The organism is Pseudomonas sp. M5A4_2d, assembly GCF_053345295.1.
Window position 1 is genome coordinate 226,115 of the sequence record NZ_JBKEZW010000006.1, and the last position, 56,593, is coordinate 282,707.

At 61.7% G+C, this 56,593-nt stretch carries 48 protein-coding genes, 1 pseudogene and 1 riboswitch (2 of these 50 cut by a window edge); of the genes and pseudogenes, 27 read left to right on the forward strand and 22 right to left on the reverse strand.

Going from position 1 to position 56,593, the window contains the following annotated elements; genetic code table 11:
* Both ACLBW8_RS16350 and ACLBW8_RS16355 read left to right on the forward strand, forming a co-directional pair.
* Nucleotides 1-597, forward strand: the 3' portion of a protein-coding gene (locus tag ACLBW8_RS16350; protein ID WP_128588082.1) for a type 1 glutamine amidotransferase domain-containing protein. 81 nt of this gene lie to the left of the window's left edge; the window shows 597 of its 678 coding nt (coding positions 82-678); its start codon lies off the left edge, out of view; it ends in the stop codon at nt 595-597.
* Between the two features lie 80 nt (nt 598-677).
* A complete protein-coding gene (locus tag ACLBW8_RS16355) occupies nt 678-1,799 on the forward strand; it encodes an alkene reductase (protein WP_447805834.1) in 1,122 nt (373 codons plus the stop codon).
* On the opposite strand, the gene ACLBW8_RS16360 is transcribed toward ACLBW8_RS16355, so the two are convergent.
* Nucleotides 1,800-2,798: an NAD(P)H-quinone oxidoreductase gene (locus ACLBW8_RS16360; RefSeq protein WP_447805835.1), complete on the reverse strand. Its 999-nt coding sequence runs from the start codon at nt 2,796-2,798 to the stop codon at nt 1,800-1,802.
* A 174-nt stretch (nt 2,799-2,972) separates the two neighbouring features.
* Here ACLBW8_RS16360 and ACLBW8_RS16365 point away from each other — a divergent pair, with 174 nt between their 5' ends.
* Nucleotides 2,973-3,359: a DoxX family protein gene (locus tag ACLBW8_RS16365; protein WP_447805836.1), complete on the forward strand. Its 387-nt coding sequence runs from the start codon at nt 2,973-2,975 to the stop codon at nt 3,357-3,359.
* A gap of 248 nt (nt 3,360-3,607) precedes the next feature.
* Here ACLBW8_RS16365 and ACLBW8_RS16370 read toward each other — a convergent pair whose 3' ends face one another.
* Nucleotides 3,608-4,426 carry an alpha/beta fold hydrolase gene (locus tag ACLBW8_RS16370; protein WP_447805837.1) on the reverse strand — a complete coding sequence of 273 codons (819 nt, stop codon included), beginning with the start codon at nt 4,424-4,426 and terminating at the stop codon, nt 3,608-3,610.
* 147 nt (nt 4,427-4,573) lie between these two features.
* On the opposite strand from ACLBW8_RS16370, the gene ACLBW8_RS16375 reads away from it, so the two are divergent.
* A complete protein-coding gene (locus ACLBW8_RS16375) occupies nt 4,574-5,641 on the forward strand; it encodes an NAD(P)-dependent alcohol dehydrogenase (RefSeq protein ID WP_064452798.1) in 1,068 nt (355 codons plus the stop codon).
* Nucleotides 5,642-5,779: 138 nt separating this feature from the next.
* Here the strand turns inward: ACLBW8_RS16375 and mntP are convergent, their stop codons facing one another.
* From mntP to ACLBW8_RS16390, 3 genes are all read right to left on the reverse strand, one after another.
* A complete protein-coding gene (mntP, locus tag ACLBW8_RS16380) occupies nt 5,780-6,343 on the reverse strand; it encodes a manganese efflux pump MntP (protein ID WP_064452797.1) in 564 nt (187 codons plus the stop codon).
* Nucleotides 6,344-6,353: 10 nt separating this feature from the next.
* Nucleotides 6,354-6,523, reverse strand: a riboswitch (yybP-ykoY riboswitch).
* A gap of 30 nt (nt 6,524-6,553) precedes the next feature.
* On the reverse strand, nt 6,554-7,336 hold the full coding sequence (gene scpB, locus ACLBW8_RS16385; RefSeq protein WP_447805838.1) for a methylmalonyl-CoA decarboxylase: 783 nt from the start codon (nt 7,334-7,336) through the stop codon (nt 6,554-6,556).
* A 142-nt stretch (nt 7,337-7,478) separates the two neighbouring features.
* A complete protein-coding gene (locus ACLBW8_RS16390; protein ID WP_064452795.1) occupies nt 7,479-8,051 on the reverse strand; it encodes a LuxR C-terminal-related transcriptional regulator in 573 nt (190 codons plus the stop codon).
* Between the two features lie 129 nt (nt 8,052-8,180).
* Here ACLBW8_RS16390 and ACLBW8_RS16395 point away from each other — a divergent pair, with 129 nt between their 5' ends.
* From ACLBW8_RS16395 to ACLBW8_RS16405, 3 genes are read left to right on the forward strand one after another with little or no spacing between them, the layout of a single operon-like run.
* Nucleotides 8,181-9,359 carry an acetyl-CoA acetyltransferase gene (locus ACLBW8_RS16395; RefSeq protein WP_447805839.1) on the forward strand — a complete coding sequence of 393 codons (1,179 nt, stop codon included), beginning with the start codon at nt 8,181-8,183 and terminating at the stop codon, nt 9,357-9,359.
* A gap of 3 nt (nt 9,360-9,362) precedes the next feature.
* Nucleotides 9,363-10,898: a class I adenylate-forming enzyme family protein gene (locus ACLBW8_RS16400; RefSeq protein ID WP_447805840.1), complete on the forward strand. Its 1,536-nt coding sequence runs from the start codon at nt 9,363-9,365 to the stop codon at nt 10,896-10,898.
* Nucleotides 10,899-10,941: 43 nt separating this feature from the next.
* The gene (locus tag ACLBW8_RS16405) at nt 10,942-12,309 is read left to right on the forward strand and encodes an MFS transporter (RefSeq protein ID WP_447805841.1); all 1,368 of its coding nucleotides are present in this window, start codon (nt 10,942-10,944) and stop codon (nt 12,307-12,309) included.
* A gap of 3 nt (nt 12,310-12,312) precedes the next feature.
* Here ACLBW8_RS16405 and ACLBW8_RS16410 read toward each other — a convergent pair whose 3' ends face one another.
* Nucleotides 12,313-13,179, reverse strand: a complete 867-nt coding sequence (locus tag ACLBW8_RS16410; protein ID WP_221294990.1) for a LysR family transcriptional regulator — start codon at nt 13,177-13,179, stop codon at nt 12,313-12,315.
* Between the two features lie 93 nt (nt 13,180-13,272).
* Here ACLBW8_RS16410 and ACLBW8_RS16415 point away from each other — a divergent pair, with 93 nt between their 5' ends.
* Genes ACLBW8_RS16415 through ACLBW8_RS16430 form a run of 4 tightly spaced genes read left to right on the forward strand, consistent with a single transcriptional unit; the run spans nt 13,273 to nt 15,965 of the window.
* Nucleotides 13,273-13,824: a DUF4865 family protein gene (locus tag ACLBW8_RS16415; RefSeq protein ID WP_447805842.1), complete on the forward strand. Its 552-nt coding sequence runs from the start codon at nt 13,273-13,275 to the stop codon at nt 13,822-13,824.
* A gap of 53 nt (nt 13,825-13,877) precedes the next feature.
* On the forward strand, nt 13,878-14,432 hold the full coding sequence (locus tag ACLBW8_RS16420) for a histidine phosphatase family protein (protein WP_447805843.1): 555 nt from the start codon (nt 13,878-13,880) through the stop codon (nt 14,430-14,432).
* A 45-nt stretch (nt 14,433-14,477) separates the two neighbouring features.
* Nucleotides 14,478-15,233 carry a precorrin-6A synthase (deacetylating) gene (gene cobF, locus ACLBW8_RS16425; protein WP_128588097.1) on the forward strand — a complete coding sequence of 252 codons (756 nt, stop codon included), beginning with the start codon at nt 14,478-14,480 and terminating at the stop codon, nt 15,231-15,233.
* A 12-nt stretch (nt 15,234-15,245) separates the two neighbouring features.
* The gene (locus ACLBW8_RS16430) at nt 15,246-15,965 is read left to right on the forward strand and encodes an alpha/beta hydrolase (RefSeq protein ID WP_064452787.1); all 720 of its coding nucleotides are present in this window, start codon (nt 15,246-15,248) and stop codon (nt 15,963-15,965) included.
* Nucleotides 15,966-16,094: 129 nt separating this feature from the next.
* Here the strand turns inward: ACLBW8_RS16430 and ACLBW8_RS16435 are convergent, their stop codons facing one another.
* On the reverse strand, nt 16,095-16,652 hold the full coding sequence (locus ACLBW8_RS16435; RefSeq protein ID WP_064452786.1) for a hypothetical protein: 558 nt from the start codon (nt 16,650-16,652) through the stop codon (nt 16,095-16,097).
* A 72-nt stretch (nt 16,653-16,724) separates the two neighbouring features.
* Nucleotides 16,725-18,532 (reverse strand): annotated as a pseudogene (locus tag ACLBW8_RS16440) (monovalent cation:proton antiporter-2 (CPA2) family protein).
* Nucleotides 18,533-18,836: 304 nt separating this feature from the next.
* Here ACLBW8_RS16440 and ACLBW8_RS16445 point away from each other — a divergent pair.
* Nucleotides 18,837-29,336 (forward strand): autotransporter-associated beta strand repeat-containing protein, encoded by a 10,500-nt coding sequence (locus ACLBW8_RS16445; protein ID WP_447805844.1) that lies wholly within the window; start codon nt 18,837-18,839, stop codon nt 29,334-29,336.
* Between the two features lie 16 nt (nt 29,337-29,352).
* Here the strand turns inward: ACLBW8_RS16445 and ACLBW8_RS16450 are convergent, their stop codons facing one another.
* Nucleotides 29,353-30,249 (reverse strand): EamA family transporter, encoded by an 897-nt coding sequence (locus ACLBW8_RS16450; RefSeq protein WP_447805845.1) that lies wholly within the window; start codon nt 30,247-30,249, stop codon nt 29,353-29,355.
* A gap of 99 nt (nt 30,250-30,348) precedes the next feature.
* Here ACLBW8_RS16450 and ACLBW8_RS16455 point away from each other — a divergent pair, with 99 nt between their 5' ends.
* The 3 genes from ACLBW8_RS16455 to ACLBW8_RS16465 all read left to right on the forward strand — a co-directional run bounded on the left by ACLBW8_RS16455 (nt 30,349) and on the right by ACLBW8_RS16465 (nt 34,128).
* The gene (locus ACLBW8_RS16455) at nt 30,349-31,131 is read left to right on the forward strand and encodes a helix-turn-helix domain-containing protein (RefSeq protein WP_447805846.1); all 783 of its coding nucleotides are present in this window, start codon (nt 30,349-30,351) and stop codon (nt 31,129-31,131) included.
* A gap of 82 nt (nt 31,132-31,213) precedes the next feature.
* Nucleotides 31,214-32,767, forward strand: coding sequence for a DUF726 domain-containing protein (locus tag ACLBW8_RS16460; protein ID WP_447805847.1), 1,554 nt, complete (start codon nt 31,214-31,216; stop codon nt 32,765-32,767).
* A gap of 41 nt (nt 32,768-32,808) precedes the next feature.
* A complete protein-coding gene (locus ACLBW8_RS16465) occupies nt 32,809-34,128 on the forward strand; it encodes an Nramp family divalent metal transporter (protein WP_064452780.1) in 1,320 nt (439 codons plus the stop codon).
* Nucleotides 34,129-34,221: 93 nt separating this feature from the next.
* Here the strand turns inward: ACLBW8_RS16465 and ACLBW8_RS16470 are convergent, their stop codons facing one another.
* Complete coding sequence (locus ACLBW8_RS16470; RefSeq protein ID WP_064452779.1) at nt 34,222-35,154, reverse strand: LysR family transcriptional regulator; 933 nt, start codon at nt 35,152-35,154, stop codon at nt 34,222-34,224.
* A gap of 117 nt (nt 35,155-35,271) precedes the next feature.
* Here ACLBW8_RS16470 and ACLBW8_RS16475 point away from each other — a divergent pair, with 117 nt between their 5' ends.
* The 8 genes from ACLBW8_RS16475 (at nt 35,272) to ACLBW8_RS16510 (ending at nt 40,121) form a co-directional block, all read left to right on the forward strand.
* Nucleotides 35,272-35,760 (forward strand): DMT family transporter, encoded by a 489-nt coding sequence (locus ACLBW8_RS16475; protein WP_056859391.1) that lies wholly within the window; start codon nt 35,272-35,274, stop codon nt 35,758-35,760.
* A gap of 4 nt (nt 35,761-35,764) precedes the next feature.
* Nucleotides 35,765-36,220 carry a DMT family transporter gene (locus tag ACLBW8_RS16480; protein ID WP_053256633.1) on the forward strand — a complete coding sequence of 152 codons (456 nt, stop codon included), beginning with the start codon at nt 35,765-35,767 and terminating at the stop codon, nt 36,218-36,220.
* Between the two features lie 89 nt (nt 36,221-36,309).
* Nucleotides 36,310-36,480, forward strand: coding sequence for a metallothionein (locus ACLBW8_RS16485; RefSeq protein WP_064452778.1), 171 nt, complete (start codon nt 36,310-36,312; stop codon nt 36,478-36,480).
* Between the two features lie 67 nt (nt 36,481-36,547).
* The gene (locus ACLBW8_RS16490) at nt 36,548-37,312 is read left to right on the forward strand and encodes an AraC family transcriptional regulator (protein WP_447805848.1); all 765 of its coding nucleotides are present in this window, start codon (nt 36,548-36,550) and stop codon (nt 37,310-37,312) included.
* An 89-nt stretch (nt 37,313-37,401) separates the two neighbouring features.
* Nucleotides 37,402-37,575 (forward strand): DUF1427 family protein, encoded by a 174-nt coding sequence (locus ACLBW8_RS16495; RefSeq protein ID WP_010564275.1) that lies wholly within the window; start codon nt 37,402-37,404, stop codon nt 37,573-37,575.
* A gap of 30 nt (nt 37,576-37,605) precedes the next feature.
* Entirely contained in the window at nt 37,606-38,565 is a 960-nt protein-coding gene (locus tag ACLBW8_RS16500) for a quinone oxidoreductase family protein (RefSeq protein WP_447805849.1), read from the forward strand.
* A 435-nt stretch (nt 38,566-39,000) separates the two neighbouring features.
* Nucleotides 39,001-39,336, forward strand: coding sequence for a DUF6124 family protein (locus tag ACLBW8_RS16505; RefSeq protein ID WP_447805850.1), 336 nt, complete (start codon nt 39,001-39,003; stop codon nt 39,334-39,336).
* Between the two features lie 449 nt (nt 39,337-39,785).
* Complete coding sequence (locus tag ACLBW8_RS16510) at nt 39,786-40,121, forward strand: DUF6124 family protein (RefSeq protein WP_447805851.1); 336 nt, start codon at nt 39,786-39,788, stop codon at nt 40,119-40,121.
* A 120-nt stretch (nt 40,122-40,241) separates the two neighbouring features.
* Here ACLBW8_RS16510 and ACLBW8_RS16515 read toward each other — a convergent pair whose 3' ends face one another.
* Entirely contained in the window at nt 40,242-41,273 is a 1,032-nt protein-coding gene (locus ACLBW8_RS16515) for a purine-nucleoside phosphorylase (protein WP_432750626.1), read from the reverse strand.
* A 14-nt stretch (nt 41,274-41,287) separates the two neighbouring features.
* Entirely contained in the window at nt 41,288-42,250 is a 963-nt protein-coding gene (locus tag ACLBW8_RS16520) for a nucleoside-specific channel-forming protein Tsx (protein ID WP_064452773.1), read from the reverse strand.
* Between the two features lie 206 nt (nt 42,251-42,456).
* On the opposite strand from ACLBW8_RS16520, the gene ACLBW8_RS16525 reads away from it, so the two are divergent.
* Nucleotides 42,457-43,269 carry an aminoglycoside phosphotransferase family protein gene (locus ACLBW8_RS16525; protein WP_262665037.1) on the forward strand — a complete coding sequence of 271 codons (813 nt, stop codon included), beginning with the start codon at nt 42,457-42,459 and terminating at the stop codon, nt 43,267-43,269.
* On the opposite strand, the gene ACLBW8_RS16530 is transcribed toward ACLBW8_RS16525, so the two are convergent.
* Nucleotides 43,251-44,198 (reverse strand): AraC family transcriptional regulator, encoded by a 948-nt coding sequence (locus ACLBW8_RS16530; RefSeq protein ID WP_447805852.1) that lies wholly within the window; start codon nt 44,196-44,198, stop codon nt 43,251-43,253. The genes ACLBW8_RS16525 and ACLBW8_RS16530 overlap by 19 nt on opposite strands.
* A gap of 275 nt (nt 44,199-44,473) precedes the next feature.
* Here ACLBW8_RS16530 and ACLBW8_RS16535 point away from each other — a divergent pair, with 275 nt between their 5' ends.
* The 3 genes from ACLBW8_RS16535 (at nt 44,474) to ACLBW8_RS16545 (ending at nt 47,605) form a co-directional block, all read left to right on the forward strand.
* The gene (locus ACLBW8_RS16535) at nt 44,474-45,733 is read left to right on the forward strand and encodes an ABC transporter substrate-binding protein (RefSeq protein ID WP_407016816.1); all 1,260 of its coding nucleotides are present in this window, start codon (nt 44,474-44,476) and stop codon (nt 45,731-45,733) included.
* Between the two features lie 21 nt (nt 45,734-45,754).
* Nucleotides 45,755-46,528, forward strand: a complete 774-nt coding sequence (locus ACLBW8_RS16540; RefSeq protein WP_262665032.1) for an L-iditol 2-dehydrogenase — start codon at nt 45,755-45,757, stop codon at nt 46,526-46,528.
* A 429-nt stretch (nt 46,529-46,957) separates the two neighbouring features.
* Nucleotides 46,958-47,605 (forward strand): nicotinamidase, encoded by a 648-nt coding sequence (locus tag ACLBW8_RS16545; RefSeq protein WP_447805853.1) that lies wholly within the window; start codon nt 46,958-46,960, stop codon nt 47,603-47,605.
* 543 nt (nt 47,606-48,148) lie between these two features.
* Here ACLBW8_RS16545 and ACLBW8_RS16550 read toward each other — a convergent pair.
* The 9 genes from ACLBW8_RS16550 to ACLBW8_RS16590 all read right to left on the reverse strand — a co-directional run.
* Complete coding sequence (locus ACLBW8_RS16550) at nt 48,149-48,310, reverse strand: DUF2256 domain-containing protein (RefSeq protein ID WP_447805854.1); 162 nt, start codon at nt 48,308-48,310, stop codon at nt 48,149-48,151.
* The gene (locus ACLBW8_RS16555) at nt 48,307-49,845 is read right to left on the reverse strand and encodes a cryptochrome/photolyase family protein (protein ID WP_447805855.1); all 1,539 of its coding nucleotides are present in this window, start codon (nt 49,843-49,845) and stop codon (nt 48,307-48,309) included. Before ACLBW8_RS16555 ends, ACLBW8_RS16550 begins: the two co-directional genes overlap by 4 nt.
* Before the next feature lie 668 nt (nt 49,846-50,513).
* A complete protein-coding gene (locus tag ACLBW8_RS16560; protein ID WP_447805856.1) occupies nt 50,514-51,545 on the reverse strand; it encodes an ABC transporter substrate-binding protein in 1,032 nt (343 codons plus the stop codon).
* 14 nt (nt 51,546-51,559) lie between these two features.
* Nucleotides 51,560-52,657 carry an NAD(P)/FAD-dependent oxidoreductase gene (locus ACLBW8_RS16565; RefSeq protein ID WP_447805857.1) on the reverse strand — a complete coding sequence of 366 codons (1,098 nt, stop codon included), beginning with the start codon at nt 52,655-52,657 and terminating at the stop codon, nt 51,560-51,562.
* Nucleotides 52,654-53,997, reverse strand: coding sequence for an FAD-dependent oxidoreductase (locus tag ACLBW8_RS16570; protein ID WP_447805858.1), 1,344 nt, complete (start codon nt 53,995-53,997; stop codon nt 52,654-52,656). The genes ACLBW8_RS16565 and ACLBW8_RS16570 overlap by 4 nt, the downstream gene beginning before the upstream one ends.
* Nucleotides 53,994-54,284 (reverse strand): (2Fe-2S)-binding protein, encoded by a 291-nt coding sequence (locus ACLBW8_RS16575; RefSeq protein ID WP_064452763.1) that lies wholly within the window; start codon nt 54,282-54,284, stop codon nt 53,994-53,996. The genes ACLBW8_RS16570 and ACLBW8_RS16575 overlap by 4 nt, the downstream gene beginning before the upstream one ends.
* On the reverse strand, nt 54,284-55,078 hold the full coding sequence (locus ACLBW8_RS16580) for an ABC transporter permease (RefSeq protein WP_447805859.1): 795 nt from the start codon (nt 55,076-55,078) through the stop codon (nt 54,284-54,286). Before ACLBW8_RS16580 ends, ACLBW8_RS16575 begins: the two co-directional genes overlap by 1 nt.
* Before the next feature lie 4 nt (nt 55,079-55,082).
* Nucleotides 55,083-55,928, reverse strand: a complete 846-nt coding sequence (locus ACLBW8_RS16585; protein ID WP_447805860.1) for an ABC transporter permease — start codon at nt 55,926-55,928, stop codon at nt 55,083-55,085.
* Nucleotides 55,925-56,593 carry the 3' portion of an ABC transporter ATP-binding protein gene (locus ACLBW8_RS16590; protein WP_064452761.1) on the reverse strand. It continues 360 nt past the right edge of the window, so only the last 669 of its 1,029 coding nucleotides appear in the window; the start codon falls outside the window, past its right edge; it ends in the stop codon at nt 55,925-55,927. The genes ACLBW8_RS16585 and ACLBW8_RS16590 overlap by 4 nt, the downstream gene beginning before the upstream one ends.

Consider the following 56,593-nt stretch of genomic DNA (forward strand, 5'->3'; position numbering starts at 1 on the left):
GCGGCTCCCTATTACACCTTCAAGGACGCCGGGGCCGAGCTGGTGCTGGCCTCCCCAGCGGGCGGCCAACCACCGCTGGACCCAGTCAGCGACCAGCCTGACGCGCAGACCGAGCAAACCCGACGTTTCGCCGCTGACCCGGCTGCGCAGCAGGCCCTGGCCAACACCGTCAAGCTGGACACGGTCAACGCCGATGACTTCGACACCGTGTTTTACCCAGGTGGGCACGGGCCGCTGTGGGACCTGGCGGAATCGAGCACGTCCATCGCGCTGATCGAGTCCTTCGAGCGTGCCGGCAAGCCCATCGGCTTTGTCTGCCATGCGCCCGGCGCACTGCGTCACGTCAAGGCCGTCAATGGCGAGCCGTTGGTCAAGGGCCGTCGCGTTACCGGCTTCTCCAACGCTGAAGAGGCTGCGGTGGGCCTGACCGATGTGGTGCCGTTCCTGATCGAAGATGATTTCAAGGCACTCGGCGGCCACTATGAAAAGGGCGCCGATTGGCAATCCTTTGTACTTGAAGATGGTTTGCTGGTGACCGGGCAGAACCCTGCCAGTTCCAGTGATGTGGCTAAAGCACTGCTGAAACTCACCGCATAACTTAATTAAAACGCTTCATTCATTGACGGCTCTCAAGAGCCGTCAATGCGTTAGCGCGCCTTGAATTTGGAAGTTCTTAGATGACGAGTAGTTTGAATACCCCAATAAAACTGGGTCACCACACCTTGAACAACCGCGTTGTGCTGCCGCCGTTGACGCGCCAGCGCAGTGCCCAACCGGGTGATATCGCGACCGACTTGATGGCCGAGTATTACCGCCAGCGCGCCACCGCCGGTTTCATGGTCAGCGAAGGCACGCAGATCGAGCCGCGCGGCCAGGGTTACGCCTGGACGCCCGGTATCTACAGCCCGGCGCAGATCGACGGCTGGCGCAAAGTGACTGACGCGGTACACGCCGACGGTGGGGTGATCTTCGCCCAGCTGTGGCATGTCGGCCGCGTGTCCCACAACGCGCTGCAGCCAGAAGGCGCCGCACCGGTCGCGCCGTCGGCTATTGCAGCAGAGCAAGCAAAGGCCTTTATCGAAACCGGGCCTGGGGTTGGCGAGCTGAAACAGCCGCCTGTGCCGCGCGCCTTAAGCGTGCTCGAGATCGAGGAGTTGGTGGGGCATTACGCCCAGGCCGCGCGCAATGCGTTGGACGCCGGGTTTGACGGGGTGGAAATCCACGCGGCGAATGGTTACCTGGTCAACCAGTTCATCTCGGCCCACGCCAACCAGCGTGATGATGAATACGGCGGCTCGCTGCACAACCGCCTGCGCTTTTTGCGCGAGATCGTCGAAGCCGTGACGGCCGTCGTCGGGCCGGAGCGTCTTGGTGTGCGTTTTTCACCGTTGTTCAGCGGCACCGACCAGGACCGCGTGTATATCGGCCTGGTGGAAGAAGACCCGCATCACACCTACATCGAAGCGATCAAGGTGCTGGAAGCGTCGGGCATTGCCTACGTGTCCATCGCTGAAGCCGATTGGGACAACGCGCCTGACCTGCCTGAAACCTTCCGCCAAGCGGTACGCAGCACCTTCAGTGGCCGGATCATCTACGCCGGGCGTTACACCGCTGAACGCGGTGCAACACTGGTGGAAGCCGGGCTGGCAGACCTGATTGCATTCGGACGCCCGTTCATTGCCAACCCGGATTTGCCGCAGCGGCTGTTTAACGGCTGGCCGCTGAACCCGCTGCGCGCCGAGGGCATGTACGGCGGTTCGGAGCAGGGCTACATCGATTACCCGGTGTACGCCGAGTAATCACTCCACCCGCAACACAATCTTGCCAATGTGGTCGCCGCCTTCCATCCGCGCATGGGCCTGGGCGGCGTCGGTGTATTCGTACACTTTGTCGATGATCGGCAGGCATCGCCCGGCGGACAGCACCGGCCACACGTATTCGCGCAGTTGTTCGGCAATCGCGGCCTTTTCGTCCTGGGTGCGTGCGCGCAGCAGCGAGCCGGTGATGACGGCGCGTTTGCCGAGGATGGTCAGCAGGTCGACGTCATTGGCCTTGCCGCCGCCGAGGAAACCCAGCATCACCAGGTGCCCGTCCATGGCCAGGGCCTTGAGGTTGTTGTTGAGGTACGAGGCTCCCATGATGTCCAGGATCACGTTCACGCCTTTGTCGCCGGTCTTCTGTGCGATGACCTCGGCGAAGTCCTGCTCGCGGTAATTGATTGGCTCTGCGCCCAGCTTGGCAATCGCCGCGCATTTGTCGGCACTGCCGGCGGTGGCAAATGCCTGAATCCCGTACTCGCGGCAGAGCATCAGCGCGGTGGTGCCGATGCCGCTGGTGCCACCGTGGATCAGCACGCTCTGGCCGGTGTGCGCATCGCCAAGGCCGAACAGGTTGGCCCAGACGGTGAAAAAGGTTTCCGGCACGGCAGCGGCTTGAATCCAGTCCATACCCTCGGGGATCGGCAGGGCCTGGCTCGCAGGCACGGCGCAAAACTGCGCATAGCCACCGCCGTTGGTCAGGGCGCAGACCTTGTCGCCCACGCTGTAGTCGGTCACGCCGTCGCCCAGTGCGACCACTTCACCGGCCACTTCCAGGCCGGGGATCGGGTTCATGCCGGGTTTCATCGGGTACTTGCCGGCGCGCTGCAGGGCGTCAGGGCGATTGACCCCGGCGGCATGCACGCGAATCAGGATTTCACCAGCGCCTGCCACGGGCACGTCGGCTCGGCGTGGTTGCAGGACTTCCGGGCCGCCGGGGGCGGTGATTTCGATCAGGGTCATTTCTTTGGGCAGGGTCATCGTGCAATTCCTTTAACCGGGAGCGTATGGAGTGGGACCACAGTACGCGAGCGTTGATTCAACCGGAACGCTGTCATGTCAGCACATGCCTGCAAGTCTACCGGCGTCTGTGCCGACACAATCGCACCGGCTCCGGCGCACAGGCGCCGGGGGATTCTACGGGGACAGGCATTTATGAACGAATCAAAGTACCAGGCTCTGGGGCTGTTGTTTCTGCGCGTCAGCGGCGCGGTGTTTCTGATGTGGGTACATGGTTTGCCCAAGCTGCTGCACTACAGCGACCAATTGGCGTTGATCGAAGACCCGTTTCACCTCGGCGCCCACGTCACGCTGTGCCTGGCGATTGTTGCCGAAGTGCTGTGCCCGCTGCTGATCATCGTCGGTGTGCGGGTGCGCCTGGCGTGCTTGCCGATCCTGGCCGTGCTGTGGGTGGCCTTGCTGGTGGTGCATCCGCAATGGACTTTGTTTGAGGGGCAGTTTGGCTGGCTGCTACTTATTATCTTCACCAGCATTCTGATCGCAGGACCGGGTCGGTTGGCGCTCAGCCAGCGGTATGCCTGAATAAAAAAAGGCCGGGCAAGCCCTAATGCCAGTCAGTTAAGCGCAGATCTCCTGTGGGAGCGGCGGTGCGACGATTCGACTTGCTCGCGAAAGCGGTGGGTCAGTCAACATCAATGTTTGCTGGGCCGACGTCTTCGCGGGCAAGCCCGCTCCCACATTTGATCTTCGCTGCATTGAGCATTTCAGTTCGCTTAACTGACTGGCATTAGGGCAAGCCCGGCCAACAAGGAGCGGGTGGTTCAGCCGTTTCAGCGCTTCAGGAATGCCAGCAAGTCTTCGTTCAACTGCTGAGTATGCGTGGCCGCAAAACCGTGCGGCGCATCCTTGTACACTTTCAGTTGCGCGCCCTTGATCATCTCGGCTGCCACTTTGCCGGTGGTCTCGAAGGGTACGACCTGGTCGCCGTCACCGTGAATCACCAGGGTCGGCACGTCGATCTTGGCCATGTCAGGGCGGAAGTCGGTTTGCGAGAACACGGTGACGCAATCAACAGTCGACTTGAGCGACGCCAGCAACGCGATTTGCAGGGTCTGGGTCAGTACGCCCTCGGAGACTTTCTGCCCCTTATTGATGCCATAGAACGTCGGGTTGAAGTCGGCGATGAATTGCGCGCGATCTTTCAGTAGCCCGGCCTTGATGCCGTCGAACACTTCGGTCGGCACGCCCTGCGGGTAATCCGGTTTCTGGCCGAAGATCGGCGTTACGGCGCCCAGCAATACCAGGCCGGTCACGCGAGCCGTGCCATGGCGTGCGATGTAGCGTGCCACGTCGCCGCCACCCATGGAGAAACCCACCAGGGTCACGTCCTTGAGGTCCAGGTGTTCGATCAGTTGGGCAATATCGTCGGCGAAGGTGTCATAGTCGTTACCGGTCCACGGCTGGTCCGAACGGCCGAAACCACGGCGGTCGAACGCAATGGTGCGAAAGCCACGGCTGCTCAGGTATTCCATCTGGTATTCCCACATGTCGGCATCCAACGGCCAGCCATGGCTGAACAGCACGGGCTTACCGCTGCCCCAGTCCTTGAAATAGATCTGGGTACCGTCTTTGGCAACGAATGTACTCATGGAAAACGCCTCGCGTGTCGGGGGGGAAATGTCAGCCTCACTATTGCGTTAAACCGGACGAAGGGCTTGTACGGATGTGCTCGGTTGAACGGTTCAGCGTCTATATTGGTCCACTGATCTCTACCGTCAGTTCAACAGGTGAACCAAATGGCCAAGACTTACAGCTACGCCGCTCGGGATTCCAAGGATGCGCTCAAACCCTTTACCTTTGAGCGCCGTGCGCCAGGGGCGGATGACGTCCAGATCGATATCCTCTACTGCGGCGTATGCCACTCCGACCTGCACACCGCGCGCAATGAGTGGCACAACACCTTGTACCCGTCGGTGCCCGGCCATGAGATTGTCGGCCGCGTGACAGCGGTCGGTGCCAACGTGACGAAATTCAAGGTGGGTGACCTGGCCGGCGTCGGTTGTATGGTCGACAGCTGCCAGCACTGCGCCTCCTGCGCCGAAGGCGAGGAGCAATACTGCGAGAACGGTTTTACCGGCACCTACAACGGCCCGGTGTTTGGTGGGGAAAACACGTTCGGAGGCTACTCGGACACTATCGTGGTCAAGGAGAAGTTCGTCCTGCGCATCTCCCATGACGATGCCAACCTGGCGGCGGTGGCGCCGCTGCTGTGCGCCGGCATCACCACCTACTCGCCGTTGCACCATTGGAAGGTGGGCCCCGGCAAGAAAGTCGGCGTGGTCGGCCTCGGTGGGCTGGGGCATATGGCGGTGAAGATCGCGCATGCCATGGGGGCCCATGTCACGCTGTTCACCACCTCACCGAACAAACGCGAAGATGGCCTGCGCCTGGGCGCCGATCAGGTCGTGGTGTCGAAGAACCCCGACGAAATGGCCAAGGTCGTCAACAGCCTGGACTTCATCCTCAACACGGTTGCCGCGCCGCATAACCTTGATCCTTTCCTCAACCTGCTCAAGCGTGACGGCACCATGACCCTGGTCGGCGCCCCCGACAGCCCGCACCCGTCGCCCACGGTATTCAACCTGATCTTCAAGCGCCGCAGCCTTGCCGGCTCGTTGATCGGTGGTATCCAGGAAACCCAGGACATGCTGGATTTCTGCGCCAAGCACAAGATTGTCTCGGACATCGAGATGATCGATATCCAGGGCATCAATGAGGCGTATGAGCGGATGCTCAAGGGCGATGTGAAGTATCGCTTCGTGATTGATATGGAGAGTTTGAAGAAGGAAAGCCACGCGGCTTAAACGCAATCGCTAAACCACTGAAGATCTAATGTGGGAGCGGGCTTGCTCGCGAAAGCAGTGTGCCAGTCGATGAATATTCTGACTGACACCGCGCTTTCGCGAGCAAGCCCGCTCCCACATTTCGTTTCGTGCAGGTCTTCAGGCCGACAAGTGCTCATACAAAATCGTCGCACCCACCAGCATCAGCACCACGCCACCGACCATCTCGGCGCGCTTGCCGACCACCGTCCCCAGCACTCGACCGAGCATCATGCCGAGGGTCACCATGGTCATGGTCGCAAGGCCTATCGCCGCTGAAGCCAGCAGAATATTCACGTCGACAAATGCCAGGCCCACACCCACCGCCATTGCGTCGATGCTGGTCGCAAATGCCGTCACGGCGAGGATCATGAACGAATGCTGAGTGGGTTTTTCAACCTCGTCATCATCCGGCTTGAGCCCGTTGTAGATCATGTGCAAGCCCAGCGCGACCAGCAGGGTAAAGGCGATCCAGTGGTCCCAGCTTTCTACCCAGCGCGTGGCGGCATGGCCGATAGCCCAGCCGATCATCGGCGTGATGGCTTCGATCACGCCAAAGATCAAGCCGGCGCGCAGGGCTTCGGTCAGGCGTGGTTTGTGCAGGCTGGAGCCTTTGCCGATGGCCGCCGCAAAGGCGTCCGTGGACATGGCAAGGGCGAGAAGAATGAGGGAAATGGGGTTCACGGTAAGGCTTCCAGTCGGGCTGTATGAGTCAACGACACAACCACACGCCCGACGTTAGGCATGGATGTGTCGCTGGTCTCACCAACCTAAACGGTGTTCGTACCACGGCAGGTTGCCGAATATGTTGATACGAACGCTTCTGCACGGGTCAGAAGCCGGTTACTCCCCAACGAAGCGCAGCATCCTAGACGATCAAATATGAAAAAACTGTCAACGCCCTTCAAACGCCGGTGGGCGACGTTCGGCAAATGCTGCCAGCCCTTCACCAAAATCTGCACTGGCGCAGGCCTGGCGGCGCAGTTCGGCGATCTGCTCCATGGCCTGCACGGGTATGGGTTGCAGGTCTTCGAGAATGCGCAATTGCTCCTTCACCGCCTGAATCGCCAACGGCGCCTTGGCGGCGATGCCTTGGGCGATTTCCAGGGCGGTGGCTTCCAGGGCCTCGGTGGGTACCAGGCGGTTGATCACGCCAAAGCGTTCGGCGCGTTCGGCGTCGAGTTTCTGCGCGCAGAAGAACAGTTCCTTGAGCACATGAATCGGCAGGTTGTTGAAGAACCGCAGCAGGCCGCTGGTGGTATAGGGCAAGCCGATGTTGGCCGGGGTCATGGCGAAGCTGGCGCTGTGGTCGGCCACCACCATGTCGCAGCTCATGGCCAGGTCGACGGCGCCGCCCCAGGCCGAGCCCGAAATCGCCGCGATCACCACGCCGGGGTAGGCGCGGATTCGCCGCAGTACTTGCTCCAGCGGTTTGCCATAGGCAACGGGGTCGCGGTCGCGGGCCACTTCGCCAATATCATGGCCGGCGCTCCACACCGTCTGGCCGACGTCGGCACCGAGAATCACCACGCCGATGTGCTGGGCGGCGAGGGTGACCAGGCTTTCATCCAGGCTGTCGAGCAAGTGCGCACTGAGGGCATTGCGCTGAGTGGGGTTGCTGAAGGTCAGGCGTGCGATGCGCGTGTCGATAAGGTTGAGCGTCACAGTGGCAGTCATGATGCGGTTCCTGCTGAACATTCGGATGGGCTGGCCTGCACGAGCACGTTGGCCTTGAGCAGGCTCCGTACGGACGCCGGCTCAAAGCCCGCTTCGCGCAATACCTCGACGCTGTGTGCGCCGGGCAACGGCGGTGGCCGCGTCACGCCACCATAATAATTTTCGACACCAACTCCACCACCGTCTTGGCCTGCAACTTCCTCATCAACCGTGCCCGATGCACTTCCACTGTGCGGTGGGAAATCGCCAGGCGCAGGGCGATTTCCTTGGATTTGAGGCCGTTGACGATGTGCATGGCAATTTCCCGCTCCCGGGGCGTGAGGTCGCCGGTGCCCTGGTGGGTGCGATCGAGGCGTTCGAAGTGCCAGATCATCAGCTTGAACGGGTCTTTGGGCGTGAGCGTGTAGCCGTGGGACTTGGCCCAGAACACTTCGCCGCTTTTGTGCTGCATGAAACGTTCGTCGGAGTAGCGGCCGTTTTCACTGTCCAGCAACCAATCGTGGCTGCGCTTGCCGATGGCGTGGTAGTCAGCCTGGGAGGGGTAGATCAGCAGGGTCAGTTGGTTGACCAACGCGTCGCGCGAATAGCCGAACAACTGCAGGAATGCTTCGTTGCAGTCGACGATCACACGGTTGCTGGTGACCAGTTGCGGTGCGGGGGACAGCTGGAACGCCAGGCGCCCGATATCTTGGAGTTGTTGTGCAAACACAGTCATTGGGCATCCTGCCTCGTTGTTTTTCTCACCTCGGGCTACTTATCCATGTAAGTAGTTACACGAATTGGCGCCGGCCCAGTGGTGGGTCATTGTAAGGAATGTCCGTATCAAGAACAGAAGAAATTGATTATGCCTGCTGATTGCGTCTCCATTGTTGCCGCCGGTCATTCGCGTTTTGGTCGCCTGGAAGGCACCACCCTTGAAGACCTGATCGTGCAGGTCACCCGCGAAGCCCTCACGGATGCGGCGATTGACGCGTCAGAAATCGATGCGTTGTTTCTGGGCCACTTCAACTCGGGGCTGGTGCCTGACGGGTTCGCCTCTTCGCTGTTGTTGCAGGCCGACCCCGGCCTGCGCTTCAAACCGGCCACCCGCTGTGAAAACGCCTGCGCGTCCGGCTCGGCGGCGATCCAGGCCGGGATCAATGCGATCCTGTCCGGCAGCGCGGAACTGGTGTTGGTGGTGGGCGCCGAAAAGATGGCCCACACCTCCACCGCCGAGGTCACCCAAGCCTTGGCCGGCGCCGGCTATCAGAATGACCCGGCCGAAGCCGGCATGAGTTTCCCGCAACTGTTCGGTCGGGCTGCCCGGCAATATGCCGAGCGCTACCATTGCCCGCTGGGCTCGATGGCGGCCATCGCCACCAAGAACCACTCCAATGCCATGGCCAACCCGTTGGCGCAGATGCACCGGGTGATGGATTTCGAACACTGTAACAACGTGTCCAAGAGCAACCCGTTTGTGGCCGAGTCATTGCGCCTGACCGATTGCTCACTGATCAGCGACGGCGCCGCCGCGATCATTCTGGCCTCGCCCAAGCGCGCGCGGGCGTTTCGCCGCGATGTACAGATCTGCACGATGACTCAGGTCAACGACTGCCTGCCCATCGCCCAGCGCGACATCCTGGCCTTTGAGGGCCCGCAAAGGGCGATCCACACGGCATTGCGCGGCGCGAATATCACCCTGGCCGACTTGAGTTTCGCCGAGGTGCATGACTGCTTCACCATCGCCGAACTGCTGATCTACGAAGCCATGGGCCTGGCGCCCAAAGGCGAGGGCCATCGCGTGCTCGACAGCGGCGTGGTGCGCGCCGGTGGGCGGCTGCCGGTGAATCTTTCCGGTGGGCTCAAGGCCAAAGGGCATCCGGTGGGCGCCACGGGGGTGTCGATGCATGCCCTGGCGTTTCGGCAATTGACCGGTGAACCGATTGGCCTGGCGGTGCCTGACCCGGAGTTTGGCCTGGTGTTCAACATGGGCGGCATGGCGGTGGCCAACTACGCCTCGGTCCTGCACGCACGCAGGTGCTGAGCCATGAACATTGCCAACTGGCTGCACGATACCCAGCGCCGTGATCCGCAACGCCCGGCGTTGTTCGACGGCACCCGGCAAATCGCCGATTACGCCACCTTTGCGGCCCATGTTCGTCAACGCGCCGCGCATCTGGTGGACCAGCACGGCGTGACGGCGGGGGATGCCGTCGCGGTGCTGATGAAGAACAGCTGTGACTACCTGGAATTGCTCTACGCCATCTGGTGGCTGGGTGGGGTGGTCGTGCCGATCAACGCCAAGCTGCATCCGAGCGAAGCGGCCTGGATTGCCGATAACGCCCAGGCGCGCCTGATCTTTACCGACGGCGGCCGGGTGTTTTCGTCATCACGGGACTTGCCTCAGCGCTGTAAGGAGCTGGACGGCCACACGCTGCCGCCGACCCGCGGTTGGCCGACGCTGGAGCAGCCGGTGGCGCGTGAGGATAAGGACCTCGCCTGGCTGTTCTACACCTCCGGCACCACCGGGCGTTCCAAGGGGGTGATGCTGAGTCATGGCAATCTGGTTGCCATGTCGCTGTGTTATGCCACGGATGTCGACCCGGTCAGCGCCGCTGACGCCGTGGTGTATGCCGCGCCAATGTCCCACGGTGCCGGGCTCTACAATTTTATTCATGTGCGTTTTGGCGCGCGGCATGTGGTGCCTGCGTCCCACGGTTTTGATGCGGCCGAGCTGTTCGGGTTGGCCGTCGAGTTGGGCGATGTATCGCTGTTTGCCGCGCCGACCATGGTCAAGCGCATGGTCGAACAGGCGCAGCGCCTGGGTTATGGCGGCGCAGGCATCAAGACCATCGTCTACGGCGGCGGCCCGATGTACCTGGCTGACCTGTGCGCGGCCGTCGATACGTTTGGCCCGCGCCTGGTGCAAATCTACGGCCAGGGCGAGAGCCCGATGACCATCAGCGTGTTGCCCCGCGCGCTGATCGCCGACCGCCAACGCGAGGGTTGGTCAACCCTGGCCGCCTCTGTCGGCCAGGCGCACGCCTGCGTCGAAATCCGCATTCTCGACGCGCAGCACCAGCCGGTGCCGACGGGAGAGCGCGGCGAGATTGCAGTGCGCGGTGCCACGGTGATGCAAGGCTACTGGCGCAACCCCGAAGCCACCCGCCAGACCCTGGTGGATGGTTGGCTGATGACCGGCGATATCGGCTTTCTCGACCCGGCCGGCTACCTGACCCTGACGGACCGCTCCAAGGACGTGATCATCACCGGCGGCAGCAACGTGTACCCGCGCGAAGTCGAGGAAGTGCTGGCGCAGCATCCCGAGGTGTTCGAGGTGTGTGTGGTGGGTGAGCCGGATGCGCAATGGGGCGAATCGGTGGTGGCTTTTGTGGTCACGCGCAGCGGGCAGACGCTCGACGAAGCCCGGCTCACGGCGTGGTTTGTCGAGCGCATGGCCTCGTTCAAGAAGCCGAAGAAATACGTATTCCGCGACGAGTTGCCGAAAAACAGCTACGGCAAAATCCTCAAGACCGACTTGCGGCAGTGGTTGAAAGCAGCGAGTATCGCCGCGCTTCCCTAGACCCGCTATTCATGGACAGATCATCAGACAAGGAGTCCCTTCGATGGGCAATCAAGCGCAAGACACGGTCCGCAAGCGGCGCCGTGCGTTTCTCGGTGCCACTTCCGGTCACTTGATCGAGTGGTACGACTACGGCGTCTACGGCTTTCTCGCCGTGTACATCGGCCAGGCGTTTTTCGTCTCCGATGACCCCACCACCAGCCTGCTCGCCAGCTTTGCCGCCTTCGCCCTGAGCTTTTTCATCCGGCCCTTGGGTGGGCTGTTCTTCGGCCCGCTGGCGGACAAGATCGGCCGCCGTAAAACCCTGATCATGGCGCTGGTGATGATGACCGGCTCGACGGTGATGCTCGGCGTGTTGCCGACCTACGCGACGCTGGGCATCGCGGCGCCGATCCTGCTGATCCTGGTGCGCTGCGTGCAGGGTTTTTCGGCAGGCGGTGAGATCGGTACTGTTACCAGCTTTATCTCGGAATACGCCGGGCCGGGTCGACGCGGGTTCGCGACCTGCTGGTTAATGGTCACCGCCGTGCTCGGCCTGCTGCTGGGTGGCGCCGTGGCCAATGGCATGACCTGGATCCTCGGCGCCGACGTGATGCAGGAATGGGCCTGGCGCGTGCCGTTCCTGATCGCCGCGCCGTTGGGCTTTATCTCCATGTACATCCGCCTCAAGCTGGAAGACAGCCCCGAGTTTCTCGCCCTGCAACGCGCCGGCCAAACCTCCCGCGCACCGCTGCGTGAAGTCTGGCAATGGAAGCGGGCGATCGCCCTGGTGTTCTTTATCATCACCTTGCACAGCTCGATCTTTTACCTGGTGCTGACCTTCGCTTCGACCTACATGGCCAAGATCCTCAAGTTCGACAGTGGTACCACTTTGCTCTACGTATTTGTCGCCAGTTTTTCGGCGGCCTTCGTGATGCCGTTTGGCGGCGCATTTACCGATAAATACGGGCGCAAGCCGTTCCTGATGGTGATTGGCACCTTGGCCACGTTGGCGATGTTCTGGCTGTTCAAGTCGGCGCCGACCGCAACGGCCGCATCGTTCTTCGCACCGTTGATGGCAGTGGCGATTCTGTTCGGGCTGTATGCCTCGTCGACGTATGCGCTGATGAGCGAACTTCTGCCGACACGCATCCGCTCCACCGGCATTGCGGTGGCGTACAACGTGCCGGTCGCCGTGTTTGGCGGCAGCGCGCCGCTGATCTCCACCTGGCTGATCAAGGTGACGGGCGATATCACCTCGCCGTGGTATTTCTACGTGGCCACCGGCGTGGTGTCACTGATTGCCCTGGTGGCGCTGCGCAAAGAAGATTTTGTCGCCAGCGGCAGCCCGGTCGTGCCTTCGGTGGGGGCCGCACAGTTACAGGCCCGGGCTGCCACCGCCACGGTGAGTGCAGAAGCCCCAGTGGCGTAAACCTCAGCGCGGCAACACGCCGCGAAACGTTGCGCTTAACGTGCGCAATGTTTCGCGGGACCGCAGGTCACTGATGCGGCTGTGAAGCACCACTTCACTGACGGGCAATGCGGGCAAACCGCATTGCTCGCTCACGTCCACCGCCCCGGCCGGGGCCACTCGGTGGGCGAGGGCGGCGACACCCAAGCCGGCGCTCACCGCCGCGCCCACCGCCATCACACCACCGCCGACAAACACTTCAGTCCAGTCGATATGGGCCTCATCCAACGCCCTGACCGCCAGATGCCGAACCCCACACGGCGGCGCCATGGTTGCCAGGCGCAAGGGCAGGCCGGGGTTGTGTTGCCAGGTCGGCGCAGCAAACCAGCCAAAGCGTTCCACTGCTAACACTTCGCCGTCCCGGCGGTCGCCTTCGTTGCGCACGATCACCGCGTCCAGTTCGTTGCGGTCGAACGCGGCCACCAGATCGCGGGAGGAGGCGATGCGTATTTCGAGGATCAGCAAAGGGTCGTACGCGGCGAGGCGGCCGAGCCAGGTGGGCAAGTCCGGCCCGGCCACGTGGTCGCTGATGCCGATCACCAGGCGCCGCGAGGGCTGGGTGCCCATGTCGCCCAATGCGCGTTCATGGGCGTTAAGCAGGGCGCGGGCGGCCACGATGAACTGCTCGCCCTGGGGCGACAGCCTTACATGGCGGGGCGTGCGCTCCAGCAGTCGATAACCGAGGCGTTCTTCCAGGCGTTTGAGCTTGAGGCTGATGGCGGCCTGGGACGTGTCGAGGGCCTCGGCGGCACGGGTGAAACTGGCGAAGTCGGCGACCCGGACGAAGGCCTGCACGGTGTCGATATCCAGGGGTTTGAGCGCATCAGTCATATCAAATCCTTATCGCACATATATCGGCTGATATCTTGTTGAAATCACTGCCACTGCGCAAGCTCAAACCTCATCTTGCACAGGAGCTTCGCCATGTTTGCCAAACAGTATTCACACCGCATGCCTGCCGATTACGACATGGGGGTTATCCGCCGCCGCGCTGAGCAATTGGGGCCGTTGTGGGATCACGCTGAAGGGCTGCTGTTCAAGGCATTTATCGCCCAGGAACGCGGGCAAGCGACGGGCAATGTCTACGCGTCGGTGTACCTGTGGGCAGACCCGTTGCAGGCCGCCGACTTCTTGTTGGGCGAGCGTTTCCAGAAGGTGCTCGACAGCTTCGGCCGCCCGCACATCGAAAGCTGGTTGCCGCTGGACGTACAGCAAGGGCCCGCGCGGCACGCGTTGAGTTTGTACCGGGAGCAATGGTCATTGGAGCCAGGGGCGGATCGAGCCGGGATATTGGCCGAGGAAAAACGACGTAACCAGCAGTTGGCTGACAGCCCGGATACATTCGCGGTCTTCCTGGCGCTGGATGTGCAGGCGTGGCGCCTGGTGCGGATCACGCTCTCGGCCAAGCCGCTGCAGATGGACCACCCGGGCACGGGTTACCAGGTGCTCTATCTGGCGCAAGGCGTTGCGCGATAGCGTCAACTGCGCCAGTCTTGCAGGCTTCTAACTCGTTACCGGAGCGATCTGCGGTGCCAGCCACGCGTTTGACACTGATCTGCCATGCCGCTACGGCGTCGCAAAAGCTGGGGCGGTTTGCCGATGACGAGTCTGTCAGCATGGATTGGCAACACGCAGCGTTGTCCCTGGCCGGGCGCTTCAAGAAAAACCCGCGCCTGGTGTGCGGGCCTGAAGCCAGGACCCGCCAGACGGCCGGGCTGTTCGGCGCTGACGCGCAAGTCGAAGATGCCTTGCGCGATGCTGATTTGGGCGCCTGGAAAGGCCAGGCGATCAACCAGTTGGACGGCGATGCATTGATGGCCTGGGCGACCGACAGCACCAGCACGCCCCACGGCGGCGAGTCGGTGGAACAGGTTTGTGCGCGGGTCGGGCAGTGGCTGCAATCCCTCGAAACCCAACCCGGTCATGTGTTGGCCATCACCCACCCGTTGGTGATCCGCGCCGCCTTGCTCTATGTCATGCAGTTCCCGGTGTCGATGTTCTACCGGATCGACATCGAGCCCCTGTCCGCCACCGAGCTGCGCTTCAACACTGTCTGGCGCCTGCGCCTGGAAACTCACGCCTGACCCGGCGAACATGGCAAAATCCACGCCCCGCAATGAGAGCAAACCATGAAACGCATCCTGATTATCGGCATTGGCGCCGGCAACCCTGACTACATCACGATGCAGGCCGTGAAGGCGCTGAACCGCACCGACGTGTTTTTCCTGATGGACAAGGGCCAGAGCAAAGACAAGCTGATCGACCTGCGCCGCGAGATCTGCGAGACCTACATCACCGAGCCCGGCTACCGCTTCGTCGAGGCCGACTGCCCTGAGCGCGTGCGCGGCGACATCGACTACACCACCGCTGTGCAGGACCTCAACCGCGACAAGCAACACACCTTCGAGCGCATGATCAATGAGCACATGGCGGATGGCGAAGTAGGCGCCTTCCTGGCCTGGGGCGACCCTGCGTTGTACGACAGCACCATCCGTATCCTGCAGGCGATCCTCGCCAGTGGCCACTGTGCGTTTGAGTTCGAAGTGATACCCGGCATCACCAGCGTGCAGGCCCTGGCGGCCCAGCACAAGGTGCCGCTGAATCGCATTGGCCGCTCCATCGAGATTACCACCGGGCGCCGGTTGGCGGCGGGGCAGGCGAGTGATGCGGACACGTTGGTGGTGATGCTCGATGCCGAAGATTCCTACCGTACCGTGGCTGATCAAGACCTGGATATCTACTGGGGCGCCTACCTGGGCACACCGGACGAAATCCTGATCAGCGGCAAAGTCAGTGACGTGGCTGAAGAAATCGAACGGGTGCGCAAGGCCGCACGCCTGGAAAATGGTTGGATCATGGACACTTATTTGTTGCGCAAACCCTGAGGAAACTTCCCCATGTTCAAGCTGTTTGCCCTGGCGCTGACCCTGATGGCCGGTGTCGCCCATGCCGACGCCACGCTGCACACCGACTTGCCGTTGGCGTACCTGGAACAGACGCAGAGCGATTCACGCAACCAACCGTTGGTGATTTTCCTGCACGGGTTCGGCAGCAACGAGGAAGACCTGTTTGGTATCAAGGACGCGTTACCTTCCAGCTGGACTTACCTGTCGGCGCGTGCGCCGATGCCGGTGGACCCGAACGGCTATCGCTGGTTTACCAAGACCGCGGGTGACGGCGATTACAATGGCGAGACCGCCGACTTGCAACGCAGCGCCAGGCTGATCGAAGACTTTGTCGGCAAGGCCACGGCCAAATACCACACGCAAAGCGATCGGGTGTTCCTGGTGGGTTTCAGCCAGGGCGCGATCATGTCCTACGAAGTCGGCTTGCGTCAGCCCGAGTTGGTGCGCGGGATCGCGGCCTTGAGTGGCAGTGTATTGCCAGTGCTCAAGGCGGAGCTCAAGCCCAATGAATCACTGGGCAAGTTGGCGATTTTTATTGGCCACGGCACGCTGGACCAGGCGCTGCCGTATGTGTCGGCGACGCGTGCGAACGAGGTGTTGGTGGGCCTGGGGTTGAAGCCGGAGTTCCACGGGTATCCGGGGATGCCGCACACCGTGAGTGAGGCGGAAGTGCAGGACCTGAAGGCGTGGCTAGAGAAAACCCTGAAGTAAGCGCGGTCAAAAATGTGGGAGCAGGCTTGCTCGCGAATGCGGTGTGTCAGTCAACTCATCTTTAACTGATCCACTGTATTCGCGAGCAAGCCCGCTCCCACATTTGATTTGTGTTGTCAGGGATGAGGCTTACTTGCCGCCGGTAATCTGCTTCACCAGTTCGGCGTGCCCCTTCACATCATCCGCCCGCGAAATGGCCTGGATCACCAGCAAGTGCTTGCCGGAACCGCCGAGGAACGTGGAGTTCAAGGTCTTGCCGCCGCCCTGGGTGGCGGTGCTGTCTACCTGGCGCAGGCCCAGGCCTTTGAAGGTCAGTTTTTTCTCGTTTTGCTTCTTGAAGTCGGGCAGGGCGGCGCTCTGGTCCTTGACGAAATCAGCCACGGCGCCATCGAGGAACTGCGGGTCATTGTCTTTGATGGTTGCCCCGTCGTTACGCACGGTTTCGGCGACGATCACCACACTTTTAGTCGCCGAGTTGGCGTACAGCGTGCCTTGGGTGTCGGCGGTGCCGTCGTCAGCCTTACCGGTTGGCAGCGTGTCGGCGGTGTAGGCCTTGGGCAGGTTAAAGGTGAACTTGCCGCCCAGGGTCGAGATGGTCTGTGTGGCAGCGGGCTTGCTGGCGGCGAACACGCTACCGGCGCTAAGCGCAAGGGCCAGCAGGACGGCGGTCTTGGTGAAAGTGGCCATGAAGCGCTCCAGAGATGAACGAAATTGCGGCGTATTCTGTCAGAAAACTCGCAAGATCGTTCATACATAGCCTCACACCTTGTCGGACTCTTCTTCGAGACGGTCCATCTCAAACAGCCGCGCCAGTTCCGTACGGGCTTCCTGGGCGGACTGCATCACTTTGGCCGCGTCGTCATACACCGCGTGTTGGGCGGCGAGTAACTGCAGGTCGTGATTTTTGAAGCGGGTGATGCGCGCATCGGCCTGGGCCTGGCTCAAGCCGAGGCCGACCAGGGTGCGGCGGCTCATTTCCAGGCTGGAGTAGAACGTTTCGCGCACGGGTGAGGCGTCCAGGTCCACCAGGCGGTGCACGTGCTGGCGGTTACGCGCGCGAGCGATGATTTTCATGTGCGGGTAGAGCGTGCGCACCAATTCGGCGGTCTTGATGTTGATCTCCGGGTCGTCCATGGCGATCACGAAGAATTCCGCCTGATCACCTTGGCGGCGTGCAGAATCTCCGGGCGCTGCGGGTCACCATAAAACACCGGCATGCCGCCGAAACTGCGGGTCAGTTCGATGGTTTCGACCGAGGTGTCGAGGGCGATGAACGAGATGTTTTGCGCGCGCAGAATCCGCGCCACTATCTGGCCCATACGGCCCATGCCGGCAATCACCACACGCGGCGCATCGCTTTCGATGGCGCGGTATTCCTCGGGCACTTCCACGGGTTTGGCCTTGGACTTGAACAGCTTCGGGCATACCAGTAACAGCAGCGGGGTCACGGCCATGGACAGGGTAATGGTCAGTACCAGCACGTCGTAAAGATGCGGCTCGAACAAGCCCTGGTCGCGGCCGATCTTGAACACCACGAAGGCGAACTCACCGCCTGCCGCCAGCACCACGCCCAGGCGCAGCGCACTTTCGCGATTAAGGTCACCCACCAGGCGGCCGACCGCATACAGCAGCGGCAATTTCAAACCGATCAACAGCAGGGTCAGGCCGATGACCACCAGCGGCGAGCTGAGCAGCAGGCTGAGGTTGGCGCCCATGCCCACGCTGATAAAAAACAGGCCGAGCAACAGGCCCTTGAACGGCTCGATCTGGGATTCGAGTTCGTGACGGTACTCCGAGTCCGCCAGCAGCAGCCCGGCGAGGAATGCACCGAGGGCCATGGATACGCCCACCAGTTCCATCAGCCAGGCGGTGCCGATCACCACCAGCAGCGCAGTGGCGGTAGACACTTCGCGCAGGCCGGTCTTGGCGACGATACGAAACACCGGGCGCAACAGGTAGCGCCCGCCAATGATCACCACGGCGATGCTGCCGAGGATCTGCAAGACGTGTTGCAGGCCTTGCGCTTCGGTGGTCGGGTGGTCGCTGCCGGCGAGCAGCGGCACCATGGCGATCAGCGGGATTGCGGCGATGTCCTGGAACAGCAGAATCGCAAAGGCCAGCCGCCCATGCGGCTGGTTCAGTTCCTTGCGCTCGGCCAGGCTTTGCAAGCCAAAGGCAGTGGAGGACAACGCCAGGCCCAGGCCCAGCACAATCGCGCTGTTCCAGGTTTGGCCAAACAGCCACAGCGCCACCGCGCCCATCACCAAACCTGTCAGCAACACCTGGGCCAGGCCGACACCGAACACCGCCTTGCGCATCACCCATAACCGTTTCGGCGACAGCTCCAGGCCGATGATAAACAGCAGCAACACCACGCCCAACTCAGAGAACTGCGCCACGCTTTGCGGGTTGCCCACCAGGCCCAAGACCGACGGGCCGATGATCACACCGGCGAACAGATAGCCCAGCACGGCACCCAGTTGCAGGCGCTTGGCCAGGGGCACTGTCAGCACGGCGGCGAGCAGGAACACCACGGCTGCTTGTAACAGGTTGCCTTCATGGGGCATTGCGAACTCCAGAATCTTTAAAACGAATCAACAGGGGGCTATTAGAGCGCTTTTTTACATTTCGAAACTTGTATTTTTGACGCGAAAGCCAATGGCTGCTGGCTGTAATCCCATTCTTACACGCGGTTTACGAAAGTATTAATACCATTTAATTCAATGGCTTCTCTGAGGGTCGACTACCGTTTCGAAAAACCAGATCAGTTGTCACCGCGGTCAGGTATTTCGCACTCAATGCGTGTGAGTCAATAGGGTTGGGCTTCTGCGCATTCATGGATGAAAGGCTTGGACCACCAAGGAGTTGGACGTGGATAGAAGACTTGCGACTGCCGTTACACCGCGTATTTCTGCGCTTTCGCTTGCTATCCGCCTCGGCGTGGCGGGGCTGGTGATCGGCCTGGCGAGCCCTCAGGCCTCGGCAGCGTGCACGCCGGCCAGCCCCGCGTTGGGTGACGCCGTGACCTGTACGGGCACCGCAACAATCCTGCTGGACAATACCTTTTCCAGCGCCGTGAATAACCTGACTGTTGGCGTAACCGTTGGCTCCACCATCAATGCGCTGCTGGGTGGAACCGCGATGAACCTCGCGGGTAACAACATCACGTTGAACAACGCGGGCACCATCGACCCCTCGATATTGGGGTTGATCACGCTGCTCAGCAACGGCACGGTGATTGGCAGCGGCGCGTCGGGTACGGTGAGTGTCACCAACCTTGCCACCGGTATCATGAAAGGCACCTCGGGCCTCCTGGGTGTCGGCCTGAGTACCCTCAACGGCATGGCGCTGAATATCAACAACGGCGCCACCGGTACCACCACCATTACCAACAACGGTGCCATCGGCTCCGCTGCGTTGCTGGGCCTGAGCCTGTTTGCTTCCGACGCGCCGGTGATAGCGGTGCAGGGTGGTTCCCGGGTCAACATGACCAACACCGGTACGGTGACCGGGCGCATGGCATTCGAGGCGTCGGCAGGCGGCAACACCTTCTTCAACAGCGGCAACATCATTGGCGGTTTGTCGATGGGGGCCGCCAGCACCAACACCTTTACGGCGGTCACCGGCTCCACTGTTTCCAGCGGCGGTGGTCTTGGGCTTGCCCTGGGCGGCCTGCTTGGGGTCAATCTGGGGTTCGCGCCCACCGGGCAGATTGATGGTGGGTTGGGCGGCAGCAACACGTTGACTCTGCAAAACCCTCTCGGTGTTGGGGGCGGCACGTCGGGCGCGGCCACGGCCTCGAGCGCCACCTACGTCAACTTCAACAACCTGACCGTCAACAGCGGCACCTGGACCTTGCAAGGCCCACTGGTCAGCGGCAGCACCACCCTCAATGGCGGTGTTGCGCAGTTCAATGACAACGGTACGTTCGGCACCGGCGTCCTGACCGCCAATGGCGGAGCGATTCAAGCCAGCACCGCGGGCCTGACGCTCAGCAACTTGATGACCCTGGGCAGCGGTGGCCTGACACTGCTGGGCGCCAATGGCACCACCTTGGGCGGCGTACTTTCGGGTACCGGCGGGCTGATCAAGTCCGGCACCGGCCAACTGATCCTCACTGGCGCCAACACCTTCAGCGGTGGGACAACGCTGAATTCCGGCAGTGTGCAAGTGGGCAACACTCTGGCGCTGGGCTCCGGTGGCGTAACGGTCGCCGGGGTGTCGACCCTATCGGCACCCGGCACGGTGAATCTGGCCAACGCGTTCACCCTCAACAGCGCCTTGACCACGACCGGCACAGGCGCGTTGACCCTCAGCGGCAATCTCGGTGGTAGCGGTGGCCTGAACATAAACGGCAGCGGTGGCCTGACGCTGAGTGGCAATAACGCCGGTTACACCGGCCCTACCAGTTTGAACGCGGGTGGCTTGATCCTCGGCAGTGCCAACGCCCTGGGTTCGGGGGCCTTGAGCGTCAATGGTGTCGCCAGCCTGGACACGACTGCCGCCGGCACGTTGAACAACGACGTGACCCTTAACGCCAACCTGACCACCGTTGGCAGTAACCCGTTGACCCTGGCAGGCGTAATCTCCGGAACCGCCGGTATCATCAAAAATGGCACTGCGGCCCTGACGCTGTCCGGCAACAACACCCAGCAAGGCCCTACCGCATTGAATGGCGGCACCTTGTTGGTAGGCTCCAACACCGCATTGGGTACGGGTGCCTTGAATGCGGCGGCGGGCACCACACTGGATGCTACCACCGGGGTTTCTCTGGGCAACGCCGTCAACCTGGCGGGCAACCTGACGCTCGGCGGCAGCCAGGCAATGACTCTCACAGGTGTCGTCAACGGCATCGGTGGCCTGATCAAGAACGGCACCGGCGCCCTGACCCTCAGCGGCAATAACGGCTTGCTGGGAAATACAACGCTGAATGCGGGCGCTTTGATCCTGGGCAGCAACAACGCATTGGGTCTGGTCGGCACCTTGAATACCGCCAACAACACTACCCTGGATACCACCGGGGCGGTGACAGTGGGCAATGCAGTGAATGTCTCCGGCAACTTGAATCTGGGCGGCAGCAACAACCTGACGTTGAACGGTGCGATCGGTGGGACAGGCGGCCTGGCTAAAAACGGCGCGGCCAACCTGATTATCAATGGCGCCAATACCTTTCTGGCGGGCACGGTGCTCAATGGCGGGACTTTGACCGTCAACACTAACAGCGCACTCGGCACCGGCAACTTGACTGTCGGCGGTGCAGGTACCCTGGACAGTGCGGCCGGTATTAGCCTGGCCAACGGCATCGACCTCAACGCCGACCTGACCCTGGCTGGCACCAACGACCTGACCCTGGGCGGCGTGATCGGTGGCACCAACCAGTTGATCAAGAACGGCGCAGGGCTGCTGACCATCAATGGCGCCAACACCTTCCAGGGTGGCGTTACCCTGAATGCCGGCGGCCTGAACCTGGGTAACGGTGCGGCGCTCGGCACGGGCGCGTTGACCGTGGCCGGGGCGAGCAGCCTGGGCAACACAGCGGGGTTGACGGCCAACAATGCAATCAACCTCAACGCCAACCTGACCGTCAACGGCACCAACCCCCTGACCCTGGGTGGCGTGATCGGCGGTGTGGGCGGCTTGATCAAAAACGGCGCGTCGAGCCTGAACCTCACCGGTGCCAACACCTACAGCGGCCCCACCGCGTTGAACAGCGGTTCACTGATTGTCGGCGCCAATACTGCGCTGGGCTCCGGTGCATTGAACGCAGCGGCGGGTACTACGCTGGATGCCAGCGCCGACTCAGCCCTGGGCAATGACATCAACCTGGGCGGCACCCTGACACTCGGCGGCAGCAACGCCTTGACCCTCAATGGCGTGGTGAGTGGCGTCGGCGGCTTGATCAAAAACGGCGCAGCCGACCTGGTCCTCAACCACGCGAATACTTATCTGGGCACTACCACGCTGAATGTCGGCAAGCTGGTGGTCGGTGCCACTGGCGCGCTGGGTAGCGGTGCATTGAATGCGGCGGCGGGCACTGCCCTGGATGCCAACACGGCCGCCACACTGACCAATGCGCTCAATCTTGCCGGGAACCTCAGCATCGGCGGCACGGCCGACCTGTCACTCGGCGGCGTTGTGAATGGCGCAGGCAGCCTGACCAAAGAGGGCGCGGCCAACCTGACCCTCAATGGCAACAACGGCTTCCTGGGCGGTACCACGCTGAACGCGGGAACCCTCACCGTCGGCAGCAACTCGGCCCTGGGCCTGGGCAACCTGACCGTCGGCGGTGCCGCTACGTTGGACAGCAATGCGGCCGTCACCCTAGGCAACAACGTTGCTCTCAATGCAGGCCTGACCGTGGGCGGCACCGATGCGTTGACCCTGGGCGGCGTACTCAGCGGCGCCGGCCCGTTGATCAAGAACGGCGCGGCCAACCTGACCCTCAACGGCAATAATACCCTAAGTGGCGGCACCACGTTGAATGCCGGGACATTGACCCTGGGTAACGCCAATGGCCTGGGCAGCGGTGCGTTGACCGTCGGCGGCGCGTCGACCCTGGACAACAGCGCGGCCTTTGGCCTGGGCAATGCCATTGCGCTGAACGCCGACCTGACCGTCGCCGGCAACAACAACGTGAGCTTGAGCGGCGTGCTCAGTGGTACCGGTAACCTGATCAAAAATGGCCCGTCAGACCTGACGTTGAGTGGCAACAACACGTTTACCGGTGGCGTGAATGTCGTATCCGGCAGCGTGACCACGCTCAGTACCGGTGCGCTGGGCAACACCTCCGGCGCCAACATCAGCGCCGGGGCCGCACTCAACCTCGGCGTGGACACCAGCCTGGCCGCCCTGACCGGCAGCGGTTCTGTTCAAGTGGGCGCAGGCACAACGTTGAGCGTGGGCGGCGTCAACGCCACCAGCACCTTTGGTGGCGACCTCAATGGCGGCGGCGGTTTGACCAAGGTCGGCAGCGGTACGCTCAATCTCACGGGTATCAATGGCATCACCGGTAACACGGCCATTAATGCCGGCACCTTGAATCTCAGCGGCTCCCTGGCGAGCAACCTGGTCAACGTCAACAGCGGCGGTACGCTGACCGGCACCGGGTCGGTGTTGAACGCTATGAATGTCAACAATGGCGGGCACCTGGGCCTGAGCAGCGGCAACACCTTGTCGGCCGGCTCTCTGGTATTGGCGTCGGGTGCCAATCTGGATGTGGCATTGAATGCACCGTCCACCAGTTCCTTGCTCAACGTGGGCGGCAACCTGACCCTCGACGGCAACCTCAACGTGACGGATGCCGGTGGCTTTGGTGTGGGTGTGTATCGCCTGATCAATTACACCGGTGGCCTGACCAACCTGGGCCTGGATGTGGCCAGCGTACCGGCCGGTTATGCCTTGGGCGACCTGGTGGTACAGACCTCCGTCGGCAACCAAGTCAACGTGGTGGTTTCCGCGCCGACGGGCAACATTCGTTTCTGGGATGGCAGCCAAACCATTGCCAACGGCAGTGTGGATGGCGGCACCGGCACCTGGACCAGCGCGGGCACCAACTGGACCAATGCCGGCGGCACGCTTAATCAGCCATGGGTCGGTGACTTTGCGGTGTTCCAGGGCGCAGCGGGCACGGTCACCGTGCAGGGGCCACAACGCTTCACCGGCCTGCAATTCGCCACCGACGGCTACAACCTGGTCAGCGGCACCGGTGCGCAATTGACCGCCGTCAATGGCACCACGGGCAACACCGCCATCCGGGTTGACCCAGGCGCTACGGCAACCATCGGCGTGAATATCGACGGCGTTGGCACCCTCAATAAACTCGACACCGGCACCCTGGTGCTGGGCGGCGCCAACACCTACTCCGGTGGCACCACGCTCAATGGCGGCACCCTGGTGGTCGGCAGTAACACGGCGCTGGGTTCCGGCCAGTTGACGACGGCGGCCGGTACGACACTGGACAGCAATGCCGCGATAGCACTGGGCAATACCGTGCTCTTGAACGGCAACACAACCGTGGCGGGCAGCAACGCGCTGGCCCTCAATGGCGTGATCGGCGGCGTCGGCGGATTGATCAAAAACGGCTTGGCCAATTTGACCCTGGGCGGCAATAACACCTTCCTCGGCCCGGTGGCCTTGAATGCGGGTGGGCTGATCCTGGCTTCAAACAGTGCCTTGGGCACCGGCGCATTGAATGCGGCGGCGGGCACCACGCTTGATACCGGCAACGCAGTGGTCCTGGCCAATGCGGTAAACCTGGCAGGCAACCTGGGCATTCTCGGCAGCGCCGACCTGACCCTCAACGGGCTGGTCAGCGGCGCCGGTGGCCTGACCAAAAGCGGGGCGGGCAACCTGACCCTTAACGGCGGCAATGCCTACCTCGGCGGCACGCAGTTGAATGCAGGCTCGTTGACCTTGGGCAACGGCTCGGCGCTTGGCACTGGCGGTTTGACCGTTAACGGCGCGGCGACGCTGGATAACAGCGCCGCGCTGGCCCTGGCCAATAACACCACACTGAATGCTGCACTGACGGTGGCTGGCAGCAACGACTTGACCCTGGGCGGTGTGGTCGGCGGCACTGGTTCGCTGGTCAAGAACGGCAGTGCCAACCTGATCCTCAACGGCGCCAATACCTACAGCGGCGGCACCTCTCTCGCTGGCGGTACGCTGACGGTGGGCAACGTGATCGGCCTGGGCTCCGGCGGCTTGACCGTCAGCAACGCAAGCACGCTGGCCAACAGCACGCCGCTGGTGCTGGCGAATGCTGTCAACCTTAACGGCGACCTGACCGTGGCCGGTAACAACAACCTGACCCTGGCCGGTGTGCTGGCCGGCAACGCGGCGCTGATCAAAAACGGCGCAGCGGACTTGCTGCTGACCGGCAACAACACCTTCACCGGCCCTCTCAACGTGGTCGGCGGCAGCGTGACCACGGTGGGCAACGCTGCGCTGGGCAATACCTCCGGCGTCAACCTCGGCACGGGCGCCAGCCTCAACCTGGGCGGCAATGCCAGCCTCAATACCCTGGCCGGCAACGGCGCGATTCAGGTGGCGGGCGGCAGTACGTTGGCGGTGGGTGGCAGCAACCTCGATAACACCTTCGCGGGCACGCTGAACGGTACCGGCAACCTGGACAAAAACGGCACCGGTGTCCTCAACCTGAGCGGCATCAATGGCCTCAGCGGCGCCGCCAACGTCAATGGCGGCAGCCTGAATGTCAGCGGTTCGCTGGCCAGCGCCAGCGTGGCGGTGAATAACGGCGCCACACTGACCGGCACGGGTGCGTTGGCGGGTGCCGTGACGGTGGCTGACGGCGGGCACATCGGCTTGGCCACCGGCAGCGCGCTGTCGGTGGGCTCGCTGGTACTGGGCAATAATGCCAACTTGGATGTCGGTCTCGGTGTTCCAGTCGTGGGCGGTGGCAGCGGGCTGCTGAATGTCGGCGGCGATCTGACTTTGGGCGGCAAGCTTAACGTCACCGATATCGGCGGCTTTGGCAGCGGCGTCTACAACATCATCAACTACGGCGGGGCACTCACCAATAATGGCCTGGCCATCGGCACACTGCCGGGCAGTGTGATCCCGAGCGACGTGCAAGTGCAGACGGCCGTCAGCAATAAGGTCAACCTGCTGGTCACAGCGCCCAACACCACGGTGCAGTTCTGGGACGGCGCTAATCTGATCGGCAACGGCGCCATCGACGGCGGTAACGGCACCTGGAGCGCTGGCACCAGCAATTGGACTAACGTTGACGGCACGCTCAATCGAGGTTGGAACAACAGCTTCGCCGTATTCCAAGGCACGGCGGGTAACGTGACGGTGGATGGCGTGCAAACCATCACCGGCCTGCAGTTTGTCACCGATGACTACAACCTGGCGTCCGGTACGGCGGGTGCGCTTAACCTGGTCAATGGCGGCACTGGCAACACGGCAATCCGCGTCGACCCGAACGTTACCGCCACGCTGGGTGTCACCCTTGGCGGCGCCGGCACTATGGCCAAGCTAGACACCGGCACGTTGGTGCTGAACGGTGCCAACACCTACACCGGCGGCACCGCGCTGAATGGCGGCACGCTGGTGGTTGGCAATAACAGCGCGCTGGGCACTGGCGCGCTGCTTGCGGCTGATGGCACCACCCTGGACAGCAACGCGGCTGTCTCGCTGGGCAACGCTGCGATACTCAATGGCGCGCTGGCCATCGGCGGCAGCAACGCGCTGACACTCAATGGTGTGTTCAGTGGCAGCGGTAGCCTGCTGAAAAAAGGCGCGGCGACATTGACGCTTAATGGTGCCAATACTTACACCGGCGGTACGGGGTTGAATGCCGGTCAATTGGTCCTCGGCAATAACGCCGCGCTGGGCACTGGCGCGCTGACCATCGGCGGCGCTGCGAGTCTGGACGGCAGCACCGACCTGCAACTTGCCAACGCCATCAACCTGAGTGGCCCGCTGACCCTGGCCGGCAGCAACGCGCTGGCACTTAATGGTGTGGTCAGCGGCACTGGCAGCCTGGCGAAAAATGGCAACGGTGCGCTGTTGCTGACCGGCGCCAACACCTACAGTGGGGGTACTAGTCTCAACGGCGGCACCACCACCGGCAACACCACCAGCCTGCAAGGTGCGATTGCCAACAACGCGACCCTGACCTTCGAGCAGGGCGCCGACGGCACCTACACCGGTAATCTCACCGGCGCAGGCGTACTGAATAAAACCGGCACGGGCGCGTTGCTGTTGACCGGCAACAACACCCTGACCGGCAACACCAACGTCAACGCGGGCAGCCTGCTGGTCAACGGCACGCTGAACAGTGCGGCGGTGCAAGTGGCCAGCGGCGCGACCCTCGGGGGCAGCGGCACCCTCGGCGGTGCAGTGAGCATGGCGGATGGCTCGACCCTCAAGGCCGGGGCGGCGACGCCGCTGTCGGTGGGTTCGCTGGCGCTGTCGTCGGGCACCGCGTTGGACTTCGCCCTGGGTGCGCCAGGTGCGTCCACCACGGCGGTGAACGTGGCGGGCAACCTGGTCCTTGATGGCACCCTCAACGTCACTGACGCCGGTGGCTTTGGCATTGGTGTGTATCAACTGTTCCGCTACGGTGGCGCCCTGACCGACAACGGCCTGACCTTCGGCTCGATACCTGCCGGCCTGGGTAACCTGAGCCTGCAGACGTCGTTGGCCAACCAGCTCAACCTGTTGGTGCAGTCCACGCCAGGGCAAATTCAGTTCTGGAACGGCGGCACCACCAACCCGGATGGCACTATCACCGGCGGCAGCGGCACCTGGGGCCCGGGCACTAACTGGACCGATCCAACGGGCACCCAAGCTCAGGCGTCGAACAACCAGTTTGCTGTATTCGCGGGGCAGGGTGGTACCGTCACCGTGCTCGGTAATCAGAGCTTCACCGGCCTGCAATTTCTCGACCCTGGCTACACGCTGACGGCCGGTGCAGGTGGGACCTTGTCGCCAACCGGCACGGCGGCGGTGCGGGTCAACTCGGGTGTTACCACAGAAATTGCCGCGCCAATCGTGGGCGCTGGTGCGATCAACAAACTCGACGCGGGCACCTTGTTGCTGACCGGCGCCAATACCTACTCCGGCGGCACTACCGTCAGTGGCGGTACGCTGGCCGGTAACACGCTCAGCTTGCAGGGTCGCATCCTCAACAATGCGCGACTGCTGTTTGTCCAACCCACTAACGGCACCTTCAATGGCACCTTGACCGGCACCGGTACCCTCTCCAAACAGGGCGCGGGTGCATTGTTGCTCACCGGCAACCAGCCGTTCAGCGGCACCGCGTCGGTGGATGAGGGCGTGCTGCAAGTGGGTAACGCGGCCAACCCAGGCACCGTGTTCGGCGGGCAGGTGACAGTCGCCAATGGCGCAGGCCTGACCGGCAGCGGCAGTGTCGGTTCGTTGGTCAACAACGGCAGCGTCACACCGGATGGCGGCAAGCTGACGGTGGCAGGCAACTTCACTAACGCCAGCACTGGCGCGCTGAACCTGGTGATCACGCCTTCGATGACCACCTCGCTGGCCGTCGGTGGCACTGCGAACCTGGGCGGCAGCTTGAATGTGGTCAACCTGGTGCCGTATGCCGGCCCGATGACCTACACATTACTGACTGCCAGCGCGATAAACGGCACGTTCAGCACCACCAATCTGGAGAACCTGGCGTTCCTCAGTACCTCGCTGAACTACAGCCCGACCCAAGTGGCATTGGCGGTCGGCCGTAACAACGTCAGCTACGCCAGTGTGGCGGCCACCGGTAACCAGCGCGGCGTCGCGGCAGCGTTGGACAGCGGTACCGCTGTAGGCGGCGCTGCGGTGCAGAATGCGCTGCTTACCTCGGACGCAGCCGGGGCGCGCGCCACCTTCGACAGCTTGTCCGGTGAGATCCACGCCAGCACTGCCAGCGCTTTGCTTGAGGATTCGCGTTACATCCGTGACGCGGTCAATGAGCGCCTGCGCCAACCGGGCTGCTACCGCGAAGACGACCCACGCAACAGCCTGGCGCCGAGTGAAAATCGCCTGAGCAGCGCCGGTTGCCATGGCGAGATGGTCGGCTGGATGCGCGTACTCGGTACGTGGGGCCACATGGGCGGCGACAGCAACACCGCCAAACTGGACCGCAACCTCAGCGGCTTCCTGCTCGGCACCGACAAGCAAGTGGATGACGCCTGGCGCGTCGGCATGGCGGCCGGCTACACCCGCAGCGACCTGGACGCCAAGCGCCGCAGTTCCAGTGCCGACGTCGACAGCTACCACTTGATGGCCTACACCGCTTATCAGCAGGAGGCCTTCGCCGCGCGTATGGGCGTGGCGTACAGCTGGCATGACATCGAAAGCAAACGCGACGTGGCCGTTGGCGGTGCAGGTCAACGCCTCAAAGCTGACTACAAGGCACGTAGCGCGCAAGTCTTCGGTGAAGTGGGCTACACCCTTGAAACCCGCAGTGTGGTGGTGGAACCTTTCGCTGGCCTGGCCTATGTCAACTACGACAGCGACACCCTCAAGGAGAAAGGCGGTTCCGCAGCCCTGCGTGGTGATGCCGATCAGGACGTGACCTTCTCGACCTTGGGCGTGCGCATCGGCCAGACCCTCACCTTGGGCAACGGTTCGAAAATCACCCCACGTGGCAGCATCGGCTGGCGTCACGCCTTTGGCGACACCAAGCCGGATGCCGACCTGAGCTTTATCAACGGCGGTGGTTCGTTCAGCACCCAAGGGGGGCCGATCGCCAAAGACAGCGCGGTGGTGGAAGCGGGCGTTGATTACCAGATCAGTCAGAACGGCAAGCTGGGCTTGGGCTATTCGGGGCAGTTGTCACGAAACGATAAGGACCATGCGATGACGATCAGTTTCTCCCTCGGTTTCTGATCAAAGCCGAGCACCTTCAACCGCCCGAATGGGCGGTTTTTTTTGCGGCGTCATGCACCACTGGTTTGCGGTAAAGCCCGACAGCCAGGCCGATGATAATGATGCTGATGAAGAGCCCATTGGCTGGGGAAATGCGCTCGCCGAGTATCAGCATCGAACTGGTGATCCCGAACACCGGGATCAATAACGACAGCGGCGCCACAGTTGACACGGGGTATGCCTTGAGCAGCGAATTCCAGCCCCAATAGGCGAAGTGCGTGGCCAGGTAAACCTGAAACAGCAGTGACAACCCGGCGGTCAGGTCGAGGCTGGTCGGCAAGCCGTCGAACGCGGCGCTGCCGTGCATCCACCAGGCCATCAGCCACAGTGGGATTGGCGGAAACAGGCTGGCCCAGACCATGAACGAGAAAATTTCCTTCACGCCCGATGCCTTGATGATGACGTTACCGATACTCCAGGCCAACGCACTGAACACGATCAACAAAACCCCAACTACGGCATGCTCGCCTTTTTGGGTAGAGATGATGCCCGCCAGCCCGATCAATGCCATAACGGCGCCGAGCCATTGTGCACGGCGGATTTTTTCCTTGAACAACAGGTAGCCCCAGCCCAGCGTAAAAAACACGCTGCACTGAATGATCAACGAGGCGATTCCCGGGCTAACGCCAGCCTGGATGCCATAGTTGATCACGCCCCACATGCCCAGCCCGAAAATAATGCCGTAGGCGGCCACATAGCGGAACTTGACGCTGGGGCGCTGGATGAATAACACCAGTGGCAAGGCGGCGAGGGCAAAGCGCATGCCTGTCAGCACGAACGGGTCGATTGCACGCAGGCCCAACTTGGTGATGGGAAAGTTCAGCCCCCAGACCAGGGTGACCAGCAGGGCAAGTGCCAGATGTTTCTTTTGCATGGCGATTCCTTTGAGCACGCTGCTTCAAAGGCATGAAGGGTAGGGCGCGTGCGGGTGGCCCGCTTGCTATGTTGGGTCATCTTTTGACAATATCGGGCCATGATTCCAACCTTTGATGACAACGCCCTCGAAGCGCTGGTCACCCTGCGTGCGTACCCCTCCGGCACCGTGTTCGAGCGGCATACACACCCGCGCGGGCAGTTTGCCTATGCCTCTACCGGCGCGCTGAAAATGTTCACCGACCTGGGCAATTGGGTGGTGCCGCCGCAGCGGGCAATCTGGGTGCCGGGTGGCATTGCCCATGAAATGCACATGCGCGGTGATGTGGTCATGCTAAACACCTACCTCGATGCTCACGCTGCCGAGCGGGCAGGGCTGCACGACCGCTGCCAGGTAGTCGAGGTGTCGCCACTGCTCCGGCATCTGTTGGAAGCGGCATTGGCTATCGACCCATCGGCAGCGTCCGATGCCCGACGGCATAGCGTATTGACGCTGCTGATCGATGAAATAGGCAGCATGCCGGTATTGCCCCTCAGTGCGCCGCTGCCCTCCGAGCCGCGCCTGGCCCGTGCTTGCCAGCGCTTTCTGGACGCGCCAGCGCAAACCGTGTCCCTCGACGAGATGGCCGAGTGGTCGAGCATGAGTCGACGTACCTTTACCCGCCATTTTCAGGACAGTACCGGCATGACGTTTGTGGCCTGGCGCCAGCAGGTCTGCTTGCTGGAGGCCACTGCACGGCTCAGTCATGGTGCATCCATCACCGAGGTAGCGTTAGCGCTGGGTTTCAGCAGTTCCAGCGCCTTTACCTCGGTGTTTCGTCGCAACCTGGGGGATTCCCCGGCGCGCTACCTGGCCAAATCCAGGGCCGCGTCATTGTTCTGAGCCCACGTCGGTCAGGATTCACCTTGCTTGCAGTCATGCTTTGTTACTATCGCCGTCCATCGTCACCAGGAGTCACCGGCCCATGCAACACCAGTGGGATGAAATGCACCGCACCCGCAAACCCACGTTCTTACTGTGCGGCGAGCCTCAGGGGGATGTGCTCAATCTCTATGTTCACGGTTACTCGGCCTTCTTCAACCGCCAGCAACTGGGCAATTTCAAAGCGCAACTGGCAGGTATCGAAGGCTCGACCAACTTGATGCTGTTCTGGCCGGCGGGGCATTTTCTGGAAAACCTGTTCGCCCCCTTCAAGGATGTGATCACCTCGATGCTCGGTGGCGGCGGCCTGGGCGCGGCGACTGTGGGCGTGGGCAAGGCGATTGCGTATTTTCTTGATCATTACAAAAGCGTCGAGGCGCGTGTCGATGAAGTGGCCAAGACTTTATTGCCGGAGTTGGCCAGTTACCTGCACGCCGAATCGCTGCAAGTAAGGCGCATCAACCTGATCGGCCATTCCCTCGGCGCACGCATCCTGGTCAAAAGTTTGCTGGCCAGCCCCGAGAGCGCCCGCGAACTGCCATTGAACAATTTGCTGCTGATGGGCGGGGCGATCTGTACGTCCAGCCCGTGGGGTGAAGTGTCGGCGCCGCTCAAGGGGCGCGTGATCAATTGCCACTCCAGCAAGGACTGGGCGCTGGCTATCAAGCCGGATACCGAGCGCTGCATTGGCCGTTATGCGATTGATGTCACGCCGGCACTCAAGGCCAAGGTCACCAATGTGCACCTGGCCACCTTTGATCATGCCGCCTACTGGCCGCAGTTGAAGACGGTGGTGCAGTACACCGACTTGTTGCAGGAGCGGCGCGGCCTGATTCGCTCTGATCTGCGCAGCAGTGAAGTGCGTTTTGCCGAGGAAGACGCGCAACTGTTTCCGGCACTGATGCAGGCGCGTCCGGAAGAATTGAAGTTTCTCGCCGAATTGATGGCGCAAAAGCGCAGTGCCTCGATTGATGCCAGCGTGCGCGAACCGCTGAAACTGGCCATCGAGTTGCAGCGTATGGGCGGTGACAGCTTTATGAACCTCGCCCGCGGCCATGGCGTGAGTTATCGACAGATCGCCGAAGATGTGGCGCAAAAGCTTGGAATCAAGTTCGATGAGCCGCTTGAAACCGTGGCGCTCGCGGACATCGAGGCGCAGGTCGCGGAAAAACTGATCGAGCAATACAAAGGCAAACTCAGCAGCGCCGACCGGCAGGCCTTCGACGCCGAGCTCAAGGCCGCCGCGCAAAAAGAGCAGGGGTTGTTCAATCGAATCGACATTGGCCGCTCGGCCACCACCGCGCTGAGCGGCACGGCGTTGGCGGGGTTGACCGGGTTTATCCTGCGGCGCGGCGCGGCCACGGCGATTCCGGTGGTGGGCCAGGCGCTGGCGGCGGCGATGTTGCTGGTGACGGGAGTGCGGGCGTTTTCCGGCCCGGCTTTTTCGATCACCACCTTGTCGGTATTGGTGATAGGTGTGATTCGCCAGCGCATGGAGCGCGAAGCGCTGAATCAGGAGATGGACCTGGTGGTGCAAGTCGTCGAAGCGTTTGATTTGCCCCGGGAGACAGTGATGCGCACGGTCGCATCGGACTGATAAGCTGCGGTTCTGACTTGTGTGTTTGCCTGGGATACCGCGTGAAATTCAGCCTGCCGAAAATCGCTACCGCCCCGTTCTGCCCGCCGGAAGTGGCCGGCTCCGTTGTCGTTGACCCTACGGCGTCGTTTTTCAAACGGGCGCTGATGTTCGCCGGCCCCGGCCTGCTGATCTCCATTGGCTACATGGACCCGGGCAACTGGGCCACGGCCATCGAAGCCGGTTCACGTTACGGCTACAGCCTGCTATTTGTAGTGCTGCTGGCCAGCCTGGCCGGAATGGCGGTGCAATGCCTGTGCTCGCGCCTGGGCATCGCCACCGGCAAAGACTTGGCGCAACTGTGCCGCGAGCGCTATAGCAAGCGCTCCTCGCGCACGCAGTGGGTGCTGGCGGAAATCTCCATCATCGCCACCGACCTTGCCGAAGTGCTCGGCTGCGCCCTGGCATTTCACTTGCTGCTCGGTGTGTCGCTGACCACCGGTATCGTGATCACCGCCTTTGACACGCTATTGATCCTGGCTCTGCAAAACCGAGGCTTTCGCCGCCTTGAAGCGATCATGCTGGCCCTGGTGGCGACCATCGGCGTGTGCTTCTTTATCGAGCTGGTGCTGATCAAGCCGTATTGGCCGGACGTACTCAGTGGCTTCACCCCGTCATTGTCGGCCATCAGCGATGCGGCGCCGTTGTACCTGGCCATCGGCATTCTCGGCGCCACGGTGATGCCGCATAACCTCTACCTGCACACCTCCATTGTGCAGACTCGCCTGATTGGCAAAGACCTCGCCAGCAAACAGGACGCGGTCAAGCTGGCGCGTATCGACACCATCGGCTCCCTGGCGCTGGCGTTGCTGGTGAACGCTGCGATTCTGGTGCTGGCAGCGGCTGCGTTCTACAAAACGGGTCACACCGAAGTGGTCGAAATCCAGGACGCCTATCACCTGCTTGATCCGCTGGTGGGCGGCGCGTTCGCCAGCATCCTGTTCGGCATCGCCTTGCTGGCTTCGGGGCAGAGTTCGACCTTTACCGGCACCATCGCCGGGCAAGTGATCATGGAGGGTTACCTCAACCTGCGCATTCCGTGCTGGCAGCGCCGTCTGATTACTCGTGGGCTGGCACTGATTCCGGCGTTTCTCGGGGTCTGGCTGATGGGCGACGATGCCATCGGCAAGCTGCTGATTCTGAGCCAGGTGGTCCTCAGCCTGCAGTTGCCGTTTGCGCTCTATCCACTGATCCGCATGACCGACGACAAGCAACTGATGGGGCCGTTCGTAAACCGACTGCCCACGCGGTTACTGGCGTGGTTTCTGTTTGCGGTGATCAGTGGGGCGAATGCGTGGTTGATTGGGCAGTGGTTGTTTTGATCCAAACGTGCGCGGTTCGAGGCGACCAAAACCAGGACCGCCACTCGAGAGCAGGACAGGGGGGCGCAGCAGCAACCCGTGAACTGAGAGAGCTCACCGATCCCAGTAGGGCACGGTCCCAAAACACTCCACAAAATAATCAATCACCGTGCGTACCTTCAGTGACAGCCGCCGACTGCCCGGCCACAACGCGGCAATCTGCTGCGGTTCCAGCGTGGTCGCCACCTCGTACTCCGTCAGCACCGCCTGCAAGGTGCCTGCGCGCAACCCTTCGCCAATCAACCAGGACGGAAACACCACCAGCCCAAGGCCTTGCTCTGCCGCGTGGGTAAGGGTATCGGCGTGGTTGCCGGTGATGGGGCCTTTAACGCTGTACGGCGTCCAGTCGCCCTGGTCGCGGCGGAAGAACCAGCGTTGTTGGCCGGTGATGCCTTTGTAGGCCAGGCACTGGTGATTGACCAGTTCATCGGGGTGGCGCGGTGTGCCATGGCGTGCGAGGTAAGCGGGGCTGGCGGCGATACGAAAGCGCTGGGGCGCGAAGATGCGCGCCTGCATGCCCGAGTCATTGAGCACGCCGATGCGAAACAGCAGGTCGGTGCCATCTTGCAGCGGGTCGACGTAGGTGTCGGTTTGCTGGATATCCAGTTGCAACTTGGGGTAGCGCCGGCACAACTCGCCCAACCAGGGTGAAAGGTGACGCTGGCCGAACACCATCGGCGCATTGATCCGCACCAGGCCGCTGGGTTCGCTTTCCTGTTCCTGCAGCGCCTGGGCGGCCGCTTCCAGTTGTTCCAGCATCACGCGTGCGTGATGCCCGAGCAGGCGCCCGGCCTCCGTGGGGCTGACCGCGCGGGTATGCCGGTAGAGCAATTGTTGGCCGAGTGCCTGTTCCATCAGCTGGATCTGCCGCGAGATGGAGGAGGGCGCCAGGCTCTCGCGGCGTGCTACTTCGGAGAAGCTGCCGTGGTCCAGCACGGCGACGAACAGACGCAACGCTTTGAAACTCAACTCATTTAAACCCTGCATCGTGCCTCCAAGCTGTGCGCATTGCGCAAAGGTGTTATCCGCATGCTCCCATTTATCGCACAGGACGGCCACCGGATAATGCGCGCCATGTTTCCTTTCCAGTAGTGCAGGTGATCTATGCAGGCAAGTTCGATCGAGGGCGTGGCGCAGGCCAGGCCGAAAAAAAACCTTCTACGGCTGCTGTTGTTGCCGTTGGTGATTCTGGCGGGCATGGGCCTGTCGGTGGAGGCCGGTTTGCTCGGTCCATTGGGTGTGCAGGTCGGGCATTTGTGGGCGACGTTGAGCATCTTTGGCGTCGGCACCGCCATCCTGTTTTTGCTGCTGCTGTTCAGCGGCCCGCAAAAGGGCCCGGCCCTCACCGATTTGCCGCGCTGGCAGTTGATCGGCGGGTTCCTCGGGCCGATGTACGTGGTGGTGCTGACACTCGCCACACCGCACATCGGTATCGCCATGACGATGATCGCGATCCTGTCGGGGCAGGTGGGCAAGAGCGTGTTGATCGACCATTTCGGCTGGTTTGGCACTGCGCGCAAGCGGGTCAATGGCGAGCGCTGGATTGCCCTGGCGTTGATTGTGGCGGCACTTGTTCTGATTGCACGAGGGTAAGGCGATGAATCTGATTCTGTTATTGGTACTGGTGATTGCCGCCGGTGCGGTGTTGAGTGTGCAGGCGGCGATCAATGGTCGCCTGGGCCAGACGGTGGGTGTGTTGCGTAGCAGCTTGCTGACTTTTGCAGTCGGAGCACTCAGCACCGCGTTGTTGATTTTTTTCTTCGAGCCCGCGCAGGCTGTCAGCCTGCTGGATGTGCCGAAGTGGCAACTGACCGGCGCGCTGTTCGGCGTGGTGTACATGATGGTGATGGTCGGCGCGGTGCCCATCGTTGGCACGGCAGTGGCAACGGTGGCGGTGATCGTCGGGCAATTGGGCATGGGCATGCTGATCGACAACTTCGGCTGGCTCGGTAACCCGGCCATCGAACTGTCGGGCAGTCGCATCGTGGCGATGCTCTGTCTGGCCCTGGCGCTGGTGTTCATGTACCGCAGCAATACCCGTCAGGCCGATTAACGGCGCTGAACCTTGGCGTCTTGCCGAGAGTCACTGCTTAAGGTGCAGCGCTCGCCGCACCTGGACGACCATGAAAAAGGAGTCTGACCATGGCTGATAAAACCTGTGCTTGCCCACATTGCAAATGCGTACTGGGCAAAGAGGCGGTGATGAAAGACGGTAAGGGCTACTGCTGCCAGGGCTGCGCCGAGCACCATGCGCATGGCGAGCCGTGCGCTTCGTCGACGGGTTGCGAGTGCACCAAGTCGGCAAAGGGCTAAAAATCCGCTCGGATTATCGGGTGGCGGTCATTACCATGGCCGTTCACCCTTGACCGATGCGCTCTTCATGGCTCTGGCCGCACCCCCCGACCTCAGTGATCATGCCGTCCCCGTGCAACCCTTGGCGCGTACCTACCCGCGCGGGTTGTATGTTGAGCCCCATAGCCATGATTGGGGCCAGTTGCTGTACGCCATGAGCGGTGTGATGTGGGTGGAAACACCGCGTGAAGCCCTGGTCGTCCCGCCGCAACGTGCGGTGTGGCTGCCGCCAGGGGTGGAGCACGGGATTCGCGTGGTCTCGGATTTACAGATGCGCAATATCTACCTGCGCCCGGCATTGGCGGCGACGCTGGACAGCCAGGTGCAGGTGATTGAAGTCGGTGGGCTGCTGCGCGAGCTGATCGTCACCTTGGTCGATCATGGTGATACCGGCGATTCGGCGTATTACGACGCCGTGGTCGGCCTGGCCCTGTTGGAACTGCAACGTGCGCGCCGCTCGCAAATCCGCATCGCCATGCCGGTGGAGGCGGACCGCCGGCTGATCAGCGCGTGCCAGGCGGTGATGGCGGCGCCTTCCCTGGAGATCCCCTTTGAGCAACACGCCGAGACGGCCGGTGCCAGCGTGCGCACGCTGGCGCGGCTGTTCCAGCATAACCTCGGCATGGGCTTTGCCGAGTGGCGTCGTCAGGTGCAACTGGCCACGGCGGTGGCGGAGCTGATCCAGGGCCAGTCGGTCAGCGGCATTGCCCGGTCTTTAGGTTATTCGCCCAGCAGTTTCAGTGACATGTTTCGGCGCGAACTCGGTGTGGCGCCATCGCACTACATCGATTGAGGGGTTGGCCGAAATCCTGAAGCACTTGGCCGATGCCTCGGCGACGGGCTTACTACACTGAGCCCATCAACCCACCAGGCGTCGCCCCCATGAATTACCTGATTTCCCTCGCCATTGGCCTGTTTGTCGGCGTGATCTACGGTGCCCTGGACTTCCGCTCGCCCGCGCCGCCCGCCATCGCTCTGGTCGGTTTGATGGGCATGTTACTGGGCGAGAAGCTGTGGCCCATGGGGCGGCAACTGGTGAGTGGTTGGTTGTCCTGATTATTCTTTTCCCTTCGATGGATGTTGGCCATGAAAGCTCTGCAATTTTCCGCCACTGGCGACCTCGCCGCCTTGAGTTTCGTCGACGTCGCCACCCCGGTACCGGCTGCCGATGAAGTGCTGGTACAGATCAAGGCTGCGGGCCTGAACCCCAGCGATGTTAAAAACGTGCTGGGCCGCTTTCCCTACACCACGCTGCCGCGTATTCCCGGGCGAGACTTCGCCGGTGTTGTGGTGCAAGGCCCGCCGGCGTTAGTGGGGCAGGACGTGTGGGGCACCGGCCGTGACCTCGGGTTTTTCGCCGACGGCTCCCACGCCCAATACCTCACCGTGTCCGCCAAGGGCGTGGCGCACAAGCCAACTCACCTGAGTTTTGCTCAGGCCGCCAGCCTTGGCGTGCCCTACACCACCGCTTGGGATGCCCTGCAGCGTAGCGGTGTCGCGAAGGGCACGCGTTTGTTAGTGATGGGCGCCAATGGTGCCGTAGGCAGTGCCGCGTTGGCCCTGGCGAAGATTCGTGGTGCCCAGGTGTTGGCGGCGGTGCGCAAACCCGATCAGGTTGCGGCGTTGCAGGCGCAAGGGGTTGACGCGATCGCACTGGGCCAGCCGGAAGCGCTGGGTGCGCAGGTGAATGCCGTGTTCAAAGGCGGCGCCGATGTGATCTTCGACACGACCGGTTTCTGGCTGCCGGCCGCTGTCGCAGGGTTGGCCCCATTCGGGCGCATCGCAATCATCGCCGCGCCGGTTGATGGGCACGTGCAACTCCCGGCATTGGCCTTGTATCGCAAAGGCGGCTCGGTGGTGGGCATCAATTCGTTGCTCTACAACTGTGAGCAGTGCGCCGTGATGCTGGAGCAATTCGGGCGCTTCTTTGATGAAGGGCTACTGCCACTGCCGACTGGGTTGCGCGAAGTGGCGCTGGCGGATGGTGTGCCGTGCTATGAAGAAGTGAACAAGGGCGGTGCGGACAAGATCATCTTCCTGCCTTAACACGGTCAAAAAATGTGGGAGCGGGCTTGCTCGCGAAAGCGGTAGGTCAGTCACAGAAAGGTTGACTGAAACACCGCATTCGCGGGCAAGCCCGCTCCCACAGTTTGATCTTCACTGGGCATCAGAAACCTTGGTCGCTCGGACCTTTCCCACAGAGATTTCAGGTTGTCGCTCGGAAGGGCGCTGACTAACCTCACTGCCGTCGCTGACCGTTCAGCGATCGGATTTGACCGTCCGACTAAACCAGTGCGCTACAGCACCCAAGACCTATATCAGGCGTTTTTTCTACGCTTGATGTATCGTGTCGCGGCAGCTGTGCGCGGGATACCTTCGGGTATGCCGGATCCCTGGTTCCGGTCGGTCAACCCGCGTTCAGCTGCCACCCCACTTTGTTTGACCGCGAGTGATGGCAGCTCCACTACCAGGAGTTCCACCATGATTAAAGACAGCCCAAACCCCCCAGGTCAGCAAGACTTCGATACCAGCACCCTGCACGAAGTGGCCTACCGCGCGATCAACCACTACCTCAATCCCGGCAAGCCAATCCCCGAACCCACCGAAGGGCTCTTCACCGTGCGCGCCGATCTGGGCACGGAAACCTTGCTGGTCAATGCGTCCCAGGATTTGGCGTCCCTCTGTGAGATTGCCAACCATCTGGCGTTTGAAATCGACGGGGCTCAACGCAATGTCGCGCTGGGTATCTGTCGAATGCTGGAGGGAGTGCAACTGTTGGTCGATAAGGCACTGAACGTGGCCCATCCGACGGCCTAGCGATTGTAACGCGGTCAAAAATGTGGGAGCGGGCTTGCTCGCGAAAGCGGTAGATCAGTCACACAAAGGTTGACGGAAACACCGCATTCGCGAGCAAGCCCGCTCCCACAGTTTGATCTCCACTGGGCATCAGAAACCTTGGTCGCTCGGACCTTTCCCACAGCGATTTCAGGTTGTCGCTCGGAAGGGCGCTGACTAACCTCACCTCCGTCGCTGCCAATTCAGCGACCGGATTTGACCGTCCGACCTTGTTAACGAATCGCTACGCCCTGTACCAATCTCAGGCGCTTTTTCTATGCCTGAGGTATTGTGTCGCGGCAGTTGTGCGCGGGATACCTTCGGGTATGCCGGGTTCGTTGACAACCGGTCGGTCAACCCGCGTACAGCTGCCACCTTCACCTCGTTTGACCGCGAGCGTTGGCGGCTCCACTTGTCGACGGAGTTCCACCATGATTAAAGACAGCCCAAACCCCCCAGGCCAGCAAGACTTCGATACCAGCACCCTGCACGAAGTGGCCTACCGCGCGATCAACCACTACCTCAATCCCGGCAAGCCAATCCCCGAACCCACCGAAGGGCTCTTCACCGTGCGCGCCGATCTGGGCACGGAAACCTTGCTGGTCAATGCGTCCCAGGATTTGGCGTCCCTCTGTGAGATTGCCAACCATCTGGCGTTTGAAATCGACGGGGCTCAACGCAATGTCGCGCTGGGTATCTGTCGAATGCTGGAGGGAGTGCAACTGTTGGTCGATAAGGCACTGAACGCGGCCCATCCGACGGCCTAGCGATTGTAACGCGGTCAAAAAATGTGGGAGCGGGCTTGCTCGCGAAAGCGGTAGGTCAGTCGCAGAAAGGTTGACTGAAACACCGCATTCGCGAGCAAGCCCGCTCCCACAGTTTGATCTCTACTGGGCGTCGGGAACGCCTTTTTCCCAGGCTGACCAGTTCTTCAGAATCGCCTGTACCAGCGGGTTGCCCGTGCGGTACAGGTTCTCCAGCGCCGGAACAAACCCACCCTGGTCGGCGTATTTCAGCAGGTTGTCGACTTCGCTGTAGCCAGGGTACGGCCGGTCGAAATCGGAACCTGCACGCACCACGGCCAGGCGCTGGATATCCACCAGGCCTTCACGGCTGGCGCGCAGCAAGGCTTCATAGGTGGAGTTGTCTTCCTGCTGGGTAGTGCAGTACTCGCCTTTGTTGTCGGTGAGCAACTTGGTCCAGACTTCGGCGCGCTCGCTCAGGCGTGTGCCGGAGAACCAGGTGTTGCCTGCCAGCGTGTCACAGCGGGTGACTTGCGGCGGCTGATTCGCCGGGGCGGCAGGGTAGTGTTTGCGCCAGGCGCTGGATTCCTTGCTTTCCGTCAGCTCAACCTTGTGCGACAAGTCATACGCCTTGGCTTGTAGCTTGGGGTTCAGCTCAAACACTTCGGTCTTGTAGTCCAGCGGCGGTTTTTCGTTGGGGCCTTTGGTGTTGATGCCGATGTAACCGGTTGGCCAATCCTTGGGCGCATCCCGCGAATCCAGCTCCCATTGGGTGCCGAATTCCACCAGGTAATGAGCCCAGGCGGCGGTGCCGATGGTGCCGTGTTTGGGGCTGATACCGGCAATCCCGGCGATCAGGAAATAGCTCTGGCGCAGGTCGAACTTGGGCGACAAGGCCAAGGCCAGGGTCGACGCGGCGGCGTTGGTCTGGCCCATGCCGGTCACCAGCAGGCATACATCCTGGGTGTTGCAGCGAATCACCGGGTATTCAGCCGACAGGCCCGGCACGCGTACTTCCTGCTTGAGTTCCAGGCGGTCGATCCAGGTCTGCGCCTCGGGGGCGAACATGGTGATCAGCATCACTTTGGGTTTGATCGGCGCGGGGGCAGCCGCCAGCACCACGTGAGGCAGCAGGGCCAGGCCAACGGCCATCGAGAGACGGGTAAACGCTTTCATCTAATGCTCCTTTATCAGAATTGGTAGCCGACACCGGCGTAGTAGCCCCAGCCATCCGAGCGGGCGCGGAAGTTGCCTTCGCCGAAGTTCAGCTCGCTGCCGTCCTCCCAGTTGCCGCCGTTGTGAAAGTAACGGCCAACCAGGGTAAAGCGCAGGTGGGTAAACGAATACAGCAGCACGTTGGTCGCCACCAACGAGTTGGCGGTGCGCGCCGGATTGTCCTTGTGCAGGTCCGAGCCGAAATCGTAGTTGGTGAAGCCGATGTAGGTCAGCGACGCACCGTTATCGAAACTGCTGATGGGCACGATGTACTTCATTTGTGCACGGTAGCCGTCCCACGAATATTCATTGCTCGCGCCATAGTTTTCCCATTGGTAGCGCCCATAGAAGTTGGCCGACAGGTTGACCCGCGAGTGCGTGTCGATGTCGGTGCCGAGACCGCTGTACAGGGTGTTGGCGCGGTTGGACTTATTGCTGCCATGGTCGTAGATCCAGTCAAACGCCACATACCATTCCTTGAACGGCCCGATGGCCAGGCTGCGACCAGCCAGGTAGTCGATGGAGATGCGCGGCTCGTGCTCCATGAATACCGGCGAGCCATGGTCCCACGCGCCTTTGTCATTACTGTTACCGATGCCGAGAATCTTCGGCACGTCGATATAGCCGTACAACTCGAACGGGCCCTTGCGACCGAAGTACTCGTACTCCAGATAGACGTCATCCTGCGGCTTGGGGCCGAAGCTGATGTCTTTGCTGCCGATCAGTGTCAGGTCCTGGTTGAACCATTCCGACAGATACACGCCTTTTTTCGCGGGGCTGGCGTCGGGGCTCTTGGTCTCAGGGCTGAGGGTTTCGCCCTGTGCTGAGTCATCAGCGGGTTTTTCCTGCGCCAAAATGGGGGCGCTGAGTACTCCCGTAACGGCAGCCAGTAGCAAGGAAACACCAAAGGAAGCAGGACGCCTTGAGGTGGGGTGCATTGAAAGTCCCTATTCGTACGCGGTTTGAACCCGATACCTCGGGTAACGGTGAACTTGGCAGCCAAGTTCGTTCCGCAAACGTTTGCACAGGCTGTACCAACTTTGCTCAATGGCTTGAATAAAATGAAAAAAAGCGCAATTAGTCGACCTTTTGATCAAAAATGACTGGGTGTCATTTTTGCAGGCCACTACGAGGATCCACTCACATGTTCGAGCGCTATTTGCAATCCTGGAACCTGAAGGTTGATGGCGACCCCGTCGTGACGCCCGGCAGTCACCTGTTGCCCGTGCGTTGGCAAGGCCGGCCGGCGATGTTGAAAATTGCTCACACCTCAGAAGAGCAGCTCGGTGGGCAGTTGATGAGCTGGTGGGCGGGCGAGGGTGCCGCCCAGGTGTATGCCCATGACGACGTGGCGTTGTTGATGGAGCGAGCCACCGGCCCGGGTTCCTTGATGCGCATGGCCCTCAATGGGCAGGATGATCAAGCCAGCCGGATTGCCTGCGCCACGGTTGCCCGGCTGCATGCGCCACGGCCATCGCCACCGCAAGGGTTACTGTCCCTGCAAACCTGGTTCCAGTCATTGTGGAAGGCCGCTGATGACAAAGGCGGTGTGTTGCGCGACTGCGCAGCGATGGCGCATGCACTGCTGGCGGCGCCACAGGACATCGTGGTGCTGCACGGTGATATCCATCACGACAATATTCTCGACTTCGGTGCTCGGGGTTGGCTGGCGATTGATCCAAAGCGTGTCATCGGCGAGCGTGGTTATGATTATGCCAACCTGATCTGCAACCCGGATTTGCCGACCTGCCACGATCCGGTGCGTTTTAATCGGCAGGTCGCGGTGATCGCCCAGGCTGCCAACCTCGCACGCCCACGCCTGCTGCAATGGGTATTGGCCCATGCAGGTCTGTCCGCAGCTTGGTTTCTTGAGGATGGAGAGCGCCAGCGTGCAGACGTTGACCTTGAAGTCGCTCGCCTGGCGCAACGGGCGTTGGCTCAATGGCCGATGGTGTAGGGCAATGGCTGATCGGCGATGCGGTTGAACAGATGCATCGCGGTTTCCCGCCGATACTCACTCGGGGTCTGGTTCATTTCGATCCGAAAGTGCCGGTTGAAGTTGGACAGGTTGGCGTAGCCCACTTCGAAACAAATATCCGCCACTGACATCTCGCTTTGCAGCAACAGCCGGCAGGCGCGCTGCACGCGGAACTTGCGCATCAGCTCGATAAAGCCGTGGCCGGTGTTGCGTTTGAAGAAGCGCGAGAAGCCCGGTTCGCTCATCTCCAGCTGGCGCGCGATGACCGACAGGCGCAAGTCGCCGGTCAGCTCGCGCATCAGGTAATCGAAAGCCTTATTGATGCGCTCGGCGCTGCGTGCGTCCAGGGTGGGGGCATAGCAGGGGCTGGCCAGCGCCTGCACGTGCGCTGGCGGAGCGTTTTTGAGGTTATCGAGCAGTTGCAGGAACAGGATCAAGCGTTGCAGGCCATGGGCGTTGCCGATGCTTTCCATCAGGCGTGCCGCCTGCACGGCGGTGTCACCGCTGAATTGCAGGCCGCGCCGGGCTTGTTCGAACAGCGGCTGCAGGTCGCCGAGTTCCGGCAGGGTCTTCCGCAGGGCGAGGAGGGCGGCGCCGTCGAACTGCAGCACCACGTCGCGGCCGGTCAGGTATTCGCCGGGGGCCAGGTCACCGATCCAGTCGTGGGGCAGGTCAGGGCCGATCAGCGCGACATGCCCGGCACTGAACGCGCCGATATAGTCGCCCGCCACCAACTTGCCGCTGCCTTGGCGGATCAGGTGGATTTCGAACTCGGGGTGGTGGTTCCAGCGTGCCAGGTCATACGGGTAGTCATGTTCGAACCAGCGGAAACAGTGGTCCGGCTCGGGCAGGATGACTTCCAGTTCGGCGGGGCGGTGCTCGAACAGCTCGGCGCGACTGACGGGCATGGTGATGCCTCTTTTAGTTGTTGAGTCGCCTCAAAATACGCGCACAGGCATTCAATACGCTACCCCGGTTTCGCCTGGCACTGATACTTTTTTGATCCTGGAGCCTGGGTTAAAAAAGTATCAGCTGTGCATTCGCCATTCGTTTGTGAGGGCTTGGCCAAGCTGCTGTAATCGACGCTCAACAACAAAAACAACAGGTGGAAACCGCCATGCTCCCGACCTGCAAAGCCAAGCTCCCGCAAGCGCTGTTCCTGCTGACCGGCCTGGCGCTGGCCATGCCCAGCTACGCCGCCGACACCGTCACGATCGCCACGGTGAACAACAGCGACATGATCCGCATGCAGCGCCTGTCCAAGGTGTTCGAGGAGCAGCACCCGGACATTAAGCTCAATTGGGTGGTGCTTGAAGAAAACGTATTGCGCCAGCGCCTCACCACCGATATTGCCACCCAGGGCGGGCAATTCGATGTGCTGACGATCGGCACCTACGAAACGCCGCTGTGGGGCGCCAAACACTGGCTGGAACCGCTGACCCAATTGCCGGCTGACTATGACGCTGACGATATCTTCCCTTCGGTGCGCCAGGGCCTGTCGGTCAACAACACCCTGTATGCCCTGCCGTTCTACGGCGAAAGCACGGTCACTTACTACCGCACCGATCTGTTCAAGCAAGCCGGCCTGAGTATGCCCGCGCACCCGACCTGGACCCAGCTCGGTGAGTTCGCTGCCAAGCTCACCGCAAAAGATAAAGGCCAATACGGCATGTGCTTGCGCGGCAAGGCCGGCTGGGGTGAGAACATCGCACTGCTCAGCACCATGGCCAACGCCTTTGGCGCGCGCTGGTTCGACGAACAGTGGACGCCCGAGCTGACCAGCCCGGAGTGGACGGCAGCCGCCAACTATTACGTCAATACCCTGAAAAACTATGGCCCGCCGGGCGTCTCCAGCAACGGTTTCAACGAAACCCTGGCGCTGTTCAACAGCGGCAAATGCGCGATCTGGGTGGATGCCAGCGTCGCCGGCTCTTTCACCACCGACAAGAGCCAGAGCAAGGTAGCTGATGACGTAGGCTTTGCCGCCGCCCCAACCGAAGTCACCGACAAGGGCTCCTCCTGGCTCTACGCCTGGTCCCTGGCAATTCCGGCCACGTCCAAGCATAAGGACGCCGCCAAAGCCTTTATCAGCTGGGCAACCTCCAAGGACTACATCCAATTGGTCGCCGATAAAGAGGGCATCACCAACGTACCGCCGGGCACCCGCCAGTCCACTTATAGCGAGGCGTATTTGAAGGCCGCACCGTTTGCCCAGGTGACGCTGGAAATGATGAAACACGCGGACCCCGCGCACCCTTCGGCCAAACCGGTGCCCTACGTGGGCATTCAGTACGTGACCATCCCTGAATTCCAGGCCATCGGCACCTCCGTCGGCAAGCTGTTCTCGGCGGCGCTCACCGGCGGCATGACGGTTGACCAGGCGCTGCTCGAAGCCCAGTCCACCACCGAGCGCGAAATGAAACGCGCCGGCTATCCCAAATAATTTTGAACGGACACGTACCCCATGAAACGACTGGAAGGTAAGAGCGCGCTGATCACTGGGTCGGCGCGCGGGATCGGCCGCGCTTTTGCCCAGGCTTATATCGCCGAAGGCGCAACGGTTGCCATCGCCGACATCAACCTGCAACGCGCCCAGGCCACGGCGGCCGAGTTGGGCCCACAGGCTTATGCGGTGGCGATGGACGTCACCGACCAAGCCTCCATCGACGGCGCGATTGCCGCTGTGGTCGCCCATGCCGGCAAGCTCGATATCCTGATCAACAACGCCGCGCTGTTCGACCTCGCGCCCATCGTCGACATCACCCGCGACAGCTATGACCGGCTGTTCTCGATCAACGTGGCCGGTACGCTGTTCACCTTGCAGGCGGCGGCGCGGCAAATGATCAGCCAGGGGCACGGCGGCAAGATCATCAACATGGCCAGCCAGGCCGGGCGGCGCGGTGAACCGTTGGTGGCCATCTATTGCGCGACCAAGGCCGCGGTGATCAGCCTTACGCAATCGGCGGGGCTGAACCTGATCAAGCAGGGCATCAACGTCAACGCCATTGCTCCCGGTGTGGTGGACGGTGAGCATTGGGACGGCGTGGACGCTTTGTTCGCCAAGCATGAAGGCCTGGCGCCCGGTGAGAAGAAGCAGCGGGTAGGGGCTGAGGTGCCGTTCGGGCGCATGGGCACGGCCGGGGATTTGACCGGAATGGCGATTTTTCTGGCGTCGAAAGAGGCCGACTATGTGGTTGCCCAAACCTACAACGTCGACGGTGGCAACTGGATGAATTAAAGCCGTACACCCATCAGAAAGGCGGGAGCGGGCTTGCTCGCGAAAGTGGTGTGTCAGTCGGCAATGCTATTGACTGATACACCGCATTCGCGAGCAAGCCCGCTTGTGTCTTGATCTGGTAATAAACGCTGGGGTGAGAGGGTTGTATTGCAAGCTGTGAGTGCGCAGTGCTAGAAACACGAGTGGGAGCAAAGCGTCTATCCACCTTTCCACTCCGGCGCATAAGCCCGAACCGTTGAATGCGCGCCACTCGCATCACAAACGTGGGCAAAGCCACAGTGCTCTGCTTCCTGAGTGTAAGAGGTTTTTGTCATGACCTCCTGGGTCGGCATCGATATTTCCAAGACAATCCTCGTTGTCTGGGTTAAGCCTCAGCAAGAAAATGAAAGTACCTGATGTGTACTTTTTACAGGTCACAGGAGAACTGCCATGACCCTCGCGAAAACTGCCACTGCTTCATTCGACGTGGATGCCCAGAAGAGCTTCACGCCACTGTGCCCCAGCGAGTTGCCTGTGGCCGGCGGCGACCAGATCGGTGCCGAACTCAACTACATGGCCAGTTTGGCTGGCCATCGAGTCGGCAGCAAAGATGCGCACACCCCGCATGCGCCTTGGGTGGTCACGCAGCACAGCGAGATGCTGCAACCCACCGGCCTGGCACACGCCGACGTCACCTGGGTCAGCCACTGCGTGCCAGGCACCGAGGGTTTTACGCTGCTGGACGGATTGCCCACGCCGTATGACTACGACTATTTCATCTGGAAAGGTGTCGAACCCGACCTGCACCCCTACGGCGCCTGCTACCACGACCTGCACGACAAGCTGTCCACCGGTGTCATTGAGTACTTGAAAGCCCAAGGTGTCAGCCGCGTGATCGTCGGCGGCCTGGCCCTGGACTACTGCGTCAAGACTACCGCGTTGCAACTGCTCAAGGCTGGCCTGAAAGTGATCCTGCACCTGCCAGCCTGCCGAGGTATCAGCGAGGAGGGCGGCGTGCAAGCCGTCAATGAGTTGCTCAAGGCGGGTGCGGCCGTCAGCAGCACCCGCGAAGAACTGGCCGCGATGGTCGCGCTTTAAGGAGAATCAACCCGTTACATGGGCGCGATTGGGACGCCGGCTTAGTGATGATCGTGTAGCGCCTGGGATTACTCATGCATTTCAGTAACAGCATGGTCGTACTGAGCCAACCGATATATCCGTGGCCAGCGCCTTAGCGAAAGACGTTTGTGCGCGCTACAATACCCGTGATGAGAACCTCCAAGGACGGGGTTCCAGAATCACAAAGGCGATCGTCGGCCGGACACACCTGTGACAGCGCCGAGGACAGTGCTGGAAATGCCAGTGAATCCAAAGAAATTCGGCTGTTGCGGCGTTCATGCATCAACCCCGTCGGCCTTATCATCTGTGCGCCGTTTGCTGGCTGCATTCCACGATTTAATAGAAGCAGCGGACGAGCAACGCTATGCAGCGAAAAGCTCGGTTAGGTTCATCTGCGATGTCGTCCAGTTACGCGCTTTCCCCATTGTGGGCTGCATTTGGTTGGAAGCGCTTATCGGCAGCAACGCGCCAACGGGGTAAACGTGCGGCCAACTCACCTTGACTGGCAATCTTCCGACAGGTTCAAAAGGGCCTGTCATGGCGCTTTATTGGTTCGGCTTTGCTGCGCCAGCAGCGTTCCGAGCAGTAGCGTACTTGCTCCCAGCAGCGAGCCCACTTCTTCCTCCACGTGAAGGGAAGGCCGCACGTCACGCATGTTTTGACGGGGAGTTCACTCTTCTTCAAAACGACTCCCCTGCGTCGAGCCTGGCGAGCAGTTTCTGGCCGCGTTCCCAGAGCGCTTGTCGTTTGGGGTCAGTCATCCGATCGAGGTTTTTGTAGACCATGCCCATGCGCTGATTGCTGCGCAGAAGGTCGCCATGACGCATTAGGAAATGCCAGTAAAGCGAATTGAACGGGCAGGCGTCCTCGGTCGTGCTTTCACTGACCTTATACGCGCAGTTGCGGCAGTAGTCAGACATACGCTTTATATATTGGCCACTGGCGCAGTACGGCTTGGAGCCCAGGTATCCGCCATCGGCGTGCATGACCATGCCCAATGTATTGGGCAGTTCGACCCAGTCGAATGCGTCCATGTAGATCGCCAGGTACCAGTCGCAAATCTGGCTCGGTGCGATGCCGGCCAGTAGCGCAAAGTTGCCGGTCACCATCAGCCGCTGGATATGGTGGGCATAGGCGTGTTTCAAGCTTTGGCCGATCGCCTGGCCCATGCAGTTCATTTGGGTGTCGCCCGTCCAATAGAACGCTGGAAGCGGCCTGCTGTTGCCAAACAGATTGCCGCTGGCGTAGTCGGGCATTTTCAGCCAGTAGACACCCCGTACATATTCACGCCAGCCAATGAGCTGGCGGATAAAACCTTCGGCGGCGTTCAATGGAATCCTGTGCGCCCAATACGCGGCCTCGACGTCGCTGCACAACTGACGCAGATTCAATAGGCCAATATTTAGCGCGGCGCTGATCCGCGCATGAAACAGGAACGGTTCATCAGTGGCCATGGCATCCTGGTAGTCGCCGAAGGCCGCCAGCCCCCAGTCGAGGAAGTAGTCCCACAACGCTTGGGCGTCGGCATGTGTAACCGGGTAGTCAAAGGTATCGAGGGCGCCATAGTGGCTGGTGAAGTTTTTTGCGACCAGCGCCAGTACCTCCTGGGTGATGGCATCTGCCGTAAAGCGCATGGGGGATGGGGCTCTCACCCCTTTGGGCAGCGCCTTGCGGTTTTCTGCATCAAAGTTCCAAGCGCCGCCGACCGGGCTGCCATCGCCGTTGAGCAGCAGGCCACTCTTGCGCCGCATCTCACGGTAGAAGAACTCCATGCGCAGCTGCTTTTTGCCTTCGGCCCAGTACGAGAATTCAGCGCGTGTGCAGAGAAAGCGTGTATCGGCATGCCATTGGATGGCTAAACCGCATGCCTTGAGGGACTGCTCCAGACGCCAGTCACCGCATTCTGTCAGATGCAACTCATCCGGGTTCAGTCGCGACTGCCAACGCTGCAACTCTCCCGCTACCGATCCAGTATTGTGCGGATCATCGAGGGTGACGTATTGCACGCGGATGCCGCGTTGTTGCAGCGCCTGGGCAAAATGGCGCATCGCGCTGAAGATCAGTGCGATTTTTTGCGGGTGATGGGGCACATGGCTGGCTTCCTCCATCACTTCGACCAGCAATACCGTATCGTGCTCGGCATACAATGCCTTCAATGAGGCCAAATCAAAAGACAACTGATCGCCCAAGACCAGGCACAGTCGGTGAGTCTTATTCATACGACAGGATCCAACGGAGGGTGACTTACCATGACGCAGTCAGCGAGAAAGGAATACGCAACGACTCGATGGGCCCGTGCAAGTACTTGATTTCGCGCGCACACAGAGGGCATTCACCGTCAACGTACAGCGCCAGCGGCCAATTCATTTTATTGTACATCGGCTATGTCTTTGTATAAGTTTTACACAAGATATGCCGAAAGAAACAGACTGACAATGTGCACTGTCTGTTTGCTGTGTTACGGACGGTGATGCCCATTTTCGCGAACGGATCGCCTGTGCCCTCGGTATCAAGGTGGGTGGCGGCAAGCGATGCGAAGGCGTTCACGTCATCGGCAAAGCGGGCGCGATGGCGTTATCGAGGACTACTACGGGCTGATCCGGCCTTGGTTCGTCGAGCCTTGGCCAACCTGCTCGCCAACGCACTGCGTTAGGGGGCTCCCGCTACGACCGTGACTATTTGCAGTGTGGTGTGGGAGAACAGGACTGAAGTCACTGTGCACAACCAAGGCTTGCCGATTTCAGCGCCAGGCAAGCGGGATGACCCTGCGTAGGGCTGCACTGATGCAGAGATTAACGCGTACCCAGGGCACACCGGTGAGGGCGATTGTCGAGAGGGCCATAGCAATACAGCGCACACGTGCGCGCTGCCCATTGCTCCGGTTTAATCAGCGCTCGATCGAGCGACTCCACCGTGCATTCCACTCCGGCCGTGCCTGATTTACCTGGTCCCAATCAATCGAAATCGCCGTTTGCAAGTAACTCTGCATCGCTTCGACTCGTGCACGGGTCTTGTCGGTTGTTGGCGTGGTCGGGTTCGACGGAATCTGGTCGCCTTCCTCCAGCGCCGGCGCCTGGGCTTCAGCCGTCAGCAGGAAGGCCGCGAGCTTCTGCGCCAGTTCCGGCTGGTCATTGCGTGCGATCACGCATTCGGCCACGTTGAGCACCACGGCGCCTTCTTTCGGTTGCGCATACGCCATGGGGATACCCAGCAGTTGCTGGGTGGTGACCTGCGTCGGGGTCAGAGGGAAGATCGCCGCCTCGTCGGTTTGCACCATCTCGGAGATCTTCGCGGAGCTTGCGATGTATTCCAGCACGTTGGGGCCGATAGTCTTCGGCCAGGCCTTGAAACCCGGCTCCACGTTGGTCTCAGAGCCACCCTGAATGCGGTTGAACATCAGAAAACCGTGCAGGCCGAAGGTGGAGGAGGCCAGGGACTGGAACACCACTTTGTCCCTGAAGCGCGGGTCGGCCAGGTCCATCCACGAGGTGGGTGCGGCCCAGCCTTTTTCCTTGAACATCTTGGCGTTGTAGCCCAGGCCGGTGACGCCCAGGGTCACGGCCACGGCCTCTTGCTTGATTTTCGCCTTGACCGGGTTTTGCTCCAGGGTCGGGCTCGGCGCCAGCTTGTCGCACAGGCCCATGGCGATGGCGCGGTACATGATGCCGTCGTCGAGGAACATCACATGCATTTGCGGGTTGTCTTTGTTGGCCTGGACTTTGGCGAGGATGTCCGACGAGGTGCCGGGCACGATCACCACCTTGACGTTATTGGCCTTCTCGAAGGCGGGCAGCACCTTGTCGGCGTACACCCGTTCCATGGTGCCGCCGTTCATGCCCAGGTACAGCGTCGGCGCAGCATGGGCGATGGAGGCGAGCAACGCGAGGGGCAAGCAGGACAGCGCGATACGTGTGTTCATGGATGTTTTTCCTCTCAGGCTTGGAATCGACGAATGGAAAACGCTTCGATGGGTTGCCGGCTGGCCCCGGCGCAGACGATCTCTGCCAGGGCTTCACCGACGGCGGGGCCGAGCTGGAACCCGGCGCCGGCAAAGCCGAAACCGTGGAGCAGGCCAGGTTGGGTGCTGCTTGGGCCGATCACCGGTTCATGATCGGGGAGGTAACCTTCGGTGCCACTCCAGGTGCGAATCGCCTGGGCACCCTTGAGGAACGGGTACAACTCGCCGGCATTGCGCAAAATCTCCAGCACCGCCGCTTGCCCTGGGCGCGTCGTTTGCGGGCCAAGGGCAAAGCCGCGGCCGCCGCCGAGGATGCAGTTGCCCCGGGCGACCTGGCGCGCGTATATCCCGCCGCCTTCAACGCCGGTGCTGACGTTCATCACCATCGGCAGCGGTTCGGTGACCAGCATCGCCGGGTGCGCCGAGGTGATCGGCACCGGCTCGCCAAACTGCTCGGCGACGTGGCCGGCCCAGGCGCCGGCACAGTTGAGCAGCCAGGGTGCTTGCAGGTGCAGGCCGTTGGCGCAGTGCACGTGGAAGCGTTGGCCGTCATGTTCGAGGCGAATCACGTCGGCCTGCTCGTGTACCGAGGCGCCGAGGCGCTGCGCTGCACGGGCGAAGGCGGGCGAGACCAGGCGCGGATTGGCATGGCCGTCTTCAGGGCACAGTGACGCGCCCACCGCCACATCGCCCACCCAGGGAAAGCGCGCGCGCAATTGCGTGTAATCCAGCAACTGCAGGCCCAAGCCAAAGCCCCGGGTGTGCTCGGCATACGCCTGCAACGCGGCAAAATCCCCATGGCTGCGGGCCAATTTCAAATGCCCGCAGCGAACATATTCGCCATCTATGCCGATCAACCCCGGCAAGTCGGCCCACAACTGGTGGGCGCGTTGCGACAACGGCAACTGATGCAACGGCCGACCCTGGCGCCGCACGCCACCATAGTTGACGCCGCTGGAATGAGAGCCACAGAAATCTCGCTCGACCAAGGCCACACGCTGGCCTTTGTGCGCCAGCATCAGCGCCGCCGACGCCCCGACAATCCCGCCGCCCAATACGATGACGTCGATCATGGTTGCACCTGCACGCCAAACGGCAGCGGCTTGATCGGTGCCTGGCCACGTAAGCGGCCTACGGCTTCAATTCCTCGACCACTGCGCTCGGCCACAATCTCGGCGGCCGCCAGCCCGCACATGCGGCCCTGGCAACGGCCCATGCCGACACGGCAATGGGCCTTGACGCGGTTGAGTTCCCAATGGCCTTCATCCACCACTGCCCGCACCTCGCCGACGCTGACTTCCTCGCATCGGCACAGGATCAGCGCATCCGGCGCCTGCGTGGCCCACTGTTGAGGAAAGGGGAAGGCGGTTTCCAGTCCATGGCGAAAGCGCTGGATGCCTGCCAGTTGCTGCTCCAGTTCGGCAGCGCGGCGTTGATCGATGGTGATGCCGGAATCTTCCAACAGGGCCAATGCCGCGCGCTCACCGGCCATTTGCGCCGCGTCGGCGCCCATGATGCCGGCCCCATCGCCCGCCAGGTACACGCCGTTCACGCTGCTGCGCCCGGCGCTGTCGCGTTGCGGCAACCAGGCTCGGTTCAAGCTGTTCCAGGCAAAGTCACAGCCGAGCAGATCCGCCAGTTGTGTCTCGCTGCGCAAGGCATGGGCGAAAGCCACGGCATCGCAGTCCAATCGGCGCTCACCCCAGCGAATGCCCGTGACCCGCAGTTCGCCGTCAATCTGCGTGAGCGTTGCGCCCTGATGCACGGGAACTCCATGGGCCGTCAGCCAGGCGCGATAATACAAACCTTTGGCCAGGGTCACCGGTTGCCCGAGCAACGCCGGTAATGCGCGGCACTGCGCACTGAAGGGCGCGCTGTCGAGCACCGCGACCACCTTGGCGCCGGCCTTGGCGTATTGGTAAGCCACCAGGTACAGCAACGGCCCGCTGCCACACAATGCGACCCGCTCACCGATGGCACAGCCTTGATATTTCAAGGCGATTTGCGCCGCGCCCAGGCTGTAGACGCCTGGCAACGTCCAGCCGGGCACCGGCAGGATGCGGTCCGTGGCGCCGGTCGCGACGATGATCCGGGCATACTCGATGCTCTGCGCGCGGTCGTTATTCAGCATGTCCAGCCGACCGTCCTCGGCGTTCCACACCAGGGTTTGCGGCCGGTAGTCGATCAGCGGCGCCAGCTCATCCAGGGTGCGGTGCACGGCCTCGGCCTTGCGCGCCTCAAACCCATAAAGCTGCTTGGGCGTGCGCTGGAAGTTCGCCGGTTGGCGCCGATAAATCTGCCCGCCACCGCGCAGGCCTTCATCCACCAGGCAAGGCTTGAGGCCATGGTCGAGCAGGGTACGCGCCGCGCTGATGCCTGCCGGGCCTGCGCCCACAATCACGATCGGCTTCATGCTTGGCGCCCCGGGTCGCGGCTGATCACCTGGCCTTCTTCCAACAGCGTCGAGCAGGCCCGCACGCGGCGCCCGTCTTCCAGGCGCACCCAGCAATCCTGGCAGGCGCCCATCAGGCAAAAACCGGCGCGGCGCTCGGCACTGAAATCGCTGCCGCGCAGGTGATCGGCGCACGTCAGCATGGCGGTCAGCAGGGTGTCGCCCAGCAAGCCCTTGGCCGGTTGCCCGTCGAGGGTGAAGGCCAGGGCAGGGCGCGCGGTTTCGGCCAATCGTTTGAACAACGCCATCAATGTTTCCCCACCAGCACGCGGTCCAGGCCATAGACCCGGTCGAGCAGAATCATGGTCGCTGCGGTCAGCGCAATCACCAGCGCCGAGACCGCCGCCATCATGGGGTCGATGGACTCCGTGGCGTACACGTACATGCGCACCGGCAAGGTTTGCGTGGCCGGCGAGCTGACGAAGATCGACAGGGTCACTTCATCGAAACTGTTGATAAACGCCAGCAACCAGCCGCCGGCTACACCGGGCAAAATCATCGGCAGGGTAATCTGGCGAAACAGCGTAAAACGGCTGGCCCCCAGCGACTCTGCCGCCTGCTCGGCACTGCGATCAATGCCGATTGCCGCGGCCAGCACCAGGCGCAGCACATACGGCGTGATGATCACCACGTGGGCGAGCATCAGCCAGGTGAAGCTGCCGTTGACGCCCATCAGTGCGAACAACCGCAGCATCGCCACCCCCAGCACCAGGTGCGGGATGATGATCGGCGACAGGAACAGCGCACTGAAAAAGTTGCGCCCCGGGAATTGATAACGGCTGATCGCCAAAGCCGCCGGCACTGCGATCAGCGTGGCCAGGGTCGCGGCGGTAAACGCCAGGACCAGGCTGTTATAGAACGCCTGGATGAAGTCGGCACGCTCGAACACCGCGCGAAACCAGCGCAGGGAGAAGCCTGATGTGGGCAGGCTCAAGGTGTTTTCCGGGGTGAAGGCCACCAGGCACACCACCACCAGCGGCGCCATCATGAACAGCACCACCAGGCCATGAAAACCGAGGGCCAAAGGACCGTTTCTGGACATGTGCTTAAACCCCCAGGGACTTTTTGTAGCGGCTTTCGACCATGCGGTTCCAGCTCAGCATGATCAGCAGGTTGACCAACAGCAGCACCACCGCGATGGTCGCGCCCATGGGCCAGTTGAGTTCCGAGAGGTACTGGTCGTATACCACCGTAGCGACCATTTTCAGGCGGCGCCCGCCAAGCAGGCCGGGGATCGCAAACGAACTGGCGGCCAGGCCGAACACGATCAAGGTGCCGGAGAGCACGCCGGGCATGACCTGCGGCAACACGATTTTGCGCATTACCGTGGCCTGGCTCGCGCCCAGCGACAGGGCGGCTTGCTCAGCCGACGGGTCGAGCTTTTGCAGCGAGGTCCACACCGGAATGATCATGAACGGCAGCATCACGTGCACCAGCGCGATGATCACGGCGAACGGCGTATACAGCAGTTTTACCGGGCGCCCGCCGAGCGCCTGGATCACCTGATTCACCAGCCCGTCGGCACCGAGCAGCAGGCTCCAGCCGAAGGCGCGCACCACCACTGAAATCAACAGCGGTGTGAGGATCAGGATCAGGAAGATCGAGCGCCACGGGGTGCCCATGCGGCTGAGGATGTAGGCCTCGGGCACGCCGATGACCACGCACAACAAGGTCACCAACGCACTGATCCAGAAGGTGCGCCAGAAGATCTCGTAAAAGTATGAATCGCTGAACAGCGACAGGTAATGCGCGAAGGTCCACTCATCAGCCTTCACGCCGACCTGGTAGTCGAACACGTTGAACGACAGCACCAACGTCATCAGCAGCGGCAGAATCAACAGCCCGGTAAACAGCGCCAGGGCCGGAAACGACAACACATAACCCCGACTCATGCGCGCACCTCATCCGCCGCCAGCACGCGCAGCAGGCCGGCGTGCCAGTCCAGGCCCACCGCCGCGCCGCAGCCGAGCGGCGCACTGCCGTCGTTGCTGCGTACCACGGTGATTTCGCCGAGGGTGGTGTGGATGCGGTACAGCCATTGGCTGCCGAAGAAGTAACTGTCGAGGACTTTGCCTTGCACGCGCCCGGTGCCGGCCTCCACCAGGGTGATTTTTTCCGGGCGCAGGCTCAGGGTCAGTTCACCATCGCCGCTGGCGTGGCGCACCTGTGGGGCGCCGAGTTCGTCATAGTCACCCGGCAGCAGGTTGGCTTTGCCGACAAAATCCGAGATGAAGCGTGTGCGCGGGTGCTCATACAGCTTGTACGGCGCGTCGATCTGGGTCACGCGCCCGGCCTGCATCACCACCACGCGGTCGCTGATGGACAGCGCTTCGGCCTGGTCGTGGGTGACCATCAAGGTGGTGATGCCCACGGCGCACTGGATGCGGCGAATTTCAAACTGCATTTCTTCGCGCAAGTTGGCGTCAAGGTTGGACAGCGGTTCGTCCAGCAGCAACACCGGCGGCTCGATCACCAAAGCACGGGCCAGTGCCACACGCTGGCGCTGGCCGCCGGACAGTTCACGCGGGTAGCGCTCGGCGTGTGGTGCCAGGCGCAC

What these genes read in the sequence shown, in the direction of transcription:
- ACLBW8_RS16405 (WP_447805841.1), top strand. Translation starts at nt 10,942, where the DNA reads ATGGGCAATCAAGCGCAAGACACGGTCCGCAAGCGGCGCCGTGCGTTT.
- ACLBW8_RS16560 (WP_447805856.1), bottom strand. Translation starts at nt 51,545, where the DNA reads ATGAACACACGTATCGCGCTGTCCTGCTTGCCCCTCGCGTTGCTCGCC.
- ACLBW8_RS16580 (WP_447805859.1), bottom strand. Translation starts at nt 55,078, where the DNA reads ATGTCCAGAAACGGTCCTTTGGCCCTCGGTTTTCATGGCCTGGTGGTG.
- ACLBW8_RS16450 (WP_447805845.1), bottom strand. Translation starts at nt 30,249, where the DNA reads ATGCAAAAGAAACATCTGGCACTTGCCCTGCTGGTCACCCTGGTCTGG.
- ACLBW8_RS16395 (WP_447805839.1), top strand. Translation starts at nt 8,181, where the DNA reads ATGCCTGCTGATTGCGTCTCCATTGTTGCCGCCGGTCATTCGCGTTTT.
- ACLBW8_RS16485 (WP_064452778.1), top strand. Translation starts at nt 36,310, where the DNA reads ATGGCTGATAAAACCTGTGCTTGCCCACATTGCAAATGCGTACTGGGC.
- ACLBW8_RS16540 (WP_262665032.1), top strand. Translation starts at nt 45,755, where the DNA reads ATGAAACGACTGGAAGGTAAGAGCGCGCTGATCACTGGGTCGGCGCGC.
- ACLBW8_RS16455 (WP_447805846.1), top strand. Translation starts at nt 30,349, where the DNA reads ATGATTCCAACCTTTGATGACAACGCCCTCGAAGCGCTGGTCACCCTG.
- cobF (WP_128588097.1), top strand. Translation starts at nt 14,478, where the DNA reads ATGAAACGCATCCTGATTATCGGCATTGGCGCCGGCAACCCTGACTAC.
- ACLBW8_RS16490 (WP_447805848.1), top strand. Translation starts at nt 36,548, where the DNA reads ATGGCTCTGGCCGCACCCCCCGACCTCAGTGATCATGCCGTCCCCGTG.
- ACLBW8_RS16415 (WP_447805842.1), top strand. Translation starts at nt 13,273, where the DNA reads ATGTTTGCCAAACAGTATTCACACCGCATGCCTGCCGATTACGACATG.
- ACLBW8_RS16500 (WP_447805849.1), top strand. Translation starts at nt 37,606, where the DNA reads ATGAAAGCTCTGCAATTTTCCGCCACTGGCGACCTCGCCGCCTTGAGT.
- ACLBW8_RS16525 (WP_262665037.1), top strand. Translation starts at nt 42,457, where the DNA reads ATGTTCGAGCGCTATTTGCAATCCTGGAACCTGAAGGTTGATGGCGAC.
- ACLBW8_RS16570 (WP_447805858.1), bottom strand. Translation starts at nt 53,997, where the DNA reads ATGAAGCCGATCGTGATTGTGGGCGCAGGCCCGGCAGGCATCAGCGCG.
- ACLBW8_RS16585 (WP_447805860.1), bottom strand. Translation starts at nt 55,928, where the DNA reads ATGAGTCGGGGTTATGTGTTGTCGTTTCCGGCCCTGGCGCTGTTTACC.
- ACLBW8_RS16360 (WP_447805835.1), bottom strand. Translation starts at nt 2,798, where the DNA reads ATGACCCTGCCCAAAGAAATGACCCTGATCGAAATCACCGCCCCCGGC.
- ACLBW8_RS16435 (WP_064452786.1), bottom strand. Translation starts at nt 16,652, where the DNA reads ATGGCCACTTTCACCAAGACCGCCGTCCTGCTGGCCCTTGCGCTTAGC.
- ACLBW8_RS16480 (WP_053256633.1), top strand. Translation starts at nt 35,765, where the DNA reads ATGAATCTGATTCTGTTATTGGTACTGGTGATTGCCGCCGGTGCGGTG.
- ACLBW8_RS16410 (WP_221294990.1), bottom strand. Translation starts at nt 13,179, where the DNA reads ATGACTGATGCGCTCAAACCCCTGGATATCGACACCGTGCAGGCCTTC.
- ACLBW8_RS16355 (WP_447805834.1), top strand. Translation starts at nt 678, where the DNA reads ATGACGAGTAGTTTGAATACCCCAATAAAACTGGGTCACCACACCTTG.
- ACLBW8_RS16510 (WP_447805851.1), top strand. Translation starts at nt 39,786, where the DNA reads ATGATTAAAGACAGCCCAAACCCCCCAGGCCAGCAAGACTTCGATACC.
- ACLBW8_RS16495 (WP_010564275.1), top strand. Translation starts at nt 37,402, where the DNA reads ATGAATTACCTGATTTCCCTCGCCATTGGCCTGTTTGTCGGCGTGATC.
- ACLBW8_RS16390 (WP_064452795.1), bottom strand. Translation starts at nt 8,051, where the DNA reads ATGACTGTGTTTGCACAACAACTCCAAGATATCGGGCGCCTGGCGTTC.
- ACLBW8_RS16545 (WP_447805853.1), top strand. Translation starts at nt 46,958, where the DNA reads ATGACCCTCGCGAAAACTGCCACTGCTTCATTCGACGTGGATGCCCAG.
- ACLBW8_RS16535 (WP_407016816.1), top strand. Translation starts at nt 44,474, where the DNA reads ATGCCCAGCTACGCCGCCGACACCGTCACGATCGCCACGGTGAACAAC.
- ACLBW8_RS16365 (WP_447805836.1), top strand. Translation starts at nt 2,973, where the DNA reads ATGAACGAATCAAAGTACCAGGCTCTGGGGCTGTTGTTTCTGCGCGTC.
- ACLBW8_RS16565 (WP_447805857.1), bottom strand. Translation starts at nt 52,657, where the DNA reads ATGATCGACGTCATCGTATTGGGCGGCGGGATTGTCGGGGCGTCGGCG.
- ACLBW8_RS16520 (WP_064452773.1), bottom strand. Translation starts at nt 42,250, where the DNA reads ATGCACCCCACCTCAAGGCGTCCTGCTTCCTTTGGTGTTTCCTTGCTA.
- ACLBW8_RS16430 (WP_064452787.1), top strand. Translation starts at nt 15,246, where the DNA reads ATGTTCAAGCTGTTTGCCCTGGCGCTGACCCTGATGGCCGGTGTCGCC.
- ACLBW8_RS16375 (WP_064452798.1), top strand. Translation starts at nt 4,574, where the DNA reads ATGGCCAAGACTTACAGCTACGCCGCTCGGGATTCCAAGGATGCGCTC.
- ACLBW8_RS16515 (WP_432750626.1), bottom strand. Translation starts at nt 41,273, where the DNA reads ATGAAAGCGTTTACCCGTCTCTCGATGGCCGTTGGCCTGGCCCTGCTG.
- ACLBW8_RS16530 (WP_447805852.1), bottom strand. Translation starts at nt 44,198, where the DNA reads ATGCCCGTCAGTCGCGCCGAGCTGTTCGAGCACCGCCCCGCCGAACTG.
- ACLBW8_RS16460 (WP_447805847.1), top strand. Translation starts at nt 31,214, where the DNA reads ATGCAACACCAGTGGGATGAAATGCACCGCACCCGCAAACCCACGTTC.
- ACLBW8_RS16555 (WP_447805855.1), bottom strand. Translation starts at nt 49,845, where the DNA reads ATGAATAAGACTCACCGACTGTGCCTGGTCTTGGGCGATCAGTTGTCT.
- ACLBW8_RS16575 (WP_064452763.1), bottom strand. Translation starts at nt 54,284, where the DNA reads ATGGCGTTGTTCAAACGATTGGCCGAAACCGCGCGCCCTGCCCTGGCC.
- scpB (WP_447805838.1), bottom strand. Translation starts at nt 7,336, where the DNA reads ATGACTGCCACTGTGACGCTCAACCTTATCGACACGCGCATCGCACGC.
- ACLBW8_RS16505 (WP_447805850.1), top strand. Translation starts at nt 39,001, where the DNA reads ATGATTAAAGACAGCCCAAACCCCCCAGGTCAGCAAGACTTCGATACC.
- ACLBW8_RS16400 (WP_447805840.1), top strand. Translation starts at nt 9,363, where the DNA reads ATGAACATTGCCAACTGGCTGCACGATACCCAGCGCCGTGATCCGCAA.
- ACLBW8_RS16370 (WP_447805837.1), bottom strand. Translation starts at nt 4,426, where the DNA reads ATGAGTACATTCGTTGCCAAAGACGGTACCCAGATCTATTTCAAGGAC.
- ACLBW8_RS16470 (WP_064452779.1), bottom strand. Translation starts at nt 35,154, where the DNA reads ATGCAGGGTTTAAATGAGTTGAGTTTCAAAGCGTTGCGTCTGTTCGTC.
- ACLBW8_RS16475 (WP_056859391.1), top strand. Translation starts at nt 35,272, where the DNA reads ATGCAGGCAAGTTCGATCGAGGGCGTGGCGCAGGCCAGGCCGAAAAAA.